The organism is Methylobacterium isbiliense (assembly GCF_022179325.1).
GTDB classification, from domain to species: domain Bacteria; phylum Pseudomonadota; class Alphaproteobacteria; order Rhizobiales; family Beijerinckiaceae; genus Methylobacterium; species Methylobacterium isbiliense.
Window position 1 is genome coordinate 1 of record NZ_BPQQ01000043.1, and the last position, 56,211, is coordinate 56,211.

The following is a 56,211-nucleotide window of genomic DNA, read 5'->3' on the forward strand; positions in this document are numbered from 1 at the left end:
GGTCGATTCCGCCCCCACCAACCCCGCCTACCAAGCCACCGAGCAGGTCGTCGCCGGCTTCTCCCGCGGCGTCGCCGGCGCGCTCGCCTTCTCCACCATCAACGTCGACGTCAAAGGCATCAAGCTCTACGACGCGAACGCGACGAGCGTGAACACCCCGGCGACGTCCGGCCAAGTGTTCGGCACCACGTCGCTCACCGGCACGGCGGGCTTCACCGGCGGCACCGCGAACTTCGGCGGCACCAACGAGGTGAAGTTCGACCTGACGCTCGGCGACGGCTCCACCGCGACGATCACGCTGAACAACACCACCCTGTCCTCGGCGGTGGCGAACCTCGCGGCGGTCACCACCACCGAGTTCCTCGACGCCATCAACAACCAGATCGCCGCTGACACCGCCGTCACCCCGCTCGCCGGCAAGGTGCGGGCCTCCCTCGACACGTCGGGCCGGCTGACCTTCCAGACCACGGCAACGGGGGCGGGGACGAATGCCCAGATTGCCATCCAGAACGTCGCGCCAACTGCCACCTACACGCTGATCGATGTCGGCTTCGGCACCGGCACGGCCCCCACCGACACGCGCATCGGCAGCGGCTCGGCGGCCGGCACCACGGCGGGCCGCGGCATCCTCGACACGATCGACGGGCTCACGAGCTTCGCGGTGAGCACCATCGACATCTCGGGTCTGGCGGGAACCGCCGGCGATACCGCGCTGAAGGCCATCATCACCCAGGTCGACCGGGCGCTGGCGAAAGTAACGGATGCCGGCACCAAGCTCGGCGCCAACAAGACCCAGATCGACGGCCAGATGAGCTTCGTCGACACCTTGATGAAGGCCAACGACCGCACGGTCGGCACGCTGGTGGACGCGGATATCGAGGAGGAATCGACCAAGCTGAAGGCGCTTCAGACCCAGCAGCAGCTGGCGATCCAGGCGCTGAGCATCGCCAATTCCTCGGGCGAGTCGATCCTGACGCTGTTCCGCTGAGCGAGGCTCCGCCGCGCCGGGCCCGTCCGGCCCCTGCCGGACGGCCCACATCCTTCCGCCGTCGCGAAGCTCATCCTTCGCCGTAGCCGCCTGGACAACAGAACGCCCGGCCGGGGTTCAGAACCCGGACCGGGCGCCTGGTGTTGAGACTATCAGTTCCGTTTCACCTGTTGCTGATTTCAACGATCATCGCGCGACACACTGCAAACGGCCGCCACGCGCGCCGGTTCCAGCTTGGCATCGACATAAATCGCAGCGCCGCGACAGGGCGATACTTGGCCGGCAGCTGTGCCTGATCTGACGACATCGTCCACCGCGCGCGACTTCGACCAGTCGAGCCGGGCACACGGCCGGACGGCCGACCGCGGGACCATGCTGCCCGGCGCGCCAAGCTCGCGAACGAGGCGTGGCGCAGGCGGTGATGCGGACTCCGCACACCACGCGCAGCGACGATCCGGCTTCCGAACCGGAGACGTATCGATCGTGGTGCAGGTGCCTCGCGCCCTCCATCAACCCTCGGCCTCGGAACGGTAAACCGTTCCGGCGAAGAGGTTGGTGGAGCTGAGGGGATTCGAACCCCTGACCTCCGCAGTGCGATTGCGGCGCTCTCCCATCTGAGCTACAGCCCCGGCGAGGCGGGGGCCTTGTAGGCCGGCCCGCTTCAGCCTGTCAATTCCCTTCCCGCCTCGAACCGCACATCGTGCCTTCTCGGGCGACGAGGACCTACGGACCGCGCATGCGCTCGCTTCTCTGGCTCATCGACAACGTCATCACCCTGTACGTCTACCTGCTGATCGCCAGCGCGGTCCTCAGCTGGCTCGTGGCCTTCAACGTCGTGAACGTGCGCAACCCGATCGTGTCGCAGATCGGGGAATTCCTCTACCGCGTCACCGAGCCGGCGCTGCGGCCGATCCGGCGGGTGCTGCCGAATCTCGGGGGCATCGACATCTCGCCCATCATCCTGGTGCTGCTGCTGTTCTTCCTGCGCAACCTGATGTTCGAGGTGTTCGCCTCGCTGGCCTGAGGCGGCGGGCATGGCGCGGCCCTGGCGCGTGGTGGCCGGCGGCCTGGAGGTGCGGGTGCGCGCCACCCCGCGGGGCGGACGCGACGCCCTCGACGGGGTCGAGGAGCGGGCGGACGGCTCCTGCGTCCTCAAGGTGCGGGTGCGAGCGGCCCCCGCGGACGGGGCCGCCAACGCGGCGATCCGGGACGTGCTGAGGGAGGCCCTCGGCTGCCCGGCCGGGTCGGTCGCGCTCGCGGCCGGCGCGAGCGCCCGCGCCAAGCTGTTCCGCATCGCCGGCGACGGCGAGGCCCTGGCGGCCCGGCTCGCCGCGGCCGTGGGGGGTTGACGAAAGGCCACTCGCACCCGCTCTGCTGCAGTGCGACAAGGTGGGGGCGCAGCCGGGCGGCCGCGCCCCCACCAGCCGTCTTCGAGGGACGACGATGAAGACCAACCCGGGCCGCTTCTTCGAGGATTTCCGCCTCGGCGAGACCATCCGGCACGCCACGCCGCGCACGGTCACCACGGGCGACGCGTCGCTCTACACGGCGCTCTACGGCTCCCGCTTCGCCGTGCAGTCGTCGGACGCCTTCGCGCGGGCCTTCGGCTACCCGCAGGCGCCCCTCGACGATCTGCTCGTGTTCCACGTGGTGTTCGGCAAGACGGTGCCCGACATCTCGCTCAATGCGCTCGCCAATCTCGGCTACGCCGAGGGGCGGTTCCTGCGCCCGGTCTATCCGGGCGAGACCCTGTCGTCGGTCTCGGAGGTGATCGGCCTCAAGGAGAGCTCGAACCGGCAGACCGGGGTCGTCTACGTGCGCTCCACCGGCTACGACGCGGCGGGCGAGGCGGTCCTGACCTATTGCCGCTGGGTGCTGGTGCGCAAGCGCGACCCGCAGGCCACCGTCGCGGAGGGGGCGGTGCCGCACCTCGCCAAGTCGGTGGCGCCCGCCGATCTCGCGGCGGCCTTGCCCGCGCTCGATGCGCACGCCTACGACGCCGCGCTGGCGGGCAGCCCGCACCGGCTCGGGGATTATGCGGCGGGCGAGCGCATCGACCACGTCGACGGCATGACCGTCGAGGAGGCCGAGCACCAGATCGCCACCCGGCTCTACCAGAACACCGCCAAGGTCCACTTCGACGCCCACGCGGTGAAGGAGACCCGGTTCGGGCGCCGGCTGATCTATGGCGGGCACGTGATCTCGCTCGCCCGGGCGCTGAGCTTCAACGGGCTGGGCAACGCCTTCGGGATCGCGGGCATCAATGCCGGGCGGCATGTGGCGCCGCTGTTCGCCGGTGACACGGTCTATGCCTGGAGCGAGGTGCTGGCGGTGGCCGACCTGCCCGGCCGCAGCGATGTCGGGGCGCTGCGCCTGCGCACGGTCGCGACCAAGAACCAGCCCTGCGGCGCCTTCCCGGACCGGGCTGGGGAGGGCTACGACCCGGCGGTGATCCTCGACCTCGACTACTGGGCGCTGATGCCGCGCTGAGGCGGCCCGCCGCGGGCCGCGCCCGCTCAGGCGTCGGAGCGGCCCGAGACGAAGCGGCGGAACGCCTCCAGGGTCTCGCGGCTGACGTGGTGCTCGATGCCTTCGGCGTCGCAGCGCGCGACGTCGGGGCTGACCCCGAGGGCCAGCAGGAAGGACTCCACGATGCGGTGGCGCTCGCGCGCCTCCTCGGCCAGCGCGCGGCCGGCCTCGGTGAGAAAAACCCCGCGGTAGGGGCGCTGCTGCACCAGCCCGTCCTCGGCGAGGCGCTTGAGCATCTTGGCGACGGTGGGCTGGGCGACCCCCAGACGGGCGGCGATGTCGACCTGGCGTGCCTCGCCGCCGTCGCCGATCAGGTCGGCGATCAGCTCGACGTAATCCTCGACCAGTTCGAGACGGCGCGCCTCGCGGACCTGGCGGAAGCCGGCCGAATGAGCCTCGGCGTCGACGAGCCCGGGCTCGTCCCGGCCGTCTCGGGACAGGTCCTGCATGGATCGGGTTCGTCCGCCTCTCGGGATGGGATCGCGCGCCACGCCTCCCTTCTATCCGAGGACGGACCGGGTGTGCAGAGGGAGCCGGGCGCACTCCCGTCCGGCGTTCCGCCGGACCATGGCGTTCCGCCGGACCATGGCGTTCCGCCGGATGACCGGCACCGCGCCGACGGCGCGGTCAGGCCCGGGCGCGGCCGAGGCCGATCGCGTCCATGTCGGCCTGCTCGCGGGCGCTCTCAACCGCGCGCTCGGCGGAGCGCTCGCGGTCGTCGAGGATCTCGACCTTCTTCAGCTCCTCGAAGGCATCCGCCAGATGGCCCTTGGCCTCGGCGAGCTGGGCATCGAGGTCGCTGGCGGAGCGGCGGATGTTGTCGCGGCGCTGGGCGGCGGCGCGGGCATAGGTGGGATAGGCGAAATGGGCCGGATCGGAGATCCCGGCGCGCTGCTCCTCCTGGGCGATCTCGCGGTCGAGTTCGGCCGCCATGCGGGCGAAGTCGGCGATCATCGTCTCGATCTGGGTGACGCGCCGGCGCTTCTCGTCCACCTGAAAGCGTCGCAGCCGGATGAGCGTCTCGCGCGATTTCATCGTTTCCCCACTCCACGCGCTCGGGACGGCGTGCCCGCTCGTCCGCGTCCGCCGGCCGGCCGCCAGGGACCCGCGGCGCCGCGAGGCGTCGGCGAGGACGCCTCAGGGCTCGCGGGCTCGGCAGCGGCGACGCACCGGCTCACGCCCCGCCGACGATCGCGGCCAGGCGCTGATAACCTTCGCGGAGGGAGGTTGCTTCTTCCTTACCCTGCCCCAGAAAAGCCTCTAGATCGGGCATCAGCGCCACCGCTTCGTCCACCTCCGCCGAGGAGCCGGCCCGATAGGCGCCGAGCCGGATCAGCTCCTCCATGTCGGCATAGGTGGACAGCACCCGGCGGGCGCGGCGCACCACCGGCAGGAAGGCCGGGTCGCAGGAGCGCGGCATGGTGCGCGAGACCGAGCGCAGCACGTTGATCGCCGGGTAGCGCCCGGTCTCGGCGATGCGCCGCTCCATCACAATGTGCCCGTCGAGGATGCCGCGCACCGCATCCGCCACCGGCTCGTTGTGGTCGTCGCCCTCGACCAGCACCGTGAACAGCCCCGAGATCGACCCCGCCCCGGTGCCGGGGCCGGCCCGCTCCAGGAGGCGCGGCAATTCGCTGAAGACCGTGGGCGTGTAGCCCTTGGCGGTGGGCGGCTCGCCCGCCGCGAGGCCGACGTCGCGCTGCGCCATGGCGAAGCGGGTGATCGAGTCGATCATGCACAGCACCTGCGCGCCCTGATCGCGGAAGTGCTCGGCGAGCGCCAGCGTCACGTAGGCGGCGTTGCGGCGCATCAGGGCCGGCTCGTCCGAGGTCGCCACCACCACGACGGAGCGGGCGAGGCCCGCCGGCCCGAGGTCGTCCTGCAGGAATTCCTGCACCTCGCGCCCGCGCTCGCCTACGAGCCCGATCACCGCCACGTCCGCGGCGGTGTAGCGGGCGAGCATCGAGAGCAGCACCGACTTGCCGACGCCGCTGCCGGCGAAGATGCCCATGCGCTGGCCCGCGCACATGGTCAGGAAGGTGTTGATGCAGCGCACGCCGAGATCGAGGGGCGGGCCGACGCGGCGGCGCGCATGGGCCGGGGGCGGGTCGGCCTGGAGCGGATAGGGCAGGGGACCGGCGGGCAGCGGCCCGAGCCCGTCTATCGGCCGGCCGAGCGCGTCGACGACCCGCCCGAGCCAGCCGCGGTTCGGCCGGATCGCGCCCGCCCCCTCCGCCCGCACCCGGGCCGGGCAGCCGCGGCGGACCCCCTGGAGCGAGCCGAACGGCATGGCGAGCGCATGCGCGCCCGAGAAGCCGATGATCTCGCAGGGCACCACGCCGTCCTGGCCGGCGCGCTCCTCCACCACGATGTCGAGGCGCCCGCCGAGCCGCATGGCCGCCACCGGCCCGGCGACCTCGATCAGGAGGCCGCGGATCGCCACCACCCGCCCGAAGACCTCCAGTCCCTCGATGCCGTCGAGCACCGCCCGCGCCGCCGCGAGGCGTCCCGCCGGACCCGTCTCCTCCGCCGGCATCGCAGCCGCTCCCGTTCCCGTCGCGCCGGCGCCACAAGCTCCTCCGGCGCTGTGGGCACCGGGCCTGCGGCCGCCTCGCATCAACCTTCCGTTTACCCCTCTCCTTAACACTGGTCAGGAGAGGGAGGGCGACGCCTGCCGGCAAGAACAGCCGGTGAGTGTCGCCGATGCCACAATCGACACAGGTTTGAATCTTTGGAATCGCTTAGGCCGATTCCACACGAGAAGGGTCGTGGACGCGGCGCGAGAGCGGGCAGAACGGAACGACAACGCCGAAACTCCCGGCACAACAGGGCGATACAAGACGCTTGCGGGAGTGAATCAGGCTTTGTTAACGCTCATGGCATAGCGTCGCGATTCGGAAACAGACGGGCATCCGCCAGCGGCCGATGGCGGATGGGCGGCGGGGGCTTGCCTCACCCTTAAGGGCCAGGGCTTGGGGACCTGAGATGCGCGTACTTCTGATCGAGGACGACAGCGCCACGGCGCAGAGCATCGAATTGATGCTCAAGTCCGAGAATTTTAACACCTACACCACCGACCTGGGCGAGGAAGGCGTCGATCTCGGCAAGCTGTACGACTACGACATCATCCTCCTCGACCTGAACCTCCCCGACATGTCGGGCTACGAGGTGCTCCGCTCGCTGCGGGTCGCCAAGGTCAAGACGCCGATCCTGATCCTGTCCGGCATGGCCGGGATCGAGGACAAGGTGAAGGGCCTCGGCTTCGGGGCCGATGACTACCTCACCAAACCTTTCCACAAGGATGAACTGGTCGCGAGAATCCACGCGATCGTGCGCCGCTCCAAGGGTCACGCCCAGTCGGTCATCACCACGGGCGACCTCGTGGTCAACCTCGACCAGAAGACCGTCGAGGTCGCGAGCGCCCGGGTCCACCTCACCGGCAAGGAGTACCAGATGCTGGAACTCCTCTCGCTCCGGAAGGGCACCACCCTCACCAAGGAGATGTTCCTCAACCATCTCTACGGCGGCATGGACGAGCCCGAGCTGAAGATCATCGACGTCTTCATCTGCAAGCTGCGCAAGAAGCTGGCCAATGCCAGCCAGGGCAAGAACTACATCGAGACGGTGTGGGGCCGCGGCTACGTGCTGCGCGAGCCCGCCGACGACGAGGACCGCATCGCGGTCTGACCCGGACCCGGCGCCCCGGCCCGCCGGGGCGTCGCCGACGAACCTCGCGGCGCCCAGGCGTGGCCGGCCGAGCCTCAGTGCCCCGCCGTCCCGGCCGCGTCGGGACTGAACAGCGGCTCGCCGTTGATCCTGTAGCCCGCGATCGCCTGCTGGCCCGCCGGCGAGACCAGCCAGTCGATGAAGGCCTGCCCCTCCCGCGCCTTCACGTGCGGATGCCGCGCCGGGTTCACCAGGATCACCCCGTAGGGGTTGAACAGGCGCTTGTCGCCCTCGACCAGGACCGCGAGGTCGATACGGTTCTTGAACGAGAGCCAGGTGCCGCGGTCGGCGAGCAGGTAGGCGCCGGTGGCGGAGGCCGCGTTGAGCGCCGGTCCCATGCCCTGACCGATCTCCCGGTACCACGCCCCCCGCACCGCCCCGAGATCGAGGCCGGCCTCGCGCCAGACCCGAAGCTCCGCCGCATGCGTGCCCGAGCGGTCGCCGCGCGACACGAAGGGCGCCTTGGCCTCCGCGATCCTGCGGAACGCCGCCGCCACGTCGCGGCCGGACGCGCCCGCCGGGTCCGCCTTCGGCCCCACCACCACGAAGTCGTTGTACATCACCGGGACGCGCCTCACCCCCGCCCCGTCGCGCACGAACGCCTCCTCGGCGTCTTTGTCGTGGACGAGGACGACGTCGGCGTCGCCCCGGCGGCCGACATCGAGGGCCTGGCCGGTGCCAAGCGCCACCACCCGCACGGCGATGCCGGTGGCCGCGGTGAAGCGCGGCAGCAGGTGGCCGAACAGCCCCGATTGCTCCGTCGAGGTGGTGGAGGCGACGGTGATGCCCTCTGCGGCCCGCGCCACGCCGGGGGGCAGGGCGGCGGCGAGGCTCAGGCCGAGACCCAGGCCGAAACCCAAGCCGAGTTTCAGGCACAGCAGGCGGCAAAGGCGGTCCACGGCAATTCTCCGGCGAGGTAGGCCCGGGCATCGGGCGAACGGGGATCGGACAGCACTTGGCGGGCGGGGCCGTGCTCGGCCACGCGACCGGCGGCCAGGACCAGGACGTCGTCGGCGAGGCGCGCCACCTGGCCGAGATGATGGGAGACCATCAGCACCTTGGTGCCCTCCCGCGCCATGCCGGCGACGACCCGCTCCACCGCCTCGGTGGCGGCCGGGTCGAGGTTGGCGGTCGGCTCGTCCAGGAGGAGGACGTGGGGCGCGGCCGCCCAGGCGCGGGCCAGCGCGAGCCGCTGCTGCTCGCCGCCCGAGAACTTGGTGGCCGGGTCGTCGGCCCGCCCCTCCAGTCCCACCAGGGCGAGGGCGGCCCGCACCCGCTCGGCCCGCTCCGGACGAGGCAGGCCGCCGAGCGCAAGCGCCACGTTGCGGCGCGCGCTCGCCCGCAGCAGGCCGGGGCGCTGGAAGACGAAGGCGCGGCGGATCGGCTCGCCGCGGCCGATCCGGATCGCGCCGCCGCTCGGCGGGAGAAGGCCGTCGAGGAGGCGCAGCAGAACGCTCTTGCCGGCGCCGTTCGGGCCGATCACCGCGGTGATGCCGGGCCGCTCGATCCGGGCGCTGGCGCCGTCGAGGATCGCCCGCCCGCCCGCCCGGAAGCTCAGCCGGTCGAGGATGATGGGGAGGCCGGCGCTCATCCGTAGGCCCTCAGCGCGTAGGCGCGCAGCAGCGAGGCGGCGGCGTTCAGCACGATCACCAGCCCGATCAGCACTGCCCCCAGGGCGAGCGCCAGGGGCAGGTCGCCCTTCTGGGTTTCGAGCGAGATCGCGGTGGTCATGGTGCGGGTCTGGCCGGCGATGTTGCCGCCCACCACCAGCACCGCCCCGACCTCCGAGATCGCCCGCCCGAAGGCCGCCAGCACGACGGTGACGAGGGAGAAGCGGGCATCGAACACCAGCGCCGCCGCCCGCCGCACGGGCGGCAGCCGCAGCGAGCGCAGCTGCTCGCCGAGATGCGCCTCGGCGTCGGCCAGGATCTGGCGCGAGAGGGCCGCGACGAGCGGCGCCACCAGCACGGTCTGGGCCGCGATCATCGCCCCCGGCGTGAAGAGCAGGCCGAACGGCCCGAGCGGGCCGGAGCGGGACAGGAGCAGGTAGAGGACGAGGCCGACGATCACCGGCGGCAGGCCCATCAGGGCGTTGAGGAGCCCGATCACCGTCTGGCGCCCGGGAAAGGCCGTCACGGCGACGAGCGCGCCGAGCGGGATGCCAAGGCACGAGCCGAGCAGCACCGCCGAGACGCTGACCCGCAGCGACAGCCACGCGATCGCCACGACCTCCCGGTCGAGGCTCGCGAGCTTGGCGAGCGTCTCCTGCAGCGTGGCGAGCATGCGGCTGCCCCTCCCGGGCCGCTGATGCTATGAGCAGGACCGCCGACTCAATAGGAAACCACTTGCATATGCGCGTGCGGCTCGCCCCGACGGGATCGTGGACCGACGGGCGGGCGGAAGTGTCGCTCGGGCCGACGCTCGCGCTCCTCGACGCGCTGGCGGCGGAGCGCTCGGTGCAGGGGGCGGCGGTTCGGCTCGGCCTGTCCTACCGGGCGGTCTGGGGGCGCATCGCCGCCCTCGAAGCGGCGCTGGGCCGGGCGGTGGCGGAGAAGACCAAGGGACACGGCACCGTGCTGACGCCCTTCGGCGACGGCTTGCGCGAGGCCCTGGGCGACAGCCTCGGGGCGTTCCGCGACGCGCTCGCGGCCGAGGAGCGGACCCTCGCCCGACGCCTCGCCGGCCTGCTCGGGCCGGCTTCCGCGCCGCTGCGTCTCGCCGCGAGCCACGACCCGCTCCTCGCCGAACTCGCCGCCGCGCGGCCCGACCTCGACCTCGTCACGACTGGGAGCCTGGACGCGCTGGCGCTGGTCGGCGACGGGCGCGCCGCGGCGGCGGGGTTCCACTTCGGCGCGCACGCGGCAGCGCCGGGCTCGGCCTTCGCGGCCGCCTTCGCCGATCCGGGGCTCGCCGTCCGCCCGCTGTTCTCCCGCGAGCAGGGGCTGATGCTGGCGCCGGGCAACCCGCTCGGCATCGCGGCGCTCGCCGACCTGCCGCGCGCCCGCGCGCGGCTCGTCCAGCGCCAGCGCGGCTCGGGCACGCGGCTGTGGTTCGAGCGCCTGTGGACCGAGGCGGGCCTCGATCCCGGCGCCCTGGCCTCCACGGGCATGGAGGAGTTCACGCATCAGGCGGTCGCGGCCCTCATCGCCTCGGGAGCGGCCGATGCCGGCATGGGCACCCGCGCGGTCGCCGACCGGTTCGGCCTCGCCTTCCTGTCGCTCGGAACGGAGACCTACTTCCTGGCCGTACGCCGCGAGGCCGAGGGCGCCTGGAGCACGGAGCTGGCCGAGGCCGCCCGACGGGCGGCGGCGACAGCGGTGGGATACGCGCCGCCATCCCCGGGCCAAGGGTCACCTTCGACGGCCGAGGCGCGAGGTCGCGTCTCCCGTGCGGACGAGGGGTAGGGATGCGGCGTGCGCTCAGTGACGAGCTGCGGTCACACCCGCACCTCGCCCCGCACCACCGCCTCGTAGAGCGCGGCATCCAGCGGCCGGTAGGCCCCCGCCGCGGCATCGTCGAGATAGAGCGGGTCAGCAATCCGCCGTGGATCGAAGCCCTCGGCGGCCAGCCCCTGCTTCTTCTGCTTGAACGTCTCGGTGATCTCGAAGGCGGCGCACAGGCGCAGGACGAGCGGCCGGGCATAGGCCGGCAGACGCGCGGCGAGATGGGCGCGCAGCACCGCGGGATCGAATTCCGGCGCCGCCCGCAGGGCCGCCATCCCGGCCCGGCCCTCCGCCCCCGGCACCGCGACGCCGTAGACCACGGCCTCGGCGACGCCCGGCGCGTCCGCGAGGGCGGCGGCGACCTCGGTGGTGGCGACGTTCTCGCCCTTCCAGCGGAAGGTGTCGCCGACCCGGTCGACGAAGAAGTAGAAGCCCTGGCGGTCGACCCGCATCAGGTCGCCCGTGCGGAACCACGCGTCCCCGGGGGCGAAGACGTCCCGCAGCACCTTGGCGTCGCTCGCCGCCTCGCTGGTGTAGCCTTCGAAGCGTTGCGCGCCGACCTCGCGGCTGAGCCGCCCGATGAGCTCGCCCGCCTCGTCGGGCGCGCAGCGCAGGCAATGCCCGTCCGCCCCGCGCAGGGGCATCCCGGTCTCGAGGTCGTGGCGGACGATCGCCGCCGGGGAGGAGTGCCGCAGGAAGGGCGGCACCCGGCCGACCGCGCCGACCCGGCCGTCGACGTTGCAGAGCGACAGCGTGCCCTCGGTGGCGGCGTAGAATTCGAGGATGCGGGGAATTGCGAAGCGCGCCTGGAACGCCTCCCAGACCTCCGGGCGCAGGCCGTTGCCGGCGGCGAGCCGCAGGCGGTGGGCGCGCTCCAGCGGATGGGCCGGCGCGGCCAGGAGGTAGCGGCACAATTCGCCGATGTACTGGAAGAGCGTGCAGCCTTCCGCGGCGACGTCGTCCCAGAAGCGCCGGGCGGAGAAGCGCTCGCGCACCACCGCGGCGCCCCCGCCGACGAGGACGCTGCCGGTCGCCACGACGCCGCCGACACTGTGGTACATCGGCAGGCAGGTGTAGAGCCGGTCGTCCGGGGTCGTCGCCATCAGGCCGGCGAACCAGTGGCTCCAGGTCATCACCCGGTGGTGGCTCACCCGCGCGGCCTTGGGCAGGCCCGTGGTGCCCGAGGTGTAGATGTAGAGGGCCGCGTCCGCGAGGGTGACGGGCCGCTCCTCGCTCACCGCGAACGGCCCGTCGTCGCACGGCGCCAGCGCCTCGGCGAGGTTTTCCGCCCAGAGCCGGGGCCGCTCGGCGAGGTGGTCCGCCGCGCCCTCGTAGGCGGCGCGCAGCCCCGGCGAGGCGATCAGGTGGCGGGGCTCGGCGACCGACAGGCAATGGGCGAGGCTCTGCCCCGCGAGGTTCGTGTTGAGGAGCGCCACCCGGACACCGACCCGGCTGATCCCGAGCCACGCCGCCATGTAGTCGGGGCCGTTCGGCATCAGCAGCCCGACCGTCTCGCCGGGCCGCAGGCCCGCCGCCACGGCCCAGCGGGCGTAGCGGCGGGCGCGGGCCGCCAGCCCCGCATGGCTCAGGATCTCGGTCTCGCCGATCAGTGCCGGGGCGGCTCCGTGCGCGACCCCGAGTTCGTCGATCACCCGCGGCAGGATGCGGGACGGTTGCGTCCCGATCCGGGACGTGCGCTCCAGCGCCCCGAGCCAGCCGCCGGGCGGGGCGGGGACCTGCCCCTGCCGCACGGCCGATCCGCCTGCCGCCGCCATGCGCCCGATCTCCCACCTTCCCCAGTGACGTGCGGGCCAAGGTGGGGCCGAAGCCTGAAGAAACGATTGAATCGGTCGGCGACCGGACCGGCGCGGGGCCTTGCCGCGATCGCCGCAAGACATCCTCAAGCATGCCGACCGGTTATCCCGGCACGGCGGGCCTTTCCCGGGTCCCGGGAAGCAAGCCGCAACCCTCGCCGGCCCAGTCTGCCCGCGTCCCGACCGCGGGGCGGCGCCCGGTTGTCCGAGAACGGCACGGAATCGGCGGGTGCGCGCCTTGCAGGGCCCGGGAGAGGCTTCGAGGCTTGGGGAACGGGACGATGCGGCCTGAGACGATCGCGATCCATGCCGGCTACGAGGACGACCCGACCACCAAGGCGGTGGCGGTGCCGATCTACCAGACCGTCGCCTACGCGTTCGACAGCGCCGACCACGGCGCCGCCCTGTTCAACCTGGAACAGGACGGCTACCGCTACAGCCGCATCGCCAACCCGACCAACGCGGTGCTGGAGCGGCGCGTCGCGGACCTGGAGGGCGGGCACGCGGCGCTGAGCGTCGCGACCGGCCAGGCCGCGCTCCACTACGCCATCGCGACGCTCGCCGATTGCGGCGGCAACATCGTCTCGGTGCCCCAGCTCTACGGCACCACCCACACCCTCTTCGCCCACGTGCTGCCGCGCCAGGGCATCCGCACGCGCTTCGCCGCCAGCGACCAGCCCGAGGACGTCGCCCGCCTGATCGACCGCGAGACCCGCGCGGTCTATTGCGAGAGCATCGGCAACCCGGCCGGCAACATCTGCGACATCGCCGCGCTCGCCGAGGTCGCGCACGCCCGCGGCGTGCCGCTGGTGGTCGACAACACGGTCGCGACCCCGATCCTGATGCGCCCCCTCGACCACGGGGCGGACATCGTGGTGGCTTCGCTCACCAAGTTCATGGGCGGCCACGGCACCACGCTCGGCGGCATCATCGTGGATGGCGGGCGCTTCGACTGGATGGCGCAGGCGGACCGCTTCCCGATGTTCTGCGAGCCGGACGCCTCCTATCACGGCCTCGTCTACGCCGAGCGGTTCGGGGCGGGCGCCTTCGCGGCCCGCGCGCGCAGCGTCTACCAGCGCACCACCGGCGCGGTGCTGAGCCCCTTGAGCGCCTTCCTGCTCCTCCAGGGCATCGAGACCGTGGCTTTGCGCGTCGAGCGCCACGTCGAGAACGCCCGCCGCGTGGCCGACTTCTTGCGCGACGACCCGCGCGTCGCCTGGGTGAACTACGCCGGCTTCCCGGACAGCCCGCACTACGCGATGGCCCGGAAGTATCTCGGCGGGCGCGCCTCCTCGCTCCTCACCTTCGGGGTGCGGGGCGGCTACGCGGGCGGGGCCGCCTTCTACGACGCCCTCGCCCTGGTCAAGCGGCTGGTCAACATCGGCGACGCCAAGTCGCTCGCCTGCCACCCGGCCTCGACCACCCACCGGCAGATGTCGCCGGAGGAGCAGCGCCACGCGGGCGTGCTGCCCGAGACCATCCGGATCTCGGTCGGCATCGAGCACATCGACGACATCCTGGCCGACCTCGATCAGGCGCTGACGGCCGCGAGCCGCAGCCTGATCCGCGCCGCCGAGTGATCCCCGGGAGGCCGCGATGCATCCCTCCGCCCTCGACCTGCCCGCACCGCGCCCGCGCCCCGCCGGGATCCCCGAGCGGCTCACGGTCGGCCTCCTCAACAACATGCCGGATGCCGCGCTCGCCGCGACCGAGCGCCAGTTCGCGCGGCTGCTCGGGCCGGGGGTACGCCTCCTGCGCTTTCACCTGCCGGAGATCGCCCGCGGCCCGCAGGCCGCCGCTTACCTCGGGCCCCGCTCGGCCCCCGCCGACGCCATGGAGAGCGCGGGGCTCGACGCGCTGATCGTCACGGGCTGCGAACCCCGGGCGGCCTCGCTGCCCGACGAGCCCTACTGGCCGGCGCTGACCCGGGCGATCGACTGGGCGGCCGAGCACACCGTCTCGACCCTGTTCTCCTGCCTCGCCGCCCATGCCGCCGTGCTGCATCGCGACGGGATCGCGCGGCGGCGGCTTCCAGCCAAGCGCTCGGGCGTGTTCGCCTGCCGGGCGACCGGCCGCCACCCGCTGCTCGCGGGCCTGCCCGATCCGCTGCCGGTGCCGCATTCCCGCTACAACGACCTGCCCGAGGCCGACCTCGCGGCCGCCGGCTACGCGGTGCTGACCCGCTCCGAGGAAGCCGGCGTCGACCTGTTCGTCAAGCCGGGACCGAGCCTGCTCGTCTTCCTGCAGGGGCATCCGGAATACGACCCCGACAGCCTCGCGCGCGAGTATCGCCGCGACCTCCTGCGCTATCGCGACGGCGAGCGCGCCGACCGGCCCCATCCGCCCGCCCATTACTTCGACCCGGAGGTCGCGGCCCGCCTGGCGGATGTCGCGGGCCGGCTGGCGCCCGGCGGGCAGGAGGATCCGCCGCCCTGCCCTGCGCCGGTCCGCGCGCCCTGGCCGGAGGCCGCCGCGGGCCTGTTCGCGAACTGGCTGGCGCTGGTGGGCGCCCGCCGCGGTCGCCTGGCCCGCACCGGCGCGCTCGCGGCTTCCTGAGATGGCGCCCGGTCCGCTTGGCCGATCCGTGGCCGCCCGCCTGTCGCGGCTGATGCGGGGCTCGGCGGCGCTCGCGGCGATGCGTCTTGGCGGCGCGGGCTTCGGCTTCGCCGCCCAGGCCCTGCTCGCCCGCATCGTCGGCGCCGAGGATCTCGGCCTGTTCTATGCGGCGACGAGCCTCGCGATCTTTGCCGGGCTCGTGGCCGCCCAGGGCTATCCGCAGATCGCGCCGCGCTTCGCGGTCCGCTACCGCGATGAGGCCCGGCAGGATCTGTTCGCGGCCTTCGTGACCCGTTCGGTCCGCGACGGCCTCGGCGCGGCGCTCGCCTTCGGGGCGCTGATCGCGGCGGCCAGCCTGTTCTGGCCGGGCCTTCCTCCGCAGACGCGCGCCTGCGGCGTCATCGCCGGCCTGATGGTGGTGGCGACCACCGCCCTCACCACCTTCACCAATCTCGCGGGCGCGCTGCGCCTGTTCGGCCTGTGCTACGTGCCCGAGGGCATCGTGCGGCCGGCCTGCTTCCTCCTGCTGGTGGCGGGGCTCGGGCTGGCGATGCCTGGGGCCTCGGGGGCGGTGGTGACGGGGCTCTTCGCCGGGCTCACCGGGCTCATCGCCGTGGTGCAGTTCAGGCTGATGCGCCGTCACCTGCCGGCGTGGCGCCGCCCGCGGCGCGCGGAGCGGCGGCTCGCGCGCCGCTGGCGGGCCGAGGCGCGCTCGCTGGTGCTGCTCTCGCTCTACACCAACATCTTCGCCGATCTCGGCATCCTGTGCGTGGCGCCCTTCCTTCCGCCGGCCGAGGTCGCGGTGTTCGGCCTGTGCCTGAAGCTCGCGCTGCTCGTCGGCTACGTGGTGCAGGTCACCCAGCAGATGGCGGTACCGGACTTCGCGGAGGCCCGCCAGGCCGGCGACCTCACGGCCATGCGGCGCATCGTGCGCCGGGCGATGCGGCTGCCGACCGCCGCGACCCTCGCGGCCCTCGCGGTCGTCCTGCTGGCGGGCGAGCCGCTGCTCGGCCTGTTCGGCCCCGAGTTCCGCCAGGGCGTGCCCGTGCTCGCGATCCTGATCGGCAGCCAGTTGCTGCGGGCGCTCGCCGGCCCGAGCGCCCATCTCCTCACCCTCACGGGCGCGCAGGGGCTCAATGCCCGCCTCTGCGTCGCGGCGCTGACCGTCCTCGTGCTCGCCAACCTCGCCCTCACGCCCGCCTTCGGCGTCGTCGGGGCGGCCCTGGCGGTGCTGGCGAGCTACGCCGCCTGGATCCTCGGCACCGCCGTGACGCTGCGCAGGCTCGGGGAGATCCGCACCGACGTGCTGGCGCTGTGGCCGGCCCGGATGGCGGCGGCCTGACGCGCACTATCTCTCCTCCATGCGATTCCGGATCGTCCCGGCGCCCGGCGGTGCGGCGGGGGCGGGGAGCCCACCATGACGCTCCCCGTCCCCCCCTGGCGCGCGTGGCTGTTCGCCGCCAAGACCTGCGCGGCGGCCCTGCTCGCGCTCGGCCTCGCGCTGTGGTTCGACCTGCCGCGGCCCTATTGGGCGATGGCGACCGTCTACATTACCGCGCAGGCCCTCGCGGGGGCGACGCGGGCCAAGGCCGCGTACCGGGTCGGCGGCACCCTGATCGGCGTCGCGGCGGCCGTGGCGCTGGTGCCCAACCTCGTCGGTGCGCCGGAACTGCTCACCCTGGCGCTGGCGCTCTGGACGGCGGGCTGCCTCTATCTCTCGCTCCTCGACCGCACCCCGCGCAGCTACCTCTTCATGCTCGCCGGCTACACGGCGGCCCTGATCGGCTTCCCGGCCGTCACCGATCCGGCCGCGATCTTCGACACCGCCGTGGCGCGGGCCGAGGAGATCACGCTCGGCATCCTCTGCGCCGCCCTGGTGTCGAGCCTCGTCCTGCCGCAATCCGTCGCCCCGGTGGTGGCCGGGCGCATCGCCGCATGGCTGGAGGAGGCCGGCCGCTGGACCGGGGAGGTGCTGTCCGGCGGCGCCGAGGACCTGGAGGTGCGGGCACGGCGCCTGCGCCTCGCGGCGGATGCGGGCGAGATCGATCTCCTGGCCGCGCACCTCGCCTACGACACCTCGGCCCAGGCCACCGCCGCGCCCTGGGTGCGCACCCTGCGCGGGCGCATGCTGATGCTGCTGCCGGTGCTCTCGTCCCTCGACGACCGCATCCGGGCGCTTCGTGCCGTCTCGGGCCTGACGCGGGATCTGCGCGACCTCCTGGGCGCCGTCGAGGCGTGGTCGAAGGCCGGCGCCCCGCGCGGGGACGAGCCCGCCCTGCAGGCCCGCATCGCGGAAGCCGAGCGCGGCCTGCCGCCGAACCCCGACTGGGCCTGCCTGCTGCGGGCGAGCCTGCTCGACCGGCTGCGCGAACTCGTCGCCCTCTCGCGGGATTGCCGCACCCTGGAGGAGCATGTCGCCCGCGGCGGCGGCCCGCTGCGCGAGGATCTCGCCTTCGGGGGCGAGTTCGCCGCCAGGGCGCCGCTCCACCGGGACCACGGCATGGCCCTGCGCTCCGCCCTGGGCGTGATCGTCTCCATGAGCCTGTGCACGGCTTTGTGGATCGCCACCGCGTGGCCGGACGGGGCGACGGCCGCCATGATGGCGGCGGTACTGTGCTGCCTGTTCGCCGCCAAGGACGACCCAACCCCCTCCATCCTGGGCTTCGCGCAATGGTCGGCGGTGGCGGCAGTCGGGGCCGGCGTGCTGCTGTTCGGAGTGCTGCCCCGGGTGCACGATGCCGTGACGCTGGCGCTCGTGCTCGCACCGCCGCTCCTGCTCTGCGGCCTGCTGATGGCGAACCCGGCCACGGCCGCGGCCGGCACTGCACTCGGCGTCAACGGCAACGCCCTCCTGGCGATCCAGGATCGCTACAACGCCGAGTTCTCCTCCTTCGTGAATTCGAGCATGGCCCTCATCGCCGGCATCTGGATCGCCGCCCTCGTCACCCAGCTCACCCGCGCGGTGGGGGCGCAGCAGGGCGCATGGCGGCTGCTCGCCGCGAACCGCCGCGACCTCGCGCGGGCGGCCGAGAGGCGCGGGCGCGGCGACCGCGTCGCCTTCGCGTCGCTGATGCTCGACCGGATCGGGCTTCTCGTGCCCCGCCTCGCCGCCGCGCCGGCCGGGAGCGCGCTGCGGCGCGTCGACACCCTGGCGGAGCTGCGCGTCGGCATGAACCTCGTCGTGCTGCGCCGCGCCCGCCACGCCCTGCCGGGCGATCTCGTCGGCCTCCTCGACGGGGTGCTGGACGGCGTGGCGCGTCACTACCGCCGCCCGCCGGGCACGGCCGATTCGGGCCTCATCGCCGGCATCGACGCCGCCCTGCGGGTGATCGGGGCCGCGCCCGGCTCCGGCCCGCAGGACGGGTCCGGTCCGGAGGACGGGTCCGGTCTGCAGGACCGGCAGAACGTGAGTCAGGATGGTCGGCGCGATGCGCTGCTCGGCCTCGCAGGCCTGCGCCGCGGCCTCTGCCCGGATGCGCCGCCCTACGAGCCCCATCCCGCCGGGCTGCGGGAGGCGGCCTGATGCCCGACATCGACCTCTACGGCGTGTTCGTGCCGGCCCTGCTCGTCTACGCGGTGCTGGCCTTCGGCGTGAGCCTCGTCCTGCGCCGCCTTCTCGCCCGGGCCGGGCTCTACCGCTTCGTCTGGCACCGGCCGCTCTTCGATCTCGCCCTGACCGTCGTCTGCCTCGGCGCCATCGCGGCCGCGGCCGCGCGCCTGACCTGAGCCCGCCCTCCCATGTCCCGCCTCTTCCGCTTCCTCGGCCGCTTCGCCGTCACCGGCGCGCTCCTCGTCGTCGCCCTCGTCGTCGGGGTCGCCCTCTGGGACTACTACCTCGACGCGCCCTGGACCCGGGACGGGCGGGTGCGCGCCGAGGTGGTGGGCGTCGCCCCCGACGTCTCCGGGCTGGTGCGGGAAGTGGTCGTGCGCGACAACCAGGCGGTGACGCGCGGCGACGTGCTGTTCCGCATCGATCCGGAGCGCTTCGCGCTGGCGCTGCGGCAGGCCGAGGCGGTGGTGGCCGGGCGCAAGGCGACGCTCACCCAGGCCGAGGCCGACCTCGCGCGCTACCGCCAGCTCAGCGACAACGTGGTCTCGCAGCAGCGCCTCGAAGCCGCGCTCGCCACCGAGGAGGGGGCGCGGGCCGCCCACGACCAGGCGGTGGCCGACCGCGATCTCGCCAAGCTCAACCTCGACCGCTCCGAGGTGCGGGCCGCCGTCAACGGCCGCATCACGAACCTGGATCTGCGCCCGGGCGCCTACGTGGCGACCGGCCGGGCCGTGATGGCGCTCGTCGACAGCGACACGCTGCACGTCGAGGGCTATTTCGAGGAGACGAAGCTCCACCGGATCCGCATCGGCGATCCGGTCAGCGTCCACCTGATGGGCGGCGGCGTGGATCTCTCGGGCCGCGTCGAGAGCGTGGCCGCCGGCATCGAGGATCGCGAGCGCGGCGCGAGTGCGAACCTGCTGGCCAACATCAACCCGACCTTCGCCTGGGTGCGCCTCGCCCAGCGCGTCCCGGTGCGGATCGCCCTCGATCCCTCGCCCGAGGCCCGCCAGCTCACGATCGGGCGGACCGCGACCGTGGTGGTGCGCCCGGCCGATGGTGCCGAGCCGCGCCCCCTCGGCGGGCTGTGGCGCGGCTGGGAGGCGCTGAAGGGCAACCTCGCCGGGCAGCGCCGCAGCTGAGGAGCGCTTCCCCCGAGGGAGGACGGCCCTACCTCCGCAGCGAAGCCGGGACGGCAAGCCGGCTCAGGAGGATCCCCCGATGGCAGAGCAGGAGCTGGACGCGCTCGGCACCCGCACGGTGCAGCGGATCACCCGGCGGCTGATGCCGCTCCTCGGCCTGATGTACCTGATCGCCTACATCGACCGGCAGAACATCTCGTACGCCAAGCTGCAGATGGTGGGGGATCTCGGACTGAGCGAGGCCGCCTACGGCCTCGGCGCGTCCCTGTTCTTCGTCGCCTACTTCCTGTTCGAGGTGCCGGCGAACGTGGTGCTGGAGAAGGTCGGCGCCCGGCTGTGGTTCACCCGGATCATGGCGACCTGGGGCGTCATCACGATCCTGCTCGGCTTCACGCAGGGCACGGCGATGTTCTACGTGCTGCGCTTCCTGCTCGGCGCCGCGGAGGCGGGCTTCTTTCCCGGGGTGCTGTTCGCCCTCACCCTGTGGTTCCCGCAGAGCCACCGCGGGCGCATGGTCGGCTGGTTCATGATCGCGAGCGCGCTGGCGAACGCGGTCGGCGCGGCGATCGGCGGCGCGCTCCTCGACCTCGACGGCCTACTGTCCCTGCGCGGCTGGCAATGGGTGTTCGTGGCGACCGGCCTGCCCGCGGTCCTGCTCGCCGTCTATGTCTTCTTCGCCCTGCCGGACGGCCCGCAATCGGCCCGCTGGCTCCCGGCCGAGGAGAAGCGATGGCTCGCCGATTCGCTCGCCCGCGAGGCCGCCGCCACCCCGCGCACCGAGCATGCGAACCCCTTCCGGGTGCTCCTCGACCGGCGCGTGCTGATCCTGGCGCTCCTCTACGTGGCCTTCCCGCTCGCCGCCTACGGGCTGAGCTACTGGCTGCCGACCGTCGTGAAGGGCTTCGGGGTGTCCAACACCGTCAACGGCTTCCTCAACGTGATCCCGTGGGCAGTGGTGGCGCTCGCGCTCTGGTGGGTCCCGCGCCACGCCGCCAGGACCGGCGAGACCACGTGGCACATCGCCGGCCCGGCGCTGATCGGCGCGACCGCCCTGACGCTCAGCGTGGTGGTGCCGGGGGCGGCCCTGAAGTTCATCTGCCTGTGCGTCGCGGCCGCCGGCATCTTCTCGGGGCAGCCGGTCTTCTGGTCACTGCCGCCGACCTTCCTGCGCGGGGCGACCGCGGCGGCGGGCATCGCGGCGATCAACTCGGTGGGCAATCTCGGCGGCTTCGTCGCCCAGAACGCCGTGCCGTGGATCCGCGACCGCACCGGCAGCGATCTGACCCCGATGCTCTTCCTGGCCGCCTGCCTGCTCGTCGGCGTCGTGATGGTGTTCGTCGCCCAGGCGGTGCTGCGACGCCCGGCCCCCGGATCCTCCTCCGACCTGACCTTGGCCGGGCGGTAGCGCCTCCGCGTCTTAAACTCCTGATTTTATAGCATTTATCCCCTTTTTCGGCTGATTGGCTCCGATAGGGGATAATTTCCTTTTTTTGAATGACTTGTTCGGAACTTCCCGTATCCTTGCTTCATCACGAGCGGAGCCCTGAGGTGCCGTACGTCGATTGGACGGGCGAGCAGGTGCGCCAGATGGTCGACACGGAGCAGGTCTTCGTGGCGTATCGCCTCGCGCGCAAGGACCTCGACGAACGCTTCGCGGGCGCTTTGTCCTGGAAGACCGTCCAGGGGCATGACTACCTGTACAGGAAAAAATCCGGTATCTGGAAGTCGATCGGCCCGCGCAACGCCGAGACCGAGAAGACCTACGAACAGTTCCAGGCCGGCCGATCGAGCACCCGGGAGCGCGTGGCGAGGCTGGCCGGGCGCCTCGACGCACTCTCGCCCGTGAACCGGGCGCTGGGCATCGGGCGCGTGCCACAGGTGACGGCTCGGATCGTCCGGGCCCTTCGGGACGCGGGCCTGCTCGGCGGAGCGATCGAGATCGTCGGCACCAACGCGCTCTACGCCTACGAACGGATGGCCGGCGTGCGCATCGCGAGCGCGTCGCTCGCCACCGGGGACATTGACCTCCTGTTCGATGCCCGCGCCCGGCTGAAGCTGGTCGGCGAGGGCGTGGCGACGACCGGCCTCGTCGGCCTGCTGCGCAAGGTCGACCGCTCGTTCGCACCGACGAGCGCAGGCAGCTTTCGGGCGACGAACGCGGACGGCTACATGGTCGACCTGATCCAGCCGACGCCGAAGCACCGCATGACGCGCGCCCGCCGCAACCGGATCGGGTCCTCGGGCGATGATCTGACGGCCGTCGAGATCGACGGTCTGGCTTGGCTGGTCAATGTCCCGCGCCACACGACGACGATCATCGACGAGAGAGGCTATCCGCTCGACATCGTTGTGCCGGATCCACGTGCCTTCGCGCTCCACAAGGCGTGGCTCGCCGGGCGTGGCGACCGGGATCCCGCGAAGCGGGGGCGGGACGCAGCACAGGCCCGCCTCGTGGCCGATCTGGTCGCGACCCGCCTGCCGCTGCTGCGCTTCGACGACCCGGCGCTCGGCACCCTGCCGCAGGAGCTGCGCGCCCTCGCGGGCGATCTGGCCGCGCATCCGGCCTCCGCCGAGGACGAGGGCAGGCTGACACCCGGCTGGTGAGGCCCATCATCGCAGCGAGACGAACGCCGCCGCGAGAACCAAGCCCCACAGGAGCCCGCAGGCCGTGCGGTAGAGCGCGAGGGCGCGCCCGATATCGGCGGCGGTGGCCTCCGCCCGGCCGTCGCCCATCCAGTGGTCGTCCACCCGGGTGGTACCGTAGATGCGCGGGCCGGCGAGCCGCAGGCCGAGGGCGCCCGCCATCGCGGCCTCGGGCCAGCCGGCATTGGGGGAGCGGTGGCGGCGCGCGTCGCGGCGCACCGCCCGCATGGCTCCGCGGGCCGAGCAGCCGGGGCGCAGGAGCGCCGCCCCGATCAGCAGCGCCGCGGTGAGCCGCGAGGCCGGGAGGTTCACAAGGTCGTCGAGGCGCGCCGCCGCCCAGCCGAAGGCGGCGTGCCGCGGCGTGCGGTGGCCGATCATGCTGTCGGCGGTGTTCACCGCCTTGTAGAGCGCGCCGCCCGGCAGGCCCGCGGCCCCGATCCAGAAGGCGGGGGCCACCACCCCGTCGGAAAAATTCTCCGCGAGGCTCTCGATCGCGGCGCGGCAGACCGCCGCCTCGTCAAGGGTCTCGGGGTTGCGCCCGACGATCATCGACACCGCCCGGCGCCCGCCCGCGAGGCCTCCCTCCGTCAGGCCCGCGGCGACGCGCGCCACGTGCTCGTGCAGGCTGCGCTGCGCCGGCAGGCTCGCGGCGAAGAGGCCGCACAGGATGATCCCGAACCCGCTCGCCTGCGCGGCGAGGGTCAGCAGGAGGGCGCCCGCGGCCGTGGCGGCGAGGACGAGCGCGAGGGCGAGAAGGCCGGCCGCCCGGCGCTGCGCCGGGGCCGCCCCCTCCCGGTTGAGGCTGCGGTCGAGGGCGGCGATGAGGCGGCCGATCCAGGTGACAGGATGGCCGAGCGCCCTGTAGAGGCGGTCGGGATAGCCGAGGGCCGCCTCCGCCGCGAGGGCGAGGGCGAGCACGAGGAGGCTGTCGGGCGGATGCAGCAGGGCGGGCATGGCGGCTCAGGGACCGATCCGGCACGGGGGCGATCTCGGCGAGGCGCGCCGGCTCTTTCCCGACGCGCCCGAGCCGTGGATCGATCTCTCGACCGGGATCAATCCGATCCCCTATCCGTGCCCGGCCGTCGAGGCCAGCCTGTGGCAGCGCCTGCCCGACCCCGCCGCCCTGCGCCGCCTGGAGGAGGAGGCCGCGCGGGCCTATCGCGCCGAGCCGGACCATGTCGTCGCCGCCCCGGGCACGCAGGCGCTGATCGAGGTGCTGCCGCGGCTGCGGGCGCCGGGCCGGGTGGCGGTGCTCGGGCCGACTTACGCCGAGCACGCCGCCGCTTGGCTGCGGGGCGGCCACGCGGTCGCGGAGACGCACGCGCTCGCCGCGATGACCGGGGCCGAGGTCGCGGTGGTGGTCAACCCCAACAATCCCGACGGGCGGACGCACAGCCGGGCCGACCTCGCGGATCTCGCGGGCGCGGTCGCGGCGCGGGACGGTCTGCTCGTCGCGGACGAGGCCTTCGCGGATCTGGAGCCGGTCGAGAGCCTGTGCGTGGCGGTGCCGGCCGGCGCGGTGGTGCTGCGCTCCTTCGGCAAGACCTACGGATTGGCCGGGCTGCGCCTCGGCTTCGCGGTGGCGCGGCCCCCGCTGATCGGGCGGATCCGCGCCGCGCTCGGACCCTGGGCGGTGTCGGGGCCAGCCATCGCCATCGGGTGCGCCGCTCTCGCGGATGCGGGGTGGCGGCAGCGTGCCGCGCTGGAGCGCGGACGGGATGCGCAGCGCCTCGACGGTCTCCTCGCGGCGGCGGGGGGAGGGATCGTCGGCGGCACGCGGCTGTTTCGCACCGCCGCCTTCGCGGATGCGCCGGGCCTCTTCGCCCGCCTCGGCCGGGCCGGCCTGTTCGTGCGCCGCTTCGAGGCCGCGCCGGATCACCTCCGCTTCGGCCTGCCGGGGGATGAGGCGGCGTGGCGGCGCCTCGAAGACGCGCTCGGCACCCTCCACAGGGACGCCCCCGCGTGACCCTGGCGACACGGCCGCGCCATCAAAAAGGCCCAAAAAACCGGGACCTCACGGCGGACCCGCAGGGTCGGTCCCGCCCCGCTCCCCAGCCACACGGTGCGCCTCGTTGACCCTCGCCGACGAGGAGCGCACAACCAAGCGTGGCCGTGGCTCCGCGCTGGGGATGACGGGGCCGGGAGGCCGGGCGGACGGAGGCAGGACGAAGCGGTATGAGCGTGGACGAGGTCAAGCGGCGCGACAGGCTCGGCAGCGTCATCGCCTTCGCGCGGCGCACGCTGCCCGAGCTGCGCCGGGATGCCGAGACGATCGAGCCTGTCGATGCGCCGAAGGGTCCGCGCCTGCTGCAGGTGCTGAAGCCGCTGCGCTGGACCCGCATTCCGGCCGCCTCCGGCGAGGATTTCAAGCCCCCGAAGGTCGCCGTGCGCCTCGCGCGCAGCTTCGGCCTGTTCGTCGGCCTGCCGACCGCGCTCATCGCCTTCTACCTGTTCGCGATCGCCTCGGACCAGTACGTGGTCGAGGCCCGCTTCGCGGTGCGCGGCGAAGTCGAGCCGGTCGGCGACGTCCGACTCAACGAGTATTCCGGTCTGATCCAGAAGAACAACAGTCAGGACACCTACATCGTCCGCGAGTTCATCCGCAGCAAGCCGATGCTGGAGAGCGCCCAGGCGGCGCTCAACGTGGCGGGCATGTTCACGCGTCGCGAGGCCGACTTCTGGGCGCGCTACTCCGGCGAGACGCCGGTGGAGGAGCTGCTGAAGTACTGGCGCAAGCACGTGACCTCCCAGATCGATCTGATCTCGGGCATCATCACCCTGAAGGTGCGCGCCTTCACGCCCGACGATTCGCTGGCGATCGCCAAGCACGTCGTGGCGCGGTCCGAGGCCCTGGTGAACCAGATCTCGGCCCGGGCGCAGGAGGACATGATCCGCCACAGCCGCGAGGAGGTGGAGAAGGCCGGCGAGCGCCTGAAGCGCGCGCACATGGCCCTCAACGCCTTCCGCAACCGCTGGGGCATCATCGATCCGATCAAGTCGGCGGAGGCGACGTTCACCACGCTGCTCTCGCTGCGCAAGGACAAGATCAAGCTGGAGAACGACCTGCAGGTGCTGCGCTCCTCGTCGCTCGACGAGAAGTCCCGGTCGATCCAGGCGATCGTGGCGAACGTCGCGGCGATCGACCACCAGATGAAGGTGCTGCAGGACTCGATCGCGAGCGAGGGCGTGGCGGTCGACGCGCCCAATGCCGCCAAGGCGCTGCTCGAATTCGAGAAGCTGCAGATCGAGCGCACCATCGCCGAGCGCCTGAACGAGTCCGCGATCCTGATCCTCGAGCGTGCGCGCATCGCGGCAAGCAAGCAGCACGTCTATCTGGCGACCTTCGTGCCGCCGACCGTCCCGCACTTCGCCGCCATGCCGGAGCGCGGCCACGACCTGTTCACCGCGTTCTTCTGCCTGTTCATGGGCTGGGGCTGTATCAAGCTCCTGGTCGCGGGCATCAAGGACCACAATCTCTGAGCGGGGCGCGACCGCGGAGAAGGAGGCCGCCGTGTCGGACTTCACCGACCTGATCGCCCGGGCGGTCTCCCCGTCGATGTCCCGTGCAGAGCGGGAGGCCGTCTACGGGGTGGTGCGCCAAGCCATGCGCCGGCTGCAGGAGCGCGATGCCCTCGACCCGGCGGATGCCCGCGCCCAGCTTCAGGCGCATTTCGTCGAGGAGACGATCTGGGAGGTCGAGGGGCTGATCACCCGCCACCTCGCCCGCCAGACCATCGAGGCGGCCGAGCGCGGCCAAGTCTCCGCACCACCGCCCTGACCCGGCCGGCGGACGCGAAAAAAAGCTCTCGCGCCCCGGGACCTTGAACGACGGCCGATGCGTTCCCCACCGTCAGGCTTCGCGCCCTCACGACGGATCGACCGGCCCCCGCCATGAACGTTCAGATCACGACGAAACCCGCGCCGCCCGAGCCGGCCCTCATCCGCCGCTCGCGGATCAGGGAGGGCCAGCCGTTTCCCCTCGGGGCGACCTGGGACGGGCTCGGCGTCAATTTCGCGTTGTTCTCGGCCCATGCGACCCGGGTCGAGCTGTGCTTGTTCGACGACAGCGGCGAGACCGAGATCGAGCGCATCGACCTGCCGGAATACACGGACGAGGTGTGGCACGGCTACCTGCCGGACGCCCGGCCCGGCACGATCTACGCCTACCGGGTCCACGGTCCCTACGAGCCCGAGGCCGGGCACCGCTTCAACCCCAACAAGCTCCTGCTCGACCCCTACGCCAAGGCGCTGGTGGGGTCGGTGACGTGGAACCCGGCCCTGTTCGGCTACGTGATGGAGAGCGGCGACGATCTGAGCTTCGACGAGCGCGACAGCGCCAAGTTCACCCGCAAGTGCCGGGTGATCGATCCGGCCTTCACCTGGGGGCGCGACCAGAAGCCGGACGTTCCCTGGGACCGCACCATCATCTACGAGACCCACGTCAAGGGCTTCACCAAGCTGCATCCCGCCGTGCCGGAACGCCTGCGCGGCACCTATGCGGGCCTCGGCACCAAGCCGGTGCTCGACTACATCCGCAGCCTCGGCGTCACCTCGGTGGAATTGCTGCCGGTCCATTCCTTCGTGAACGACAGCTACCTCCTCGACAAGGACCTGGTGAATTACTGGGGCTACAACACGCTCTCGTTCTTCGCGCCCGCGCGGCGCTACGCGGCGGTGCCGGATTTCGCCTTCTCCGAGTTCAAGGAGATGGTGGCGCGCCTGCACGGCGCCGGCCTCGAAGTGATTCTGGACGTGGTCTACAACCACACCGCCGAGGGCAACGAGCGCGGGCCGACCCTGTCCTTCAAGGGCATCGACAACGCCTCCTACTACCGGCTGCTGCCCGACCAGAAGCGCTACTACATCAACGACACCGGCACCGGGAACACCGTGAACCTCTCGCACCCCCGCGTGCTGCAGATGGTGACGGATTCCCTGCGCTACTGGGCCACCGAGATGCGGGTCGACGGCTTCCGCTTCGACCTCGCGACGATCCTCGGCCGCGAGCCCTACGGCTTCGACGAGGGCGGCGGCTTCCTCGATTCCTGCCGCCAGGACCCGGTGCTCTCCTCCGTCAAGCTGATCGCCGAGCCGTGGGATTGCGGCCCCGGCGGCTACCAGGTGGGGGGCTTCCCGCCGGGCTGGGCGGAGTGGAACGACCGCTTCCGCGACGACGTGCGCGGCTACTGGCGGGGCGACGAGGGTCTGCTGCCGGCGCTGGCCGAGCGGATCACCGGCTCGGCCGACAAGTTCAACAAGCGCGGGCGCCGGCCCTGGGCCTCGGTGAACTTCATCACCGCCCATGACGGCTTCACGCTCAACGACACCGTTTCGTACAACGAGAAGCACAACGCGGCGAACGGCGAGGACAACCGCGACGGCCACTCGCACAACCTCTCGGCCAATTACGGGGTCGAGGGACCGACAGACGATCCGGAGATCCGGGCGGTGCGCCTGCGCCAGATGCGCAACCTGCTGGCGACGCTGCTCCTGTCCCGCGGCACCCCGATGCTGCTCGCCGGCGACGAGTTCGCCCGCACCCAGAAGGGCAACAACAACGCCTATTGCCAGGACAACGCGATCTCCTGGGTCGATTGGACGGCGATCGGAGCGGAGGAGCGCGACCTCGCGGAGTTCACCCAGCGCCTGCTGATCCTGCGCAAGGCCATGCCGATGCTGGGGCGTGGGCGCTTCCTCACCGGCGCCTACGATGAGGAGCTTGGCGTCAGGGACGTGACGTGGCTCACGCCCGCGGGCGTCGAGATGACCCCGGAGAACTGGAACGACGGCGGCGCCCGCTCGCTGGCGGTGCTGCTCGACGGCCGGGCCCAAACGAGCGGCATCCGCCGCCGCGGCTCGGAGGCGACCCTGCTGCTGCTGTTCAACGCCTACCACGACATGGTGCAGTTCACGCTGCCCGAGGTGGTGGGGGGCGATGCCTGGATGCGGGTGCTCGACACCAACCTGTCCGATACCCAGGATCTCGCGCGGTTCGACATCGGCCACATCTACGACGTCACCGGCCGCTCCATGCTGCTGTTCGTGCTGCGGCCGGCCGAGGTCGATCACGCCACCGAGACTTGGCGCTCCTACCAGCACGTCATCCAGGCCTTCGAGCGGGCGGAATCCGAGTCGGTGGCCTTCGCGACCGCCGAGGACGCCTGATACCATCGCCCCAGGATGCGGACGCATCGATCTCGATCCCGGGCAAGCCCGGGATCGACGGGGCCGATGACCCATCTCGACGTGTCGATGCCACGCCAGAGGCTTGGCGACACATCGAGAACGCAACCAACGGTCGTTGACAACGACCGTTGGTACGAGGTGCCTGACGCAGCGATGAGGCCGGCGGCGCAGGGTTTCGCCGCGGGCGTCTTCCATCGGCGCACCCTCCTGACGCAGTATCCCGCATGTCCGAGACTCAGGGAAACCTCGATCCGGACCGGGGAACGCGGTTGCGAGCAGGAGCGGAAACAGGATGACGACGCCCGACACGCCGCCGGCCGGCCCCGGCCCGATCGCCGCGCGTGGATTGGCGGGGGAGGCGAGCGATCATCGCGGCGACATCTTCTTTTCCGCCGTCGAGACGGCGCGGATGCCGATGGTCGTCACCGATCCGCACCAGCCGGACAACCCGATCATCTTCGCCAACCAGGCCTTCCGGCGGATGACGGGCTACGAGCCGGGAGACCTGATCGGCCGCAACTGCCGCTTCCTGCAGGGGCCGGAGACCGATCTGCAGACCGTCGACGAGGTGCGCCGGGCGATCCGGGAACGCCGGGAGATCGCGACGGAGATCCTGAACTACCGCAAGAACGGCTCCTCGTTCTGGAACGCGCTGTTCATCTCGCCGGTCTACGACCCTGCCGGCGACCTCGTGTACTTCTTCGGCTCGCAGATCGACGTGTCGCGCCGCCGGGACGCCGAGGATGCGCTGCGCCAGTCGCAGAGGATGGAGGCGCTGGGGCACCTCACCGGCGGCATCGCCCACGACTTCAACAACCTGCTGCAGGTCGTGGTCGGCTACGCCGACATCCTGCAGGCCGGCCTGGCCGATCCGGGCGCCGATCCGGGCCGCCTCGTGCGGGCGGCGGAGACCATTCGGGGTGCCGCCGAGCGGGCGGCCACGCTGACGCAGCAGCTCCTCGCCTTCTCCCGCAAGCAGGGCCTGGAGGGCCGGGCGGTCAACCTCAACAACCTCGTGGAGGGGATGGGCGACCTGGCCGGCCGCATCCTCGGCGCACCGATCACGGTTGCGACCGTGCTGAACCCGACCCTGCGCAACGCCCGCCTCGATCCGACCCAGACCGAGGTGGCGCTGCTCAACCTCCTCATCAACGCCCGCGAGGCGATGCCGGCGGGCGGCCGGGTCACGATCACCACCGAGAACCACGATGTCGCGCAGGACGATGCGGGGCCCCGCCCGCTGCCGCCCGGGCGCTACGTCGCGATCACGGTGGCGGACGAGGGCACCGGCATGCCCCCGGAGGTGCTCGCGCGGGTGACGGAGCCGTTCTTCACCACCCGGGAGGAGGGGCGCGGCGCCGGCCTCGCCATGGTCCAGGGCTTCGTCAGGCAATCCGGCGGATCGCTGGAGATCGCGTCCGAGGTCGGGCGGGGCACCAGCGTGCGGCTGATCTTCCCGGCCGGCGAGGCCGACGAGCGCCCGGCCGGAGCCTCGCGCCGCCGCGGCGTGGAACGGTCCGGCACCGAGACGATCCTGATCGTCGACGACCACGGCGACGTCGCCGCCCTCGCCCGCACGATCCTGCAGGATTTCGGCTACACCATCCTGGCGGCCGCGGAGGGCAGGGAGGCCCTGGAGATCCTCGACGGCGGCAGGCCGGTGGACCTGCTGTTCTCCGACCTGACGCTGCCGGGCGGCATGACCGGCGTCGTGCTGGCGCGGGAGGCCCGCCGCCGCCAGCCGCGGCTGAAGGTGCTGTTGACCAGCGGCGACGCCGGGACGAGTCTGGAGCGCACCGGGGCCGGCGGCAGCGAGTTCGAGCTGATCGACAAACCCTACCGCCGCCTCGACCTCGTGCGCCGGATCCGGGCGATCCTCGACGGGCCGACCGGCGTCGACTGATCCGGGAGGCTGTAACGATGGACGAGGGCCTCTCCCGCCGGACCGCGCTCGCGGTGCTCGCCGCCGGCACGCTCGCCCCGCGCGGCGTCTCGGCCGCCGAGGTCTGCCCGCTGACGCCGCAGGCCGTCGAGGGTCCGTTCTATCTCGATCCGCGCCTCGTGCGGGCGGACATCCGGGAGGACCGGCCGGGCGTGCCGCTGAGCTTGAGCCTGCGCGTCGTCGCGACGCCGTCCTGCGGCGCGCTGGCCGGGGCGCGGGTCGATGTCTGGCACGCCGACGCGCAGGGGCGCTACTCGGGCTATCCGGGCCAGGGCGACCGGGGGGCCTCGACGGTCGGGCAAACGTTCCTGCGCGGCACGCAGTTCACGGACCGGGAGGGCGTCGCGACCTTCCGCACGATCTATCCGGGCTGGTATCCCGGGCGCACCACGCACGTCCACGTCAAGGTGATCCTCGACGCCCGCACCGCCCTGACCGGGCAGATCTACTTTCCCGATGCGGCGAACGCCGCGGTCCAGACCCGGTCGCCCGCCTATGGCGGCCGGCCCGCCCGCGGCCGGATCAGCAACGACCGCGACGGGCTCCTGCGCGAGGACGACCCGCAGCGGCGGGGTCTGGCGCAGGTCACGCAGGAGGGGGAGGGCTTTGCCGCCATCCTGACGCTCGGCGTGCGGCGGGCGGGGGCCTGATCCCGGGAGCGGCGGCTGCGACGCGGCCGCTCCCGGTCGTCTCGGCTCAGGCGGCCATCGCGGCCTTCAGGTTCTCGTCGATCTTGTCGAGGAAGCCCGTGGTCGAGAGCCAGCGCTGATCGGCGCCGACGAGGAGCGCGAGATCCTTCGTCATGTGGCCGGCCTCGACGGTGTCGATGCAGACCGTCTCCAGCGTGGTGGCGAACTTCGCCAGCTCGGCGTTGTCGTCGAGCTTGGCGCGGTGCGACAGGCCGCGGGTCCAGGCGAAGATCGACGCGATCGAGTTGGTCGAGGTCTCCTTGCCCTTCTGGTGCTCGCGGTAGTGGCGCGTCACCGTGCCGTGGGCGGCCTCGGCCTCGACGGTCTTGCCGTCGGGGGTGAGCAGCACCGAGGTCATCAGGCCGAGCGAGCCGAATCCTTGCGCCACCGTGTCCGACTGCACGTCGCCGTCGTAGTTCTTGCAGGCCCAGACGTAGCCGCCCGACCACTTCAGGGCCGAGGCCACCATGTCGTCGATCAGCCGGTGCTCGTAGATGATGCCGGCGGCGTCGAACTTCTGCTTGAACTCGTTCTGGTACACCTCCTCGAAGATATCCTTGAAGCGGCCGTCATAGGCCTTGAGGATGGTGTTCTTGGTCGAGAGATAGACCGGGAACTTGCGGGCGAGTCCGTAATTCATCGATGCGCGGGCGAAGTCGCGGATCGACTCGTCGAGGTTATACATGGCGAGCGCGACGCCGGCATCCGGGAACTTGAACACCTCGCGCTCGATCACGGTGCCGTCCTCGCCCTCGAACTTGATGGTGAGGCGGCCCTTGCCCGGGACCTTGAAGTCGGTGGCGCGGTACTGGTCGCCAAAGGCGTGGCGGCCGACCACGATCGGCTGCGTCCAGCCCGGCACGAGGCGCGGCACGTTGCGGCAGATGATCGGCTCGCGGAAGATCACGCCGCCGAGGATGTTGCGGATCGTGCCGTTCGGCGACTTCCACATCTCCTTGAGGTTGAACTCCTTCACCCGGGCCTCGTCCGGCGTGATGGTGGCGCACTTCACGCCGACGCCGTGCCGCTTGATCGCCTCGGCGGCCTCGACCGTCACCTTGTCGTTCGTGGCGTCGCGGTGCTCGACCCCGAGATCATAATACTCCAGGGGAATGTCGAGATACGGGTGGATCAGCTTGTCCTTGATGGACTGCCAGATGATCCGCGTCATCTCGTCCCCGTCGAGTTCGACGACGGGATTCACCACCTTGATCTTCGCCATGACCGAACAGCCTTCCGTGAGCCGCAAGCGTGCCGGGCCGCCGGACCGGGGGCGCCGCAGGAGGCCCCGGCCTGACGAAGCCGGCCGAGCCGCGGTCATAGCGCGGTGCACCATAACGGGGAAGCCGCCGCGGCCAGATCCTGCCGGGCGGGACCGGTCGGGCGGAAAAAAGCCCCGGCCGGGGGCCGGGGCTAAGGAGGTCTGGTATGGCAACGCTTGGCCGGCGTGACGGTTCCGTCCGTGGCGCGACGCGGCGCGAGGCCGTAGAAGCGCCCCACGCCGTCCCGGCCCGCACAGCCCCCTCGCCGACGCCATGTCCGATCAGATGTCCGATCCACCGTCCGATCCGACGCCGCCCCGTCCCGTGGTCATCCTGGTCGAGCCGCAACTCGCCGAGAACATCGGCATGACGGCCCGGGCGATGGCCAATTTCGGCCTCGCGGAGCTGCGCCTCGTGGCGCCCAAGGGCGGCTGGCCCAAGAAGGGCGTGCGCGAGACGGCGTCGGGCGCCACGCACGTCCTCGACGGCGCCACCCTCCACGCCACGGTGGCGGAGGCGATCGCGGACCTTCATCACGTGCTCGCCACCACGGCGCGCGAGCGCGGGCAGATGAAGCGGGTGCTGGGGCCGGACGAGGCGATGCGGGCGGTGGCCGCACGCCAGCAGGCGGGCGAGCGGGTCGGGATCCTGTTCGGCCGCGAGCGGGTAGGGCTGTCGAACGACGAGGTCTCGCTCGCGGACGCCATCATCACCTTCCCGGTCGATCCGAAGCACGCCTCGCTCAACCTCGCGCAGAGCGTCCTCCTGGTCGCCTACGAGTGGCGCCGCGCCGCCGGCCTCGCGCAGCTGCCGTTCGACGGCGAGATGCGCTCGCCCCCGGCGCCGCGGGAGGCGCTGCTGGCGCTGTTCGGGACCCTGGAGGGCGCCCTCGACCGGGCCGGCTACTTCCCGCCGGAGAAGCGCGGCGGGATGGTGCGCAACCTGCGCGACATGCTGCACCGCATGCAGATGACCGAGCAGGATGTGCGCAGCCTGCACGGGGCCCTGAGGGCGCTGAGCCGGGAGGCGGCGGACGAGTAGGGCCCGTCCCGGCTGCCCCGCGCGCCTCGGGTCAGGCCGCGAGCTTGGCCAGCGACTGCTCGACGTCGGCGATCAGGTCCTCGACGGTTTCCAGCCCGATCGAGAGCCGCACCGTGTCGGGACCGACGCAGGCCGCCACCTTCTCCGCCTCGCGCAACTGCCGGTGCGTGGTCGTGGCCGGGTGGATCGCCAGGGACTTGATCTCGCCGATGTTGACGAGGTGGGAGATCAGGTCGAGGCCGGTGATGAAGTCGAGCGCCGCCCGCTCGCCGCCCTTGAGGGCGAAGGTGAAGATCGACCCGGCCCCCTGCGGCACGTAGGCATTGGCCACCGCCTCGCCCGGGTGGCCCGGCAGCGACGGATAGCTCACCCAGGCCACCTTCGGGTGCGCGCGCAGATAGCCGGCGACCGCCATGGCGTTGGCGCAGTGCCGCTCCATGCGCAGCGGCAGGGTCTCGATCCCGGTGAGGGTCAGGAAGGCGTTCATCGGCGACAGGCCGGGGCCGAGGTCGCGCAGGCCGAACAGCCGGCAGGCGGTGGCGAAGGACGTCTCGGGAAAGCGCTCCGCGACCACCAGACCGTCGTAATCCGGCCAGGGATCGGTGATGAGGGAGTAGCGGCCCGTGGCCGCCCAGTCGAAGCGGCCGGCATCGCAGACGATGCCGCCGATCACCGTGCCCGACCCCGACAGGAACTTCGAGGTCGAGTGGACGACGATGTCCGCCCCGTGCTCGATCGGCCGGATCAGGGCCGGGGAGGCCAGCGTGTTGTCGACGACGAGCGGCAGGTTGTGGCGTCGCGCCACCGCGGCGACGCCCGCGATGTCGATGACGGTGCCGCAGGGGTTCACGATCGACTCGCAGACGATCGCCCGGGTCGCCTCGGTGATGGCGCCCTCGAAATCATCCGGCGTCAGCCCGCGGGTGAACTGGGGCGTGAGGCCGTAGCGGGTCTCCAGCCGGCGCATCAGGCCGAGCGAGCCGCCGAACAGGCGCGCCGAGGAGACGTAGGCGTCCCCCGTCTGCATCAGCGTGAGGAGGACGAGCAGCATCGCCGACTGGCCCGAGGCGACGGCGACCGCGGCCTTGGCGCCTTCCAGCGAGGCGACGCGCCGCTCCAGCGCCGCCACGGTGGGGTTCGAGCCGCGGGAATAGGAGAAGCCCGTCGCCCGCATGGCGAAGATGTCGGCGGCCTGCTCGTTCGATTCGAACGCGAAGCCGTTCGTGAAGTAGATCGGCTGGGCGCGCGCGCCGGTCGCGGGGTCGGGGGCGGCGCCGGCATGGACCGCCCGGGTGGCGAAGGCGAGGCTGGCGGGGTCGAACGGCATCGGGTCGGTTCCGGGGATCAGGCGGCGCGGCGCACGCGATCGTGCAGGGTCTGGACGAGGTCGAAGGGCGCGTAGGGCTTCGGGATGAACAGCGCCCCGTCCGGCATGTCGTTCGGCCCCGGCGTGCCCATCCCCGAGACGACCAGCACGGGAATCCACGGCCAGCGCCGGGCGACGAGGCGGGCCAGCGCCAGACCGTCGATGGAGCCCAGCGGCATGTCGACGTCGGTCATCAGGGCATCGACCTCGCGGTCGCTCTCCAGCACCTGCAGCGCCCGGTCGGCATGCGGTGCCTCGACCACCTGGAACCCGGCCTCGACCAGCGTGTCGGACGCTTCCATCAGCAGGAGCCCGTCATCCTCGACGAGGAGCACCACGGGGGCCTCGTCCGCGGGAGGCTCGGATCGATCCGGGGATGATGTCATCGGTTGCAACGGCTGACGTCGGCAGGTGGTTGCTGCCTATGGGGCGCCATCCCCAGGGTCAAGCGGAGCCGGACCGGCCGCGTGCCGATGCCTCAGGCCCGATGCTTCAGGCCGAGGCCTCCTGCACGGCCCGCAGGGGGGCCGAGAGGGAGAAGACCACGCCCGCGGGCGGGTAGGTCAGGCTGGCGCGCCCGCCGAGGCTGTGCACCAGGGTGCGCTCGATCAGCCGAGTCCCGAAACCGCTGCGCGTGGGCGCCGCCACCGGCGGGCCGCCGGCCTCCTGCCAGCGCAGGGACAGCCAGGGCTCGGACGCCTCGGCGACGATGCGCCACGTCACGCTCACCCGCCCCTCCACCCGCGACAGCGCGCCGTACTTCGCGGCGTTGGTGGCGAGTTCGTGCAGGATCAGGGACAGGGCGAGGGCCGAGCGGGGTCCGAGGCGGACGGCCGGACCGTCGATCAGGAAGCGGTCCGGCCCCCGCCCGCCATGCAGGTCGGCGGCGCCCTCCACCACATTCTGCAGGTCGGCCGCCGCCCAGGACCCCTGGATCAGAATGTCGTGCGCGTGGGAGAGGGCGATGAGCCGGCCCCCGAAGGCCGTGGCCGCCTCCTCCAGCGAGGTGGCGCCGCGCAGGGTCTGGGTCGCGACGGCCTGCACCATCGCCAGGATGTTCTTCACCCGGTGGGCGAGTTCCTGCATCAGCAGGATCTGCTGCTCCTCGGCGTGATGGGCGTCGGTGACGTCGCGGGCCACCGCGAGCACGCGCTCGACCACGCCCGCATCGCCCTGGATCGGGGTCAGCACCACGTCCCACCAGCGCAGCGCGCCGCGCCGGGTCGGGGAAGCGGCCCGGAAGCGGCCGGTGCGGCCGGCGCGGGCGGCGGCCAGCGCGAGTTCGGCGGCGACGCGGTCGGCGGGCTCCGGCCACACGGCCCGCCAGTCGCTGCCGAGGATGCGGTCGTCCGGGCCGGCTTCGAGCACCGCGGCGCTGCCCGCGCTCAGCCACAGCACCGTCCCGTCGAGGGACAGGACCTCGATGCAGTCGCGGCTCGCCGCGAGCAGGCGGCTGGTGAAGGCCTCGCTCGCCCGCAGGCGGCCGTTCAGCTCCTCCATGGAGGCGAGGCGGATCTCGCCCTCGGCGAGCGCGCGGCCCTGGTCGTTCGCGGCGGCCCGCAGGCGTGCGGCCTCGGCGCAGGCGATCTCGGCGCGCATCTGGGCGAGGGCCGCTGCGGCCCGGGCCTCCGTCGCCACGGCCTCGGCCCGCGCCAGACGCTCGGCCGCCGCCTCCGCGGCCGACGCCGCATCGGCTGGCGGAGGATGGGAGTGCAGCAGCGCCTCTATCCGTGTCATCGCAGCGCAGACGCCCCGGCCTCACGCGCCCGACGGCCTGCACGACCCGCACGTGCGGCAGGCGGCACCGTCACGCGGAGCCGTCTGCCTGACGGACGTTCGAGACCGATCCGACGAGCGCCCGGACGTCGCGTCCGGCAGCGCCATTGGGCCGCTGTCACGGCCGTCCGACGCGATGCCCGGGAGTAAATCACAGGAACATAGCGCGCCGCAATGGCCGGGCTATACTTCGCCCCACCTTTGACTTGGGACGGGTTCGGCCGGGACCGAACTTGTCCGGGTCAGCCGGCGAGCGCCTGGTCGAGGTCGGCGATCAGGTCGCCCGGGTCCTCGATGCCCACCGAGAGGCGCACCACCTCGGGACCGGCGCCCGCCCGCACCTTCTGCTCGTCGCTGAGCTGCCGGTGGGTGGTGGAGGCCGGGTGGATCACCAGCGAGCGCGTGTCGCCGATATTCGCGAGGTGCGAGAAGAGCTTGAGGTTCGACACCAGCCGCACGCCCGCCTCGTAGCCCCCGCTCAGCCCGAAGGTGAAGACCGCGCCCGCGCCGAGCGGGCAGTAGCGCTTGTGCAGGGCGTGGTAGCGGTCGCTCTCCAGGCCCGGATAGCTCACCCAGTTCACCGCCGGATGGCGCGCGAGGTGCTCGGCCACCGCGCGGGCATTGTCGGAGTGGCGCTGCATGCGCAGCGGCAGGGTCTCGATGCCGTTGAGGATCAGGAACGCGTTGAAGGGCGAGAGGGCCGGCCCGAGATCGCGCAGGCCGAGCACCCGCACGGCGATGGCGAAGCCGAAATTGCCGAAGGTCTCGGACAGCACCATGCCGCCGTATTCCGGGCGCGGCTTGGAGAGCATCGGGTAGCGGTCGTCGCCCGCCCACGGGAAGGTGCCGCCGTCGACGATGAGGCCGCCGATCGAGTTGCCGTGCCCGCCCAGGAACTTGGTGGCGGAGTGCACCACGATGTCGGCCCCGTGCTCGAAGGGCCGGATCAGGTACGGGGTCGCCATCGTGTTGTCGACGATGAGCGGGATAGTGTGGCGCTTGGCGATGGCGGCGATCGCCGCGAGGTCGGTGATGACGCCGCCCGGATTGGCGATCGATTCGACGAAGATCGCCTTGGTGCGCGGGGTGATGGCGGCCTCGAACGAGGCCGGATCGTCGGTGTCGGCCCAGACCACGTTCCAGCCGAAGTTCTTGTAGGAGTGGTTGAACTGGTTGATCGAGCCGCCGTAGAGCTTGTTGGCGGCGATGAACTCGTCGCCCGGCTGGAGCAGGGCGTGCATCACCAGGAACTCGGCGGCGTGGCCCGAGGCCACGGCGAGCGCCGCGGTGCCGCCCTCCAGCGCCGCCACGCGCTCCTCCAGCACGGCGTTGGTCGGGTTGCCGATGCGGGTGTAGATGTTGCCGAAGGCCTGCAGCCCGAACAGCGAGGCCGCGTGGTCGACATCGTCGAACACGAACGAGGTCGTCTGGTAGATCGGCGTCGCCCGGGCGCCCGTTGCGGCGTCCGGCGCCGCCCCGGCATGGATCGCGAGGGTGTTGAAGCCGGGCAGACGGTCGGTCATCGGGCGACTCCGCGGAAGGGGATGCCCGTGCTCTAGGACCCGCCCGCGCCCGGGGTCAAGGGCGGGCGCGGCTCAGCGGTGCCGATGGTGCCGGTGCCGGGCGTGATGCCGCCCCGGCAGGCGGGTGCGGTAGGCCCGCGGACCCGGGTCGATGCCGAGTACGCCGTTGACGCCCCCCACCACGCCCCCGACCGTGCCGCCCACGATGCCGCCGACCGGGCCGGCGACCCGGTTGCCCTCGCGGGCACCGCGCTGGATGCCGCCGGGAACGCCCTGCGCCTGGGCGGTGCCCGCCAGGGTGCCGAGGACGAGGACAGCGAGAAGCCACGGCCGGATCATGACGGAACTCCTCTGATACCTCCGGACAACGGCGGCGCTTCCCGAAGGTTCAGAACGCGCCCCGCACGCCTGCGAACACGCTGCGGCCCGTGCCCGGGTAGAACGACACCGGCCCCGCCGGGCCGAGCGCCGCTGCGTTCACCACCACGGCGATGTCGGAGATGGTGCGCTTGTCCGTGAGGTTGCGGGCATCCACGAACAGCGTGACGCCGGGGGCCAGATCGAGGGCGGCCTGGACGCCGAGCAGCGCGTAGCCTGGCACCCGCTGGGTGTTGGCGTGATCGGAGAACGGGCCGAGCGGGACCCAGTCGAGGGCGGGCGCGAGGGAGAAGCCCGGCCGCGTATAGGCCAGCACCGTGCGCAGCACGTCCGGCGGGATCCCGGCGATCCGGTTGTTGCCGAAGACCGGGTCGGCCACGAAGCGGAAGTCGTTGTGGGTCCAGATCTGCGTCAGCGTCAGCGCGTCTCCGCCCGCGATCAGGCCGCGGGCGAGGTCGAGGCTCGCCGCCGCCTCGACGCCCTGGTGGCGGGTGCGGGGCGCGTTGAAGGTCGCGGCCGGGATGCCGAGGCCCGCATTTGGATTGAAGTTGATCAGTTCGTCGCGCAGGTCCGCCCGGTAGAGCGTGAGGTCGAGCGCGAGGTCGCCGATCCGCCCGCGGGCGCCGGCCTCCACCGTCCAGGCCCGCTGGGCGCGCAGCGGCACGAAGGTGCTGCCGGCGAGGTTCTGCTGCACGAGGTCGGAGAAATCCGGCACGTCCGCCGAGCGGGTGACGTCGCCGAAGACCTGCAGGTCGGGCCGCACCTGCCAGAGCAGGCCGAGCTTCGGGTTCAAGCCCTCGTAGGTGCGGTTGGCGAACTGTGCCGCCGGGTTGAGGGGCAGGCCGCCCTTGTCGCTGTAGGTGCGGTTGGCCGAGAAGAGCTTGGCGCCGGTCATCAGCGCCACGTCGGGCAGGAACCAGAAGCGGTTCTCGCCGTACGCCTCGTAGTTCGATGCGCTCTGGAGCGTGTTGCGGGTCTGTGCGCCGCGAGAGCCCGCCACGTTGAGGAACTGCAGGGCTGAGTTCTGGCCCGCGAAGGCCCGCAGGCCGAGCAGCGTCTCGTTGCGGAATCCCCCCACCTCGAAGGTGCCGGCCCAGTGGGGCGAGACGCCGTAGGTCCAGCCGTCCTGATCGATGACCTGGAAGATCGGGTGGTAGAGCGACTTGTGGATGGCCCAGCTGTCGATGTCGAGCTTGCCGACGTCGAGCAGGAACGAGGTCCGGTTGGCGATCCGCTCGGTCTCGACCTTGCGGGACTGGTTGCCGCTGACCGCCGCCGGGTTGGCCCGGGTCGGATCGGTCAGGGCCTGGCGGAGGGTCAGGGCCCCGGGCAGCTTCTGGTCGGTGAGGTAGAGGCCGGTATAGAAGCGCGTCTCGACGCCCGGCGCCAGCACGTAGCCGAGATTGGCGTTGAAATTCTGGGTGCGCTGGGTGTCGTGGATGCGGTAGCCGTCGGAGTTGGTGATCGTGCCGTTGACCAGCAGATCGGCCGGGCCGGCGATGCGCGAGACCTGGACGTTCTCGCGGATAGTGTTGAAGCTGCCGCCGTCGATGCGCAGGATGGTGGGCGCGAAGGCCGTGTGGGCGGTCGGGGTGACGAAGTTGATCGCGCCGCCCAGCGTCGTGGCCCCGAAGCTGAGGGCGTTGCCGCCCTTGTAGACCTCGACCGCACGCAGGGCGAGCGGATCGACCTGATAGAAGTCGCCGCTGCCGTCCGCGAGGTTGAGGGGGATGCCGTCCTGGAGCAGTTCGAGGCCCCGCAGGTGGAAGCCGCGGGCGATGCCCGAGCCGCGCACCGAGAGGCGCAGTTCCTGGCCGTAGCGCTCCTGCACGTACACGCCCGGCACGTCCTTGAGCACGTCGCGCAGGGTGTTGGCGTAGCGGTTCTGGATCGCCTCGGCATCCACGAAGGCGACCGAGCCGACCGTGCGCTCGAGGGTCCGGCGCAGTTCGGGAACGGAGGGCGCGGTCAGGGAGCCGCCGGTTCCGGCGACGTCGATCTGGGGCAGCGCGAGGATGTCGGGGCTCTGGGCGCAGGCAGGCGCGAGGCTTGCCGCGAGCAGCAGGCCCGCGGCGAGCCTGCTGCGCGCGAGCCCGGCGGGGAAGGGTGGACGGGGCATGGCGGCGCCTCCTGCTCCGCGGCGCGGCCGGCGGAGCAGCGGTTGATGACGCGGGGAGCGCGGGGCTCCTCGGCCGGACGGGCGTGCGACCTCACGCCTCGTCTCCCCGGCCAGCGCCCCGCCGAGCGAACTCGCGCAGCCCCGCCTCTCCGGTGCGGACGAGGCGAGGCTGCGTACGCCTTGCGGGCGGCGGGCCTCAGTGGTGGTGGTGTTCGTCGGCCGCGGCCGCGGGCGCCCCGCCCGGTGCCGCCGCTCCGATCGGCGCGACGGGGAAGCGCACCGGCACGGTGCCGGCCCGTTCGAAGGTGAGCGTCCCCTCGATCGTCTCACCCGCCTTCACCGGCCCCTTCAGGTCGAGGAACATCAGGTGATAGCCGCCGGGCTTGAGTTCGACGGTCTCGCCGGGCTTGATCGTCAGCCCGGACTCCAGCGGGGCCATGCGCATCACGCCGCCCGTGTTGGACATCTCGTGCACCTCGGCCCGGCCCGCGAGCGGGATCGCGGCGCCGACGAGCCGGTCGGGCGCGCTGCCGCCGTTGGTGATGCGCAGATACCCGCCCGCCACCTTGGCGCCGCCCGGCGTGGCGCGCATCCAGGGCTGGACGATGGAGAGGTCGCCCGCCTTGACGGCCGCGGCGGGCGCGGCAGAGGCGGCCGGTGCGGCCTTGGCGGCGGCGGCAATCCGCACGCCCGGCGCCGGGGATTTCAGGCTCCGCGCACTCTGCCCGGCCGCCGGGATCTCGCTCCAGGCGTGGCTTCCTGCCGTGCAGTCCTGGCGCACCGGGAAATAGACCGTCTGGCCCGGCGCGAAGGCGTCCGTGATCCGGGCCTGGAACACGAACTCGTCGAACTGGTCGTCGGGCAGGCTGCCGCCGCTCCAGCTGATCTCCTTCACGCCCTCGCTCACCTCGCCGTGGTAGTGCGGGTAGGCGCGGGCATAGGGTCCCTTGACGGTCGAGAGGGTCCAGCCGGGCTTCGGCATCGGCTTGGCGGCGATCACGCCCTCCGGCACCGTCACGGTGACGCGGGTGGTGGGCTGGCCCTGGCAGCCGTGGCCGATCTGCAGGACGGCGCGGTAGGACTGGTTCGGGCTCGCCTCGCCGCGCTCCAGCACGGCATGCGCGAGGGCCGGGGACGGGATGACGGGGGACGAGAGGGCGGCGGCGCAGAGGGCGCCCGTGAGGAGAGAACGCATGGGTTCGGGTCCGTTTGCGTGAGGGCACGGGTGGAGGCGGCCCGGACGGGCCGCACGGCGCTCAGGCGAACGGGGGACCTCGGGCGGTGGCGGCGCGCTGCGGCGGGCCGCGGGCCGGCAGGCCCGGGTGCCGCTGCCACAGGACGCGCAGCACGGGCCGGGCGGGCCACGCCGCCTCGGCGGCGGGCGCGGGCAGAAGCGGCAGGGCAGGGCAGCAGACGGTGCAGCACGGATGCGCCGCGTGCGGGGCGGGCGCCTCCTCGCCCGGGAGGTGGGTGGCGCAGATGAGGCCGGCCGCCGCCGCGGCAGGGACCGGGCTCAGGCCGGCCAGGAAGGCCTGGAGCACGAGCCCGTAGAGCGCGAGCAGGGCCGCGAGCGCGCGCAGGCGCCCCGACCGCTTCCGATGCCGCTCCGTGCTCATGGCGGGTTCGTTACCGCAAACGGCCCTCGTTCCGCCACGGTCGCGGCGGTCGCAGGCGGGGGCGAATCGCGACCGCGCCGGCGATTGTTGCCGAGGGGCCGCAGTCCACACCTATCCAGAGGCTCACGGCAGCGCTTGCCCGCCCCGCCACATTCTGGCCCGCTCCTCATGGGTTCTTAACGGCACTTCGACACGGTCGCGGCAGGAACGCCGGCCGGCCCCTCCGAACCGGCACCATGCCCGCGACCCTCATCCTTCCCCGGGGATCCTGCTTCCCCACGGATCCCGCCTTCCCCAAGGTTCACGCCTAAGGATCACGAGCTTGCCTCCCATGCTGACACGCGCTTCCCTCCGCGGTTCGCTCGGCCTGGCGCTGCTGGCCGCCGCCCTCCCGGCCGCGGCCGAGGAGCGCGGCCTGCCCCAGGCCGAATGGGCGCAGAACTACGACTCCGCCTCGACGATGCGGGTCCAGCGCTCGAACACGCCGATCCTCTCGCCCCAGACCCTGGCCGCCACCGAGCAGATGCTCGAGCGCTACCGCGACATCGTGACCCGCGGCGGCTGGCAGCCCGTCTCGGGCGCCGAGCGCCTGCGCGTCGGCACCAAGAGCCCCGTGGTCGCGGCCCTGCGCCAGCGCCTGATCGTCTCGGGCGACCTCGACCCGGCCGCCGGCTCCTCGCCGGTCTACGATTCCTACGTCGAGGCGGCGGTGCGCCGCTTCCAGGCCCGGCACGGCCTCAACCAGACCGGGTCGATGAACATCACGACCGTTCAGGCCATGAACGTGCCGGCCGACGTGCGGCTGCGCCAGCTCGAACTCAACGCGGTGCGGCTGCGCTCCTATTCGGGCAACCTCGGGGCGCGCTACGTCATCGTCAACATCCCGGCGGCTCTCGTCGAGACGGTGGAGGGCGACCACGTCGCCACCCGTCACGCCGCCGGCGTCGGCAAGATCGACCGGCAGTCGCCGGTGATGAACGCCAAGATCCAGGAGGTGAACTTCAACCCCTACTGGACCGTGCCGGCCTCGATCATCAAGAAGGACCTGATCCCGAAGATGCAGAAGGAGCCGTCGTACCTGACGGACAACAAGATCCGTATCTTCGACGGCGAGCGCGAGATCCCGCCCTCCCAGGTCAACTGGCGCTCCGACGAGGCGACCCGCTACCGCTTCCGCCAGGATCCGGGCGTCGACCTCAACTCGATGGGCTTCGTGCGGATCAACATCCCTAACCCGCACGGCGTGTACATGCACGACACGCCCGCCAAGGGCATCTTCGGCGACGATTTCCGCTTCGTGTCGTCGGGCTGCGTGCGCGTGCAGAACGTGCGCGACTACGTTGCCTGGATCCTCCAGGGCACCCCGAACGGCAACCCGGACACGATCGAGGCGATCATCCAGGGCGGCCAGCGCGTCGACGCCCGCCCGGTGGCGCCGATCCCGGTCTACTGGACCTACATCACCGCGTGGTCCACGCCGGACGGCCTCGTGCAGTTCCGCGACGACATCTACAAGCGCGACGGCGTCGGCGCCCCCACGGCCGCGATGACCGCCGCCGCGCAGGGTCCGCGCAACTTCAACCCCGACGAGGACGATCAGACCAACTGATCGCGCGTTCTCCTCGACCCTGTCGGACACGGCCCGGGCGAACCCCGGGCCGTTCCCATTTCGGCGATCCGATCCCATGCCCGATGACCCGTCCCCGCCCGCTCCCCGCCTCGACGAGGTCGAGATCCGCCTCACGCATCAGGAGCGCACGATCGAGGACCTCAGCCGCACCGTCGCCGAGCAATGGGCGCGCATCGACCTGCTGACCCGGCAGGTCGCCGGCCTGAGCGAGCGCCTGCGCGAGATGGTAGAGCGCCCGGTCTCGGCCGCGCCCGAGCCGCCTCCGCCGCATTACTGATCAAGGCCGCGCAAGTTTTTCTGCAGGGGCATTAAGTTTTTCTGTTCGCTCGCTTCCTTGACTTAAAACGGGTTGAGCAGGTACCACGGTCGTCACGTTTCGGGCGCCCGCCGATCCGGCTCGTTCGCACCGCCACTCTCCCGCGCACCAGGACCTCGTCCAGAGCGGCGAGGCGGCTCGCCGCGTTGGCCGGTGTTCCGGCCGCGTGTACAAGCCGGCCGGCGGAAGGCCTGACCGACAACAAGCCGTCCGTGGGGCGAAACTCTCAACCGTCGAGGTCAACATGAGCGCGGGCACCGCCAATTCTTCCCTGTCGAACTCGTTCTTCTCGGCCTCGCTGGCCGACGTCGATCCCGAACTCGCCCGCGCGGTCGATCAGGAGCTGGGCCGGCAGCAACACGAGATCGAGCTGATCGCCTCCGAGAACATCGTATCGCGGGCGGTGCTGGAGGCGCAGGGCTCGGTTCTCACCAACAAGTACGCGGAAGGCTATCCGGGCCGCCGCTACTACGGCGGCTGCGAGTTCGTGGACGTGGCCGAGAACCTCGCCATCGACCGCGCCAAGCGCCTGTTCGGCTGCGCCTTCGCCAACGTGCAGCCGAATTCCGGCTCGCAGGCGAACCAGGCCGTGTTCATGGCCACGATGCAGCCCGGCGACACCTTCCTGGGTCTCGACCTCGCGGCGGGCGGCCACCTCACACACGGCGCGCCCCCGAACGTCTCGGGCAAGTGGTTCAAGCCGGTCTCCTACACGGTGCGGCGCGAGGACCAGCGCATCGACATGGAGCAGGTCGCCAAGCTCGCCGAGGAGCACAAGCCGAAGGTCATCATCGCGGGCGGCTCGGGCTATCCCCGGCACTGGGACTTCGCGAAGTTCCGCGAGATCGCTGACAGCGTCGGCGCCGTGTTCTTCGTCGACATGGCCCACTTCGCCGGCCTCGTCGCGGGCGGCGTGCACCCCTCGCCCTTCCCGCACGCCCACGTGGTCACCACGACCACCCACAAGACCCTGCGCGGCCCGCGCGGCGGCATGATCCTGACGAACGACGAGGCGCTGGCCAAGAAGTTCAACTCGGCCGTGTTCCCCGGCCTGCAGGGCGGTCCGCTGATGCACGTCATCGCCGGCAAGGCGGTGGCCTTCGGCGAGGCGCTCAAGCCCGAGTTCAAGCTCTACTCCAAGCAGGTGGTGGAGAACGCCCGCGCGCTCGCCGACACGATCATCTCGGGCGGCTTCGACATCACCACCGGCGGCACCGACAACCACCTGATGCTGGTGGACCTGCGCGCCAAGAGCGTGACCGGCAAGGCCGCCGAGGCCGCCCTGTCGCGGGCCGGCATCACCTGCAACAAGAACGGCGTGCCGTTCGACCCGCAGAAGCCCACCATCACCTCCGGCATCCGCCTGGGCACTCCGGCCGCCACCTCCCGCGGCTTCGGCGTGGCCGAATTCAAGAAGGTGGGCGAACTCATCGTCACGGTGCTCGACGGCGTCGCCCGCAACGGCGAGGCGGGCGACCCGGCCGCCGAGGAGAAGGTCGGGCAGGAGGTCCGCGCGCTGACCGACCGCTTCCCCATCTACGGCTGATCGATTACACGCCTTGGGACGGCCGGGCTCGTGCGAGCGAGCCCGGCCGTTCCCGTTTAGATCGCGTGGCCGCCCGGGCGGGGGCGGGGCGCCTTGGAGAGGTTGGGCGGCCGATGCGGTGCCCCTACTGCGGCGGCCTCGACACGCAGGTGAAGGATTCGCGGCCGAGCGACGATGCCTCGGCCATCCGGCGCCGCCGGATCTGCCCCGATTGCGGCGGCCGCTTCACCACCTTCGAGCGCGTGCAGCTGCGCGAACTCACTGTCGTGAAGCGGTCCGGCCGCAAGGTGCCGTTCGACCGCGACAAGCTGCAGCGGTCGGTGGACGTGGCCCTGCGCAAGCGCCCGGTCGAGCCGGAGCGGGTCGAGCGGCTGGTGAGCGGCATCACCCGCCAGCTGGAGAGCGCGGGCGAGCCGGAGGTCACGAGCGAGGCCATCGGCGAACTCGTCATGGAGGGCCTGAAGGGCCTCGACGACGTCGCCTACGTGCGCTTCGCCTCGGTCTACAAGAATTTCCGCGAGGCCCGCGACTTCGAGGAGCTGCTCGGGCGCCTCAGCGCCGACCAGCAGGTCGGTGCCGACCAGCAGGTCGGTGCCGACCAGCAGGTCGGTGTTGACCAGCAGCAGGCGGGGGAGGGCGGGGAGGCGCCGGCGCGGCGCGCCCGGTCGCGGGCGTGAGCGCGCCCGACCCCGACCAGCGCTTCATGCGGCTGGCGCTCGCCCTCGGGCGGCGCCATCTCGGGCGCACCTGGCCCAATCCCTCCGTCGGCGCGGTGATCGTCGCGGGGCCCCCGGGTGCCGAGCGCATCGTGGCGCAGGGTGTGACGCAGCCGGGAGGGCGCCCGCACGCGGAGCGCATCGCGCTGATGGAGGCGGGTCCGGCGGCGCGGGATGCCACCCTGTACGTCACCCTCGAACCCTGCTCGCATCACGGCCGCACGGCGCCCTGCGCCGATGCGGTCGTCGCCGCCGGCATCGCCCGGGTGGTGAGCGCCATGGACGACCCCGATCCGCGGGTCGCGGGGCGCGGCCATGCGCGGCTGCGGCAGGCGGGCGTGGCCGTCACGGTCGGCGTGCTCGGCGAGGAGGCCCGGCACGCGCATCGCGGCCACATCACCCGCGTGGTGGAGAGCCGCCCGGCCGTGCAGCTCAAGCTCGCGCGCACCCCGGACGGCTTCGCGGCCGGCGGGCCGGGCCGGCTCCTGATCACCGGCCCGCTCGCGAATGCGCGGATCCACCTCATGCGCGCGCATGCGGACGCGATCATGGTCGGCGTGGGCACGGTGCTGGCCGACGATCCGGCCCTGACGGTGCGCCTGGCCGGCCTCGAAGGCCGCTCACCCCTGCGCGTCGTGCTCGATTCGCAGCTGCGCACCCCCTCGTCGGCCCGCCTCCTGCAGGATCGGCGCGTACCGACGCTGATCCTCGCCGCCGCGGATGCGCCCGGCGCCGCCGCGCGGCGCTTGGCGGAGGCCGGCGCCGAGGTGCTGCGCGTGCCCGGCGCTGGGCGCCTCGCCCTGCCGGCGGCCCTCGGCCTGCTGGCGCGGCGCGGCCTCACCCGGATCTTCTGCGAGGGTGGGCCGACGCTGGCCGATGCGCTGGCGCGTGACGGCCTGATCGATGCCTGCCTCCTCATCACCGGGGCGCGGCCCCTCGGGGCGCCGGGCCTGCCGGCCGTCGGACCCGACCTTGCCGCCCTGATCGCCTCGGGCGGGCTGCGGCCCGCCGGCGAGGAGCGGGTCGGCCCGGACCTCTTCACGGCCTACGAGCGGAGCTGACCATGTTCACAGGCCTCGTGACGGATATCGGGCGCGTGACCGCCGTGGACGGCGGCGAGCGCCTGCGCCGCATCACCATCGCATCCGCCTACGATCCGGCCTCGATCGCGCTCGGCGCCTCGATCGCCTGCGGCGGCCCCTGCCTCACCGCGGTGGCGGTGGAGCCGCACGGCGCAGGCTGCCGCTTCGCGGTGGATGTCGCCGCCGAGACGCTCGCGCGCACCACCGCGGGGACATGGGCGCCGGGCACCCGGCTCAACCTGGAACGCTCCCTGAAGCTCGGGGACGAACTCGGCGGCCACCTCGTCACCGGCCATGTCGACGGGCTCGCCGAGATCGTGGCGCGCGAGGCGGTGACGGGCCAGGAGGGCGACGCCTGGGCGCCGAGCGACCGCTTCGTGCTGCGCGCGCCCGCATCCATCGCGCGCTTCATCGCCGAGAAGGGATCGGTCTGCCTCGACGGCACCTCGCTCACCGTGAACGGGGTCGAGGGCGACACCTTCACGGTGCTGCTGATCCCGCACACGCTGGCGGTGACCACCTGGGGCGAGCGGCGGGCCGGCGACCGGATCAACCTCGAGGTCGACCTGATCGCCCGCTACGCCGCCCGGCTGACCGAGGCGCACGCGGCGCTGCGATCGGCCTGACGCACGGCCGCCGGAGCGGCGGCGTGGAGAACGATGGCGGGCCGCACGGCCCGCCATCGCCTCAGCTGTGGGCGAGGATCGCCAGCAGCAGGAGCGCGATGATGTTGGTGATCTTGATCGCCGGGTTCACGGCGGGGCCGGCGGTGTCCTTGTAGGGATCGCCAACGGTGTCGCCGGTCACCGCCGCCTTGTGGGCGTCGGAGCCCTTGCCGCCGTGGTGCCCGTCCTCGATGTACTTCTTGGCGTTGTCCCAGGCGCCGCCGCCGGAGGTCATCGAGATCGCCACGTAGAGGCCGGTGAGGATCACGCCGAGCAGCATCGCGCCCACCGCCGCGAAGGCCTGTCCCTTCCCGGCGATGACGAGGATCACGAAGTACAGCACCACCGGCGAGAGCACCGGGAGCAGCGAGGGGACCACCATCTCCTTGATCGCCGCCCGGGTGAGCATGTCGACGGCGCGGCCGTAATCCGGCCGGTCGGTGCCCTTCATGATGCCGGGCTTTTCGCGGAACTGGCGGCGCACCTCCTCGACCACCGCGCCGGCGGCGCGGCCCACTGCCGTCATGGCGATGCCGCCGAACAGGTACGGGATCAGCCCCCCGAGCAGCAGCCCCACCACCACGTAGGGGTTGGAGAGCGAGAAATCGACCGTGACGCCCCGGAAGTAGGTGTACTGGTCGGCGTTCTTGATGAAGTAGTCGAGGTCCGAGGTGTAGGCGGCGAAGAGCACCAGCGCGCCGAGGCCCGCCGAGCCGATGGCGTAGCCCTTGGTGACGGCCTTGGTGGTGTTGCCCACCGCGTCGAGGGCGTCGGTCGACTTGCGCACCTCCTTGGGCAGGCCGGCCATCTCGGCGATGCCGCCCGCGTTGTCGGTGACCGGGCCGAAGGCGTCGAGCGCCACCACCACGCCCGCGAGGGCCAGCATGGCGGTGACCGCGATGGCGATGCCGAACAGGCCCGCGAGCGAGTAGGTGGCGATGATGCCGCCGACGATGACGATGGCCGGCAGCGCCGTCGATTCGAGCGAGATCGCCAGCCCCTGGATCACGTTGGTGCCGTGGCCCGTGACCGAGGATTGCGCGATCGACTTCACCGGACGGAAGTTCGTGCCGGTGTAGTACTCGGTGATGACGACGATCAGGGCGGTGATCACGAGGCCGATCGCCGCGCACAGGAACAGGCCGAGCGAGGTGAAGGTCGCCCCCGTGTTGGTGGTGAAGCGCGTCGCGAAGCCGCCGAACATCACGAAGTTGATCGCCGCGATCGCCGCGATGGAGAGGATGCCGGCCCCGATCAGACCCTTGTAGAGGGCGCCCATGATCGACTGGTTGGCGCCGAGCCGCACGAAGAAGGTGCCGACGATGGAGGTGACGATGCAGGCCGCGCCGATCGCCATCGGGTAGAGCAGCATCGTCTCCAGCACGTTGCGGCCCTCGACCGCCGTCTGGCCGGAGAAGAAGATCGCGGCGAGCACCATCGTGGCGACGAGCGTCACCGCGTAGGTCTCAAACAGGTCGGCCGCCATGCCGGCGCAGTCGCCGACATTGTCGCCGACATTGTCCGCGATGGTGGCGGGGTTGCGCGGGTCGTCCTCCGGAATGCCGGCCTCGACCTTGCCGACGAGGTCGCCGCCCACGTCGGCGCCCTTTGTGAAGATGCCGCCGCCGAGACGCGCGAAGATCGAGATCAGGGAGGCGCCGAAGCCGAGCGCCACCAGCGCGTCGATGACGTCGCGGCTCGCGGGCGCGAGGCCGGCATAGCGGGTGAGGTAGGTGTAGTAGAGGGCGACTCCGAGCAGCGCGAGGCCCGCCACCAGCATGCCGGTGACCGCTCCCGACTTGAAGGCGACGTCGAGGCCGCCGCCCAGCGACTGCGTGGCGGCCTGCGCGGTGCGCACGTTCGCCCGCACCGAGACGTTCATGCCGATGAAGCCGGCCGCGCCCGAGAGCACCGCGCCGATCAGGAAGCCGATCCCGACCTTGAGGCCGAGGAAGTAGGCGAGCAGGGCGAACAGCAGGATGCCGACGACCGCGATGGTGAGGTACTGGCGCCGCAGATAGGCCTGCGCACCCTCGGCGATCGCGCCCGCGATCTCCTGCATGCGCTGGGTGCCGGCGTCGCGCCGCATGACGTCGTTGATCGTGAAGATACCGTAGGCAACGGCGCAGAGGCCGCCCACGATGATGAGCAGGAGTGCGGTCATTCTACCGTCCTTGATGCCGGGCTTGACCCGCAAGTGTCGACGGCCACGGTGGCGAGCGGCCTCCCGTTGCGGGTCTCCCTCCCCAGAAGCGCCGGTCGTGCCGGCCAGCCGACCTTGAGTGCCAAACTTCACGGGCGAGCGCAAACGGCGCGAAAGGGTCATCCGCAGGGCAGCCGGGAAAATCTCTGCCCGACCCGACGAAAGTCTTGCCTAGAAGTGGCTGAACGAGCCCGAGTCGAAGCGCCGGGGGGATCCGTCGCGGTCGCGGAAGCGCGGCGGCGCGCGGTCTCCCGTCACGGTGCCGATGCGGGTGAGCGGCACGCCGGCCGCGGCGGCCCGTGCCGTCAGGGCCGCGACCTCGGCCGGGGGCACGGCGCAGAGGATCTCGTAATCGTCGCCCCCGGTGAGCGCGGTCGCCAGGAGAGCGGGGTTCTCGGCCGTTGCCGCCGCGGCGGCGGCGGAGAGCGGCACGGCCGCCGTCTCGACCTCGGCCCCGCAGCCCGAGGCGCGCAGCATCTTGGCGAGATCGCCGACCAGACCGTCCGACACGTCCATGCCGGCGCGGGCATGGGCCGCGAGCGCCGGGGCAAGCGCGAGCCGGGGGCGGGGATGCAGGTAGCGGTCCGCGAGATGGCGGCGATGCGCCTCGCCGATCGCGACAGCCCAGGGGGCGTCCCGCTCGCGCCGCAACCGGAGGCCCAGCGCCGCGTCGCCGATGCTGCCCGAGACGAGCAGTTCGTCACCGGCCTGCGCGGTGAACCGGCGGACCATCCGCCCGGCCGGCACCTCGCCGAGCGCCGCGATGCTCAGGAGCGTCGGCCCCGCAGCCCGCACCGTGTCGCCGCCGAGGAGCGGGCAGCCGTGGCGGGCGGCCATCTCGCCGAGCCCGGTGCAGAAGGCGGAAAGCCAGCCCTCCTCCCACGCGTCGCTGAGCGCGAGGGTGAGCAGGAATCCCCGCGGCGCCGCGCCCTTGGCGGCAAGGTCCGACAGGTTCACGCCGAGCGCCTTGACGGCCAGGGAGGCCGGCGGGTCGTCGGGAAAATAATGGACGCCCGCCACGACCGCGTCGGTGGTGAGCACGAGGTCGTGCCCGGGGCGCGGCGTCAGCACCGCCGCATCGTCCCGCAGCCCGAGCCCGCCCGGCCCCGCGAGCGGCGCGAGATAGCGGGCGATCAGATCGTCCTCGCTCGGGCGGGGGAGGGCGGACACGCGGCCTCAGCCCTCGCGGGCCGCGCCGTCGAGTTCCTGCGCGCGGGCCGCGCGCGCCACCTTGTCGAGCACGGCGTTGACGAGGCCCGGCTCGTCGCCGCCGTAGAAGCTGTGCGCCACGTCGACATATTCCGAGATCGCCACCCGCACCGGCACGTCGCGGCGATAGATCACCTCGTAGGCGCCCGCCCGCAGGATGGCCCGCAGCACGGCCTCGACCCGGCGCAGGGGCCAGCCGGCCGAGAGGGCGCCGTCGAGCGCTTGGTCGATCGCCCGCTGCTCCTCGACCGCCCCGCGCAGCAGGTCGCGGAAGAAGGCGGTCTCGGCCGGCGGGTGCTCGACCCCGTCGACCACCTGCCCGATCCAGAACGCCTCGAACTCGGCCAGCGCGTCGATGACGCCCTTGCCGGAAATCTCCATCTCGTAGAGCGCCTGCACGACGGCCAGGCGGGCGCCGCTGCGCTCGGCCGGTTTCATCTCGACGTGTCTCCTTCGTCTCGGGTGGGGCGGGGCGGCGTGAAGCCGATGGTGCGCTCGGCCTGCGCCGCGTCCCGCGCGCGCTTGAGGCCGAGCACCGCCAGCGCCGCCTCGGCGGCGCCCCCACCCTTGTTCATCTCGGCGACGCGGGCGCGGGCCTGCGCCTGCGCCTCGGTCTCGACCGTCAGGATACCGTTGCCGAGCGGCAGGCGCAGCACCACCGACAGGTCCATGAGGGCCCGCGCGCTCTCGCCCGCGACGATGTCGTAATGGCCGGTCTCGCCGCGGATGACGCAGCCGAGCGCCACCACCGCGTCGAAGGGCTTGCGCGCCCGCGCGGCGGCCTCGACCAGGATCGCCACGGTCTGGGGGATCTCCAGCGCCCCCGGCACCGTCACGACCTCGGCCTCGGCGCCCGCGGCCGCGATCGCGTCGAGGGCGCCGCGCAGGAGTTCGTCGGCGATGTCGTCGTAGTAGCGCGCTTCGACGACCAGGATGCGGGCGTCCTTGAGCGACGGGCGCTCGCTCCCGCTGTCACGGCGTGGGCTCACCATCTCGGTCTCGATCGATTGCGAAGGGTCGAACGCGCCGGCGCCGCCATCGTTGCGACACGCCGTCCGCAGAGGGGGGAGCACTAGACCGAAGCGCCCTCGCGAACAAGCGGTCGCCCTGCGGCCGAGGCCCGCCCTTCGAGACCGGCCCTTCGAGACCGGCCCTTGCCAAACGGCCCGCGCGCCGCCAAGGGGCGCGCCAGCCGGGCCGCCGGACAAAGGCTGCAGACCCAGGCCGGGAGGACCGACACCGGATGACCGACCTCGAAACCCGCACGATCCGCCGCGTCAGCCGGCGGCTGATCCCGTTCCTGATCGTCTGCTACTTCGTCGCGTATCTCGACCGGGTGAACGTCGGCTTCGCGGCGCTGACGATGAACAAGGATCTGGGCATCTCGGCCACCGCCTACGGGCTCGGCGCCGGCCTGTTCTTCCTCACCTACTTCCTGTTCGAGGTGCCCTCGAACCTCTTTCTGGAGCGGTTCGGCGCCCGGCGCTGGATCGCCCGCATCATGCTCTCCTGGGGGCTCATCTCCGGCGGCATGGCCTTCATCGGCGGCGAGACGAGCTTCTACGTGATGCGGCTCCTGCTCGGCGCGGCGGAGGCCGGCTTCTTCCCGGGCATCATCTTCTACCTCACCCTGTGGTTTCCCGCCGCCTACCGGGCGCGCATCGTCAGCGCCTTCATGGTGGCGATCCCGCTCTCCAGCCTGGTCGGCGCACCGATCTCGGGGGCGCTGCTCGAACTCGACGGGCTGCTCGGCCTCAAGGGCTGGCAGTGGCTCTACCTGATCGAGGCGGCGCCGGCCGTGATCCTGTCCGTAATCACCTTCTTCTATCTCACCGACCGGCCTGCGGATGCGGCCTGGCTCGCCCCCGACGAGCGCCAGTGGCTGGAGCGGCGGATGGCCGAGGAGGAGGCGATGCGCGGGCGCGACACCCACCAGCCCCTCTCGCGGGCGATCTTCGAGCCGCGGGTGCTCGCCATCGCGGCGATCTATTTCGGGGCCGTGGCGCTGCTCTACGGCTTCAGCTTCTTCCTGCCGCAGATCGTCAAGGCGTTCGGCCTCACCAACGTCCAGACCGGCCTCGTGACGCTGATCCCCTACACGGCCGGCACGGTGGGGCTGCTCTACTGGGGCAAGCGTTCGGACGCCAAGCGCGAGCGGCGCCGGCACCTCGCGGTGGCGCTGGCGCTCGCCTCCTTCGGGACGATCGGGGCGGCCCTCGCGGGCGATCCCGTCCTCAAGATGGTGCTGTTCTCGGCCGCCGCCTTCGGCATCTTCGCGGCGCTGCCGATCGTCTGGACGCTGCCGACCGAGACCCTCACGGGCGCGGCGGCGGCGGGCGCCATCGCGGTGGTGAATTCCATCGGCAACCTGTCGGGCTTCGTCGCGCCCTACGCGGTGGGCGCGATCAAGGACCGCACCGGCGACTTCACCTGGGGCCTCATCGCCATCTCGGCCGCGGGGCTGATCGGCATCGTGGTGGTGCTGCGTCTCGGCCACGCGCGGGCCGCCGCATCCCCTCCGGCCGGGTGAGCGGGGCAAAAAGGCGGGCAGAAGCGCCGCGGCATGCTGGCGCCCCGGCCCGGACCGTGGCAGAGAGCGGCCGCGCGGGCGACGCCCGGTCGCATTGCACGCGCGCTCGGGGTGGTGCTTCGGTCCGCCGGAACCGGGGGTCTCGCCCTCGAAACCTGCCCCAGGATTGTGGTTCGCGCATGGCCGAAGGGTCTGCTGCGGGCTTCGCCTTCGTTGTTTCTCGGGAGAGCCGGAACTTGGCCACGACCGTCGCCCCCTCCGACGCCGCGCATCCGCACGGGACGACCCGCCGGGACTTCCTCTACCTCGCCACGGGCGCGGGCGCCGCGGTCGGCGCCGCCGCGCTCGCCTGGCCCTTCGTCGCCTCGATGGCGCCGGACGCCGAGACGGTGGCGGCGGGCGCGCCGATCGAGGTCGACCTCACGCCGATCACCGAGGGCCAGATCATCAACGTGTTCTGGCGCGGCAAGCTGATCTTCGTGCGCCGTCTCACTCAGAAGGAGATCGGGGAGATGAAGGCGGTCCAGGCCGCCCAGATGATCGACCCGGCGCCCTTCTACGCCCGCGTCAAGGAGGGCCACGACCAGTGGCTCGTGGCCTACGGCAACTGCACCCATCTCGGCTGCGTGCCGATCGCCAACCAGGGCGGCCATCCGGGCTGGGGCTGCCCCTGCCACGGCTCCCTGTTCGACGCCGTCGGGCGCGTGACCCGCGGCCCGGCCCCGATCAACCTGCCAATCCCGCCCTACGCCTTCCAGGGCGACGCCAAGGTGCGCATCGGCGAAGGCGCCACGGCCTGACCCCTCACATCCAGAACAACGGGCTGTCCTCATGAGCGCACACGCCACGACTTACGTCCCCAAGAGCGGCATCGCCAAGTGGTTCGAGGCGCGGCTGCCGATCATCGGCCTCGTCCACTCGTCGTTCATCGCCTTCCCGATCCCGCGCAACCTGAACTACTTCTGGACGTTCGGCGCGATCCTGATCGTGATGCTGGCCTCCCAGATCGTCACCGGCGTCTGGCTGGCCATGCACTACCAGCCCTCGGCCAGCGAGGCGTTCAACTCCGTCGAGCACATCATGCGCGACGTGAATTACGGCTGGCTTCTGCGCTACATGCACGCCAACGGCGCCTCGATGTTCTTCATCGCGGTCTACGTGCACATGTTCCGCAACCTCTACTACGGGTCCTATAAGGCCCCGCGTGAGGTGCTCTACATCCTCGGCGTCATCATCTACCTGCTGATGATGGCGACCGCCTTCCTCGGCTACACCCTGCCCTGGGGGCAGATGTCGTTCTGGGGCGCCACCGTCATCACGAACATCCTGGCGGCGATCCCGATCGTCGGCGACACCATCCAGAGCCTGCTCTGGGGCGGCTACTCGGTCGGCAACCCGACCATCAACCGCTTCTTCTCGCTGCACTACCTGCTGCCGTTCATGATCGCCGGCGTCGTCGTGCTGCACGTCTGGGCGCTGCACGTCACGGGCCAGAACAACCCGACCGGCATCCCGATCAAGACCGGCAAGGACGCGGTGCCCTTCACCCCCTACGCGACCATCAAGGACGTGTTCGCGGTGGTGGTGTTCTTCGTGTTCTTCGCCTACTGGATCTTCCTGCAGCCGAACTATCTCGGCCACGCCGACAACTACATCCCGGCGAATCCCGGCGTGACGCCCGCGCACATCGTGCCCGAATGGTACTTCCTGCCGTTCTACGCGATCCTGCGCGCGGTGCCGGACAAGCTCGGCGGCGTGATCCTGATGTTCGGCGCGGTGATCATCCTGGCCTTCGCGCCCTGGCTCGACACCTCGCGGGTCCGCTCGGCGAACTACCGCCCGATCTACCGGCAGTTCTTCTGGGTGTTCATCGCCTGCTGCTTCCTGCTCGGCTGGCTCGGCGCCAAGCCGCCGGAGGGAGGCTACGTGCTCGCGGCGCGCGTCGCCACGTTCTACTACTTCGCCCACTTCCTGCTGGTGATGCCGCTCGTCGGGCTGTTCGAGACGCCCAAGCCCCTCCCGGGC

General features: G+C 72.0%; 51 protein-coding genes and 1 tRNA gene (1 of these 52 only partly in view). 30 read left to right on the forward strand and 22 right to left on the reverse strand.

Annotated elements, in window-relative coordinates:
* Positions 1-988, forward strand: a 988-nt coding sequence (locus MFF61_RS18820) for a flagellin (RefSeq protein WP_238236979.1), incomplete at its 5' end; no start/stop codon positions are given.
* A 553-nt stretch (positions 989-1,541) separates the two neighbouring features.
* Here MFF61_RS18820 and MFF61_RS18825 read toward each other — a convergent pair.
* Positions 1,542-1,617 (reverse strand) — tRNA-Ala (locus tag MFF61_RS18825).
* A gap of 107 nt (positions 1,618-1,724) precedes the next feature.
* Here MFF61_RS18825 and MFF61_RS18830 point away from each other — a divergent pair.
* From MFF61_RS18830 to MFF61_RS18840, 3 genes are all read left to right on the forward strand, one after another.
* A complete protein-coding gene (locus tag MFF61_RS18830) occupies positions 1,725-2,012 on the forward strand; it encodes a YggT family protein (RefSeq protein WP_238236981.1) in 288 nt (95 codons plus the stop codon).
* Positions 2,013-2,022: 10 nt separating this feature from the next.
* The gene (locus MFF61_RS18835; RefSeq protein WP_238236982.1) at positions 2,023-2,337 is read left to right on the forward strand and encodes an ACR/YggU family protein; all 315 of its coding nucleotides are present in this window, start codon (positions 2,023-2,025) and stop codon (positions 2,335-2,337) included.
* 94 nt (positions 2,338-2,431) lie between these two features.
* A complete protein-coding gene (locus MFF61_RS18840; RefSeq protein ID WP_238236983.1) occupies positions 2,432-3,478 on the forward strand; it encodes a MaoC family dehydratase in 1,047 nt (348 codons plus the stop codon).
* 26 nt (positions 3,479-3,504) lie between these two features.
* On the opposite strand, the gene mntR is transcribed toward MFF61_RS18840, so the two are convergent.
* The 3 genes from mntR to fliI all read right to left on the reverse strand — a co-directional run bounded on the left by mntR (position 3,505) and on the right by fliI (position 6,053).
* Positions 3,505-3,966 (reverse strand): manganese-binding transcriptional regulator MntR, encoded by a 462-nt coding sequence (mntR, locus tag MFF61_RS18845; RefSeq protein WP_238236984.1) that lies wholly within the window; start codon positions 3,964-3,966, stop codon positions 3,505-3,507.
* Between the two features lie 178 nt (positions 3,967-4,144).
* Positions 4,145-4,552 carry a flagellar export protein FliJ gene (fliJ, locus tag MFF61_RS18850; RefSeq protein WP_238236985.1) on the reverse strand — a complete coding sequence of 136 codons (408 nt, stop codon included), beginning with the start codon at positions 4,550-4,552 and terminating at the stop codon, positions 4,145-4,147.
* A gap of 139 nt (positions 4,553-4,691) precedes the next feature.
* A complete protein-coding gene (gene fliI / locus MFF61_RS18855) occupies positions 4,692-6,053 on the reverse strand; it encodes a flagellar protein export ATPase FliI (protein ID WP_238236986.1) in 1,362 nt (453 codons plus the stop codon).
* Positions 6,054-6,502: 449 nt separating this feature from the next.
* Between fliI and ctrA the strand changes: the two genes are divergently transcribed.
* Entirely contained in the window at positions 6,503-7,204 is a 702-nt protein-coding gene (gene ctrA, locus MFF61_RS18860) for a response regulator transcription factor CtrA (RefSeq protein WP_238236987.1), read from the forward strand.
* Between the two features lie 74 nt (positions 7,205-7,278).
* Here the strand turns inward: ctrA and MFF61_RS18865 are convergent, their stop codons facing one another.
* Genes MFF61_RS18865 through MFF61_RS18875 form a run of 3 tightly spaced genes read right to left on the reverse strand, consistent with a single transcriptional unit; the run spans position 7,279 to position 9,526 of the window.
* Entirely contained in the window at positions 7,279-8,142 is an 864-nt protein-coding gene (locus MFF61_RS18865; protein ID WP_373324752.1) for an ABC transporter substrate-binding protein, read from the reverse strand.
* Positions 8,112-8,834, reverse strand: coding sequence for an ATP-binding cassette domain-containing protein (locus MFF61_RS18870; RefSeq protein WP_238236990.1), 723 nt, complete (start codon positions 8,832-8,834; stop codon positions 8,112-8,114). The genes MFF61_RS18865 and MFF61_RS18870 overlap by 31 nt, the downstream gene beginning before the upstream one ends.
* Positions 8,831-9,526 carry an ABC transporter permease gene (locus tag MFF61_RS18875; protein ID WP_238236991.1) on the reverse strand — a complete coding sequence of 232 codons (696 nt, stop codon included), beginning with the start codon at positions 9,524-9,526 and terminating at the stop codon, positions 8,831-8,833. Before MFF61_RS18875 ends, MFF61_RS18870 begins: the two co-directional genes overlap by 4 nt.
* Before the next feature lie 68 nt (positions 9,527-9,594).
* Between MFF61_RS18875 and MFF61_RS18880 the strand changes: the two genes are divergently transcribed.
* The gene (locus tag MFF61_RS18880; protein WP_238237117.1) at positions 9,595-10,647 is read left to right on the forward strand and encodes a substrate-binding domain-containing protein; all 1,053 of its coding nucleotides are present in this window, start codon (positions 9,595-9,597) and stop codon (positions 10,645-10,647) included.
* Positions 10,648-10,679: 32 nt separating this feature from the next.
* On the opposite strand, the gene MFF61_RS18885 is transcribed toward MFF61_RS18880, so the two are convergent.
* Positions 10,680-12,461, reverse strand: coding sequence for a long-chain-acyl-CoA synthetase (locus MFF61_RS18885; protein WP_238236992.1), 1,782 nt, complete (start codon positions 12,459-12,461; stop codon positions 10,680-10,682).
* A gap of 320 nt (positions 12,462-12,781) precedes the next feature.
* On the opposite strand from MFF61_RS18885, the gene MFF61_RS18890 reads away from it, so the two are divergent.
* The 8 genes from MFF61_RS18890 to MFF61_RS18925 all read left to right on the forward strand — a co-directional run bounded on the left by MFF61_RS18890 (position 12,782) and on the right by MFF61_RS18925 (position 22,352).
* A complete protein-coding gene (locus MFF61_RS18890) occupies positions 12,782-14,080 on the forward strand; it encodes an O-acetylhomoserine aminocarboxypropyltransferase/cysteine synthase family protein (RefSeq protein WP_238236995.1) in 1,299 nt (432 codons plus the stop codon).
* Between the two features lie 16 nt (positions 14,081-14,096).
* On the forward strand, positions 14,097-15,056 hold the full coding sequence (gene metA / locus MFF61_RS18895; RefSeq protein WP_238236997.1) for a homoserine O-succinyltransferase MetA: 960 nt from the start codon (positions 14,097-14,099) through the stop codon (positions 15,054-15,056).
* 1 nt (position 15,057) lies between these two features.
* Positions 15,058-16,398: a lipopolysaccharide biosynthesis protein gene (locus MFF61_RS18900; protein ID WP_238236999.1), complete on the forward strand. Its 1,341-nt coding sequence runs from the start codon at positions 15,058-15,060 to the stop codon at positions 16,396-16,398.
* Positions 16,399-16,473: 75 nt separating this feature from the next.
* Positions 16,474-18,579 carry an FUSC family protein gene (locus MFF61_RS18905; RefSeq protein ID WP_238237002.1) on the forward strand — a complete coding sequence of 702 codons (2,106 nt, stop codon included), beginning with the start codon at positions 16,474-16,476 and terminating at the stop codon, positions 18,577-18,579.
* Positions 18,579-18,782: a DUF1656 domain-containing protein gene (locus MFF61_RS18910; protein ID WP_238237004.1), complete on the forward strand. Its 204-nt coding sequence runs from the start codon at positions 18,579-18,581 to the stop codon at positions 18,780-18,782. The genes MFF61_RS18905 and MFF61_RS18910 overlap by 1 nt, the downstream gene beginning before the upstream one ends.
* 12 nt (positions 18,783-18,794) lie before the next feature.
* Positions 18,795-19,748: an efflux RND transporter periplasmic adaptor subunit gene (locus MFF61_RS18915; RefSeq protein WP_238237006.1), complete on the forward strand. Its 954-nt coding sequence runs from the start codon at positions 18,795-18,797 to the stop codon at positions 19,746-19,748.
* 79 nt (positions 19,749-19,827) lie between these two features.
* A complete protein-coding gene (locus MFF61_RS18920; protein WP_238237008.1) occupies positions 19,828-21,153 on the forward strand; it encodes an MFS transporter in 1,326 nt (441 codons plus the stop codon).
* Between the two features lie 143 nt (positions 21,154-21,296).
* Entirely contained in the window at positions 21,297-22,352 is a 1,056-nt protein-coding gene (locus MFF61_RS18925) for a GSU2403 family nucleotidyltransferase fold protein (protein ID WP_238237010.1), read from the forward strand.
* Between the two features lie 6 nt (positions 22,353-22,358).
* Here MFF61_RS18925 and cbiB read toward each other — a convergent pair whose 3' ends face one another.
* Positions 22,359-23,345: an adenosylcobinamide-phosphate synthase CbiB gene (gene cbiB, locus MFF61_RS18930; protein WP_238237012.1), complete on the reverse strand. Its 987-nt coding sequence runs from the start codon at positions 23,343-23,345 to the stop codon at positions 22,359-22,361.
* Here cbiB and cobD point away from each other — a divergent pair.
* The 6 genes from cobD (at position 23,344) to MFF61_RS18960 (ending at position 31,169) form a co-directional block, all read left to right on the forward strand.
* Positions 23,344-24,357, forward strand: coding sequence for a threonine-phosphate decarboxylase CobD (gene cobD / locus MFF61_RS18935; RefSeq protein WP_238237014.1), 1,014 nt, complete (start codon positions 23,344-23,346; stop codon positions 24,355-24,357). The two genes, cbiB and cobD, sit on opposite strands and share 2 nt — an antisense overlap.
* A gap of 209 nt (positions 24,358-24,566) precedes the next feature.
* A complete protein-coding gene (locus MFF61_RS18940) occupies positions 24,567-25,871 on the forward strand; it encodes a KpsE/RkpR family capsule polysaccharide export protein (protein ID WP_238237017.1) in 1,305 nt (434 codons plus the stop codon).
* A gap of 31 nt (positions 25,872-25,902) precedes the next feature.
* A complete protein-coding gene (locus MFF61_RS18945) occupies positions 25,903-26,169 on the forward strand; it encodes a hypothetical protein (protein WP_238237019.1) in 267 nt (88 codons plus the stop codon).
* Between the two features lie 113 nt (positions 26,170-26,282).
* Complete coding sequence (glgX, locus tag MFF61_RS18950; protein WP_238237026.1) at positions 26,283-28,556, forward strand: glycogen debranching protein GlgX; 2,274 nt, start codon at positions 26,283-26,285, stop codon at positions 28,554-28,556.
* 313 nt (positions 28,557-28,869) lie between these two features.
* A complete protein-coding gene (locus MFF61_RS18955) occupies positions 28,870-30,480 on the forward strand; it encodes a histidine kinase famiy protein (RefSeq protein WP_238237029.1) in 1,611 nt (536 codons plus the stop codon).
* Between the two features lie 17 nt (positions 30,481-30,497).
* Positions 30,498-31,169 (forward strand): intradiol ring-cleavage dioxygenase, encoded by a 672-nt coding sequence (locus tag MFF61_RS18960; protein ID WP_238237031.1) that lies wholly within the window; start codon positions 30,498-30,500, stop codon positions 31,167-31,169.
* A 46-nt stretch (positions 31,170-31,215) separates the two neighbouring features.
* On the opposite strand, the gene MFF61_RS18965 is transcribed toward MFF61_RS18960, so the two are convergent.
* A complete protein-coding gene (locus MFF61_RS18965; RefSeq protein WP_238237033.1) occupies positions 31,216-32,430 on the reverse strand; it encodes an NADP-dependent isocitrate dehydrogenase in 1,215 nt (404 codons plus the stop codon).
* A 325-nt stretch (positions 32,431-32,755) separates the two neighbouring features.
* On the opposite strand from MFF61_RS18965, the gene MFF61_RS18970 reads away from it, so the two are divergent.
* A complete protein-coding gene (locus MFF61_RS18970) occupies positions 32,756-33,511 on the forward strand; it encodes an RNA methyltransferase (RefSeq protein WP_238237036.1) in 756 nt (251 codons plus the stop codon).
* Between the two features lie 31 nt (positions 33,512-33,542).
* On the opposite strand, the gene MFF61_RS18975 is transcribed toward MFF61_RS18970, so the two are convergent.
* From MFF61_RS18975 to MFF61_RS19010, 8 genes are all read right to left on the reverse strand, one after another.
* The gene (locus MFF61_RS18975; RefSeq protein WP_238237040.1) at positions 33,543-34,838 is read right to left on the reverse strand and encodes an O-acetylhomoserine aminocarboxypropyltransferase/cysteine synthase family protein; all 1,296 of its coding nucleotides are present in this window, start codon (positions 34,836-34,838) and stop codon (positions 33,543-33,545) included.
* Between the two features lie 17 nt (positions 34,839-34,855).
* Positions 34,856-35,263, reverse strand: coding sequence for a response regulator (locus tag MFF61_RS18980; protein WP_238237041.1), 408 nt, complete (start codon positions 35,261-35,263; stop codon positions 34,856-34,858).
* A 106-nt stretch (positions 35,264-35,369) separates the two neighbouring features.
* Positions 35,370-36,614: a sensor histidine kinase gene (locus MFF61_RS18985; protein WP_238237042.1), complete on the reverse strand. Its 1,245-nt coding sequence runs from the start codon at positions 36,612-36,614 to the stop codon at positions 35,370-35,372.
* Positions 36,615-36,895: 281 nt separating this feature from the next.
* Entirely contained in the window at positions 36,896-38,176 is a 1,281-nt protein-coding gene (locus MFF61_RS18990; RefSeq protein ID WP_238237043.1) for an O-acetylhomoserine aminocarboxypropyltransferase, read from the reverse strand.
* A gap of 72 nt (positions 38,177-38,248) precedes the next feature.
* Positions 38,249-38,515, reverse strand: coding sequence for a hypothetical protein (locus tag MFF61_RS18995; protein ID WP_238237044.1), 267 nt, complete (start codon positions 38,513-38,515; stop codon positions 38,249-38,251).
* A gap of 49 nt (positions 38,516-38,564) precedes the next feature.
* The gene (locus MFF61_RS19000) at positions 38,565-40,673 is read right to left on the reverse strand and encodes a TonB-dependent receptor family protein (RefSeq protein WP_238237045.1); all 2,109 of its coding nucleotides are present in this window, start codon (positions 40,671-40,673) and stop codon (positions 38,565-38,567) included.
* Between the two features lie 196 nt (positions 40,674-40,869).
* Positions 40,870-41,868 (reverse strand): copper chaperone PCu(A)C domain-containing protein, encoded by a 999-nt coding sequence (locus tag MFF61_RS19005; protein WP_238237046.1) that lies wholly within the window; start codon positions 41,866-41,868, stop codon positions 40,870-40,872.
* Positions 41,869-41,929: 61 nt separating this feature from the next.
* Positions 41,930-42,289 carry a hypothetical protein gene (locus MFF61_RS19010; RefSeq protein WP_238237047.1) on the reverse strand — a complete coding sequence of 120 codons (360 nt, stop codon included), beginning with the start codon at positions 42,287-42,289 and terminating at the stop codon, positions 41,930-41,932.
* 331 nt (positions 42,290-42,620) lie between these two features.
* Between MFF61_RS19010 and MFF61_RS19015 the strand changes: the two genes are divergently transcribed.
* The 6 genes from MFF61_RS19015 (at position 42,621) to MFF61_RS19040 (ending at position 48,205) form a co-directional block, all read left to right on the forward strand.
* A complete protein-coding gene (locus MFF61_RS19015) occupies positions 42,621-43,898 on the forward strand; it encodes a L,D-transpeptidase family protein (RefSeq protein ID WP_238237048.1) in 1,278 nt (425 codons plus the stop codon).
* 76 nt (positions 43,899-43,974) lie between these two features.
* Positions 43,975-44,196 (forward strand): SlyX family protein, encoded by a 222-nt coding sequence (locus tag MFF61_RS19020; RefSeq protein ID WP_238237049.1) that lies wholly within the window; start codon positions 43,975-43,977, stop codon positions 44,194-44,196.
* A 283-nt stretch (positions 44,197-44,479) separates the two neighbouring features.
* Entirely contained in the window at positions 44,480-45,781 is a 1,302-nt protein-coding gene (glyA, locus tag MFF61_RS19025; protein WP_238237050.1) for a serine hydroxymethyltransferase, read from the forward strand.
* 113 nt (positions 45,782-45,894) lie between these two features.
* Entirely contained in the window at positions 45,895-46,458 is a 564-nt protein-coding gene (nrdR, locus tag MFF61_RS19030; protein ID WP_238237053.1) for a transcriptional regulator NrdR, read from the forward strand.
* Positions 46,455-47,558: a bifunctional diaminohydroxyphosphoribosylaminopyrimidine deaminase/5-amino-6-(5-phosphoribosylamino)uracil reductase RibD gene (gene ribD, locus MFF61_RS19035; RefSeq protein ID WP_373324759.1), complete on the forward strand. Its 1,104-nt coding sequence runs from the start codon at positions 46,455-46,457 to the stop codon at positions 47,556-47,558. The genes nrdR and ribD overlap by 4 nt, the downstream gene beginning before the upstream one ends.
* A gap of 2 nt (positions 47,559-47,560) precedes the next feature.
* Entirely contained in the window at positions 47,561-48,205 is a 645-nt protein-coding gene (locus MFF61_RS19040; protein WP_238237054.1) for a riboflavin synthase, read from the forward strand.
* A gap of 61 nt (positions 48,206-48,266) precedes the next feature.
* Here MFF61_RS19040 and MFF61_RS19045 read toward each other — a convergent pair whose 3' ends face one another.
* From MFF61_RS19045 to ribH, 4 genes are all read right to left on the reverse strand, one after another.
* Positions 48,267-50,408, reverse strand: a complete 2,142-nt coding sequence (locus tag MFF61_RS19045) for a sodium-translocating pyrophosphatase (RefSeq protein WP_238237055.1) — start codon at positions 50,406-50,408, stop codon at positions 48,267-48,269.
* Positions 50,409-50,618: 210 nt separating this feature from the next.
* Entirely contained in the window at positions 50,619-51,617 is a 999-nt protein-coding gene (gene thiL, locus MFF61_RS19050; RefSeq protein WP_238237056.1) for a thiamine-phosphate kinase, read from the reverse strand.
* A 6-nt stretch (positions 51,618-51,623) separates the two neighbouring features.
* Positions 51,624-52,094, reverse strand: a complete 471-nt coding sequence (gene nusB, locus MFF61_RS19055) for a transcription antitermination factor NusB (RefSeq protein ID WP_238237058.1) — start codon at positions 52,092-52,094, stop codon at positions 51,624-51,626.
* Complete coding sequence (gene ribH, locus MFF61_RS19060; RefSeq protein ID WP_238237060.1) at positions 52,091-52,648, reverse strand: 6,7-dimethyl-8-ribityllumazine synthase; 558 nt, start codon at positions 52,646-52,648, stop codon at positions 52,091-52,093. The genes nusB and ribH overlap by 4 nt, the downstream gene beginning before the upstream one ends.
* 251 nt (positions 52,649-52,899) lie before the next feature.
* Here ribH and MFF61_RS19065 point away from each other — a divergent pair, with 251 nt between their 5' ends.
* The 3 genes from MFF61_RS19065 to MFF61_RS19075 all read left to right on the forward strand — a co-directional run.
* The gene (locus tag MFF61_RS19065) at positions 52,900-54,186 is read left to right on the forward strand and encodes an MFS transporter (RefSeq protein ID WP_238237062.1); all 1,287 of its coding nucleotides are present in this window, start codon (positions 52,900-52,902) and stop codon (positions 54,184-54,186) included.
* A 236-nt stretch (positions 54,187-54,422) separates the two neighbouring features.
* Positions 54,423-54,986 carry a ubiquinol-cytochrome c reductase iron-sulfur subunit gene (petA, locus tag MFF61_RS19070; protein ID WP_238237064.1) on the forward strand — a complete coding sequence of 188 codons (564 nt, stop codon included), beginning with the start codon at positions 54,423-54,425 and terminating at the stop codon, positions 54,984-54,986.
* Between the two features lie 31 nt (positions 54,987-55,017).
* A protein-coding gene (locus tag MFF61_RS19075) for a cytochrome b (RefSeq protein ID WP_238237066.1) crosses the window boundary here: on the forward strand, positions 55,018-56,211 show its 5' portion. Its footprint extends 93 nt past the window's final position; the window shows 1,194 of its 1,287 coding nt (coding positions 1-1,194); it begins with the start codon at positions 55,018-55,020; its stop codon lies off the right edge, out of view.

Excerpts from the sequence above, each read along its gene's own strand:
- MFF61_RS18830 (WP_238236981.1), top strand. The coding sequence starts at position 1,725 with ATGCGCTCGCTTCTCTGGCTCATCGACAACGTCATCACCCTGTACGTC.
- MFF61_RS18835 (WP_238236982.1), top strand. The coding sequence starts at position 2,023 with ATGGCGCGGCCCTGGCGCGTGGTGGCCGGCGGCCTGGAGGTGCGGGTG.
- MFF61_RS18840 (WP_238236983.1), top strand. The coding sequence starts at position 2,432 with ATGAAGACCAACCCGGGCCGCTTCTTCGAGGATTTCCGCCTCGGCGAG.
- mntR (WP_238236984.1), bottom strand. The coding sequence starts at position 3,966 with ATGCAGGACCTGTCCCGAGACGGCCGGGACGAGCCCGGGCTCGTCGAC.
- fliJ (WP_238236985.1), bottom strand. The coding sequence starts at position 4,552 with ATGAAATCGCGCGAGACGCTCATCCGGCTGCGACGCTTTCAGGTGGAC.
- fliI (WP_238236986.1), bottom strand. The coding sequence starts at position 6,053 with ATGCCGGCGGAGGAGACGGGTCCGGCGGGACGCCTCGCGGCGGCGCGG.
- ctrA (WP_238236987.1), top strand. The coding sequence starts at position 6,503 with ATGCGCGTACTTCTGATCGAGGACGACAGCGCCACGGCGCAGAGCATC.
- MFF61_RS18870 (WP_238236990.1), bottom strand. The coding sequence starts at position 8,834 with ATGAGCGCCGGCCTCCCCATCATCCTCGACCGGCTGAGCTTCCGGGCG.
- MFF61_RS18875 (WP_238236991.1), bottom strand. The coding sequence starts at position 9,526 with ATGCTCGCCACGCTGCAGGAGACGCTCGCCAAGCTCGCGAGCCTCGAC.
- MFF61_RS18880 (WP_238237117.1), top strand. The coding sequence starts at position 9,595 with ATGCGCGTGCGGCTCGCCCCGACGGGATCGTGGACCGACGGGCGGGCG.
- MFF61_RS18885 (WP_238236992.1), bottom strand. The coding sequence starts at position 12,461 with ATGGCGGCGGCAGGCGGATCGGCCGTGCGGCAGGGGCAGGTCCCCGCC.
- MFF61_RS18890 (WP_238236995.1), top strand. The coding sequence starts at position 12,782 with ATGCGGCCTGAGACGATCGCGATCCATGCCGGCTACGAGGACGACCCG.
- metA (WP_238236997.1), top strand. The coding sequence starts at position 14,097 with ATGCATCCCTCCGCCCTCGACCTGCCCGCACCGCGCCCGCGCCCCGCC.
- MFF61_RS18900 (WP_238236999.1), top strand. The coding sequence starts at position 15,058 with ATGGCGCCCGGTCCGCTTGGCCGATCCGTGGCCGCCCGCCTGTCGCGG.
- MFF61_RS18905 (WP_238237002.1), top strand. The coding sequence starts at position 16,474 with ATGACGCTCCCCGTCCCCCCCTGGCGCGCGTGGCTGTTCGCCGCCAAG.
- MFF61_RS18910 (WP_238237004.1), top strand. The coding sequence starts at position 18,579 with ATGCCCGACATCGACCTCTACGGCGTGTTCGTGCCGGCCCTGCTCGTC.
- MFF61_RS18915 (WP_238237006.1), top strand. The coding sequence starts at position 18,795 with ATGTCCCGCCTCTTCCGCTTCCTCGGCCGCTTCGCCGTCACCGGCGCG.
- MFF61_RS18920 (WP_238237008.1), top strand. The coding sequence starts at position 19,828 with ATGGCAGAGCAGGAGCTGGACGCGCTCGGCACCCGCACGGTGCAGCGG.
- cobD (WP_238237014.1), top strand. The coding sequence starts at position 23,344 with ATGGCGGCTCAGGGACCGATCCGGCACGGGGGCGATCTCGGCGAGGCG.
- cbiB (WP_238237012.1), bottom strand. The coding sequence starts at position 23,345 with ATGCCCGCCCTGCTGCATCCGCCCGACAGCCTCCTCGTGCTCGCCCTC.
- MFF61_RS18940 (WP_238237017.1), top strand. The coding sequence starts at position 24,567 with ATGAGCGTGGACGAGGTCAAGCGGCGCGACAGGCTCGGCAGCGTCATC.
- glgX (WP_238237026.1), top strand. The coding sequence starts at position 26,283 with ATGAACGTTCAGATCACGACGAAACCCGCGCCGCCCGAGCCGGCCCTC.
- MFF61_RS18955 (WP_238237029.1), top strand. The coding sequence starts at position 28,870 with ATGACGACGCCCGACACGCCGCCGGCCGGCCCCGGCCCGATCGCCGCG.
- MFF61_RS18960 (WP_238237031.1), top strand. The coding sequence starts at position 30,498 with ATGGACGAGGGCCTCTCCCGCCGGACCGCGCTCGCGGTGCTCGCCGCC.
- MFF61_RS18965 (WP_238237033.1), bottom strand. The coding sequence starts at position 32,430 with ATGGCGAAGATCAAGGTGGTGAATCCCGTCGTCGAACTCGACGGGGAC.
- MFF61_RS18970 (WP_238237036.1), top strand. The coding sequence starts at position 32,756 with ATGTCCGATCCACCGTCCGATCCGACGCCGCCCCGTCCCGTGGTCATC.
- MFF61_RS18975 (WP_238237040.1), bottom strand. The coding sequence starts at position 34,838 with ATGCCGTTCGACCCCGCCAGCCTCGCCTTCGCCACCCGGGCGGTCCAT.
- MFF61_RS18980 (WP_238237041.1), bottom strand. The coding sequence starts at position 35,263 with ATGACATCATCCCCGGATCGATCCGAGCCTCCCGCGGACGAGGCCCCC.
- MFF61_RS18985 (WP_238237042.1), bottom strand. The coding sequence starts at position 36,614 with ATGACACGGATAGAGGCGCTGCTGCACTCCCATCCTCCGCCAGCCGAT.
- MFF61_RS18990 (WP_238237043.1), bottom strand. The coding sequence starts at position 38,176 with ATGACCGACCGTCTGCCCGGCTTCAACACCCTCGCGATCCATGCCGGG.
- MFF61_RS18995 (WP_238237044.1), bottom strand. The coding sequence starts at position 38,515 with ATGATCCGGCCGTGGCTTCTCGCTGTCCTCGTCCTCGGCACCCTGGCG.
- MFF61_RS19000 (WP_238237045.1), bottom strand. The coding sequence starts at position 40,673 with ATGCCCCGTCCACCCTTCCCCGCCGGGCTCGCGCGCAGCAGGCTCGCC.
- MFF61_RS19005 (WP_238237046.1), bottom strand. The coding sequence starts at position 41,868 with ATGCGTTCTCTCCTCACGGGCGCCCTCTGCGCCGCCGCCCTCTCGTCC.
- MFF61_RS19010 (WP_238237047.1), bottom strand. The coding sequence starts at position 42,289 with ATGAGCACGGAGCGGCATCGGAAGCGGTCGGGGCGCCTGCGCGCGCTC.
- MFF61_RS19015 (WP_238237048.1), top strand. The coding sequence starts at position 42,621 with ATGCTGACACGCGCTTCCCTCCGCGGTTCGCTCGGCCTGGCGCTGCTG.
- MFF61_RS19020 (WP_238237049.1), top strand. The coding sequence starts at position 43,975 with ATGCCCGATGACCCGTCCCCGCCCGCTCCCCGCCTCGACGAGGTCGAG.
- glyA (WP_238237050.1), top strand. The coding sequence starts at position 44,480 with ATGAGCGCGGGCACCGCCAATTCTTCCCTGTCGAACTCGTTCTTCTCG.
- nrdR (WP_238237053.1), top strand. The coding sequence starts at position 45,895 with ATGCGGTGCCCCTACTGCGGCGGCCTCGACACGCAGGTGAAGGATTCG.
- MFF61_RS19040 (WP_238237054.1), top strand. The coding sequence starts at position 47,561 with ATGTTCACAGGCCTCGTGACGGATATCGGGCGCGTGACCGCCGTGGAC.
- MFF61_RS19045 (WP_238237055.1), bottom strand. The coding sequence starts at position 50,408 with ATGACCGCACTCCTGCTCATCATCGTGGGCGGCCTCTGCGCCGTTGCC.
- nusB (WP_238237058.1), bottom strand. The coding sequence starts at position 52,094 with ATGAAACCGGCCGAGCGCAGCGGCGCCCGCCTGGCCGTCGTGCAGGCG.
- ribH (WP_238237060.1), bottom strand. The coding sequence starts at position 52,648 with ATGGTGAGCCCACGCCGTGACAGCGGGAGCGAGCGCCCGTCGCTCAAG.
- MFF61_RS19065 (WP_238237062.1), top strand. The coding sequence starts at position 52,900 with ATGACCGACCTCGAAACCCGCACGATCCGCCGCGTCAGCCGGCGGCTG.